This is a genomic window from Paenibacillus sacheonensis (genome assembly GCF_009909195.1).
GTDB lineage: Bacteria > Bacillota > Bacilli > Paenibacillales > Paenibacillaceae > Paenibacillus_Z > Paenibacillus_Z sacheonensis.
This window is the reverse complement of the sequence record NZ_JAAAMU010000001.1, coordinates 516,954-573,776: the sequence shown is the minus strand read 5'-3', so window position 1 is coordinate 573,776 and position 56,823 is coordinate 516,954. Positions and strand designations below refer to the sequence as shown.

56 protein-coding genes (2 of these 56 running past the window's edge) are annotated in these 56,823 nt (G+C 58.6%); 14 read left to right on the top strand and 42 right to left on the bottom strand.

Annotated features, from left to right (window positions below; genetic code table 11):
* A protein-coding gene (gene asnB, locus GT003_RS02365) for an asparagine synthase (glutamine-hydrolyzing) (protein WP_161694307.1) crosses the window boundary here: on the top strand, positions 1-481 show its 3' portion. Its footprint begins 1,364 nt before the window's first position; the window shows 481 of its 1,845 coding nt (coding positions 1,365-1,845); its start codon lies off the left edge, out of view; its stop codon occupies positions 479-481.
* Between the two features lie 258 nt (positions 482-739).
* Here the strand turns inward: asnB and rdgB are convergent, their stop codons facing one another.
* The 3 genes from rdgB to GT003_RS02350 form a co-directional block, all read right to left on the bottom strand.
* Positions 740-1,378, bottom strand: a complete 639-nt coding sequence (rdgB, locus tag GT003_RS02360) for an RdgB/HAM1 family non-canonical purine NTP pyrophosphatase (protein ID WP_161693982.1) — start codon at positions 1,376-1,378, stop codon at positions 740-742.
* Positions 1,375-2,121, bottom strand: a complete 747-nt coding sequence (rph, locus tag GT003_RS02355) for a ribonuclease PH (protein WP_161693980.1) — start codon at positions 2,119-2,121, stop codon at positions 1,375-1,377. Before rph ends, rdgB begins: the two co-directional genes overlap by 4 nt.
* Before the next feature lie 139 nt (positions 2,122-2,260).
* Positions 2,261-3,313, bottom strand: a complete 1,053-nt coding sequence (locus tag GT003_RS02350) for a GerMN domain-containing protein (protein WP_161693978.1) — start codon at positions 3,311-3,313, stop codon at positions 2,261-2,263.
* 223 nt (positions 3,314-3,536) lie between these two features.
* Here GT003_RS02350 and GT003_RS02345 point away from each other — a divergent pair, with 223 nt between their 5' ends.
* On the top strand, positions 3,537-4,022 hold the full coding sequence (locus GT003_RS02345) for a phosphatidylglycerophosphatase A family protein (RefSeq protein ID WP_161694305.1): 486 nt from the start codon (positions 3,537-3,539) through the stop codon (positions 4,020-4,022).
* Between the two features lie 118 nt (positions 4,023-4,140).
* On the opposite strand, the gene hemG is transcribed toward GT003_RS02345, so the two are convergent.
* The 3 genes from hemG to hemE are packed head-to-tail and all read right to left on the bottom strand — an operon-like array spanning position 4,141 to position 7,666.
* A complete protein-coding gene (gene hemG, locus GT003_RS02340) occupies positions 4,141-5,604 on the bottom strand; it encodes a protoporphyrinogen oxidase (protein ID WP_161693976.1) in 1,464 nt (487 codons plus the stop codon).
* Between the two features lie 51 nt (positions 5,605-5,655).
* Complete coding sequence (hemH, locus tag GT003_RS02335) at positions 5,656-6,597, bottom strand: ferrochelatase (RefSeq protein ID WP_161693974.1); 942 nt, start codon at positions 6,595-6,597, stop codon at positions 5,656-5,658.
* Positions 6,590-7,666, bottom strand: a complete 1,077-nt coding sequence (gene hemE, locus GT003_RS02330; protein WP_161693972.1) for a uroporphyrinogen decarboxylase — start codon at positions 7,664-7,666, stop codon at positions 6,590-6,592. Before hemE ends, hemH begins: the two co-directional genes overlap by 8 nt.
* 210 nt (positions 7,667-7,876) lie before the next feature.
* Here hemE and GT003_RS02325 point away from each other — a divergent pair, with 210 nt between their 5' ends.
* A complete protein-coding gene (locus GT003_RS02325; RefSeq protein WP_161693971.1) occupies positions 7,877-9,091 on the top strand; it encodes an MFS transporter in 1,215 nt (404 codons plus the stop codon).
* Between the two features lie 127 nt (positions 9,092-9,218).
* Here the strand turns inward: GT003_RS02325 and GT003_RS02320 are convergent, their stop codons facing one another.
* Positions 9,219-9,854 (bottom strand): O-methyltransferase, encoded by a 636-nt coding sequence (locus GT003_RS02320; RefSeq protein WP_161693969.1) that lies wholly within the window; start codon positions 9,852-9,854, stop codon positions 9,219-9,221.
* 130 nt (positions 9,855-9,984) lie between these two features.
* Between GT003_RS02320 and GT003_RS02315 the strand changes: the two genes are divergently transcribed.
* Entirely contained in the window at positions 9,985-11,127 is a 1,143-nt protein-coding gene (locus tag GT003_RS02315; RefSeq protein ID WP_161693967.1) for a THUMP domain-containing class I SAM-dependent RNA methyltransferase, read from the top strand.
* Positions 11,127-13,136: an LTA synthase family protein gene (locus GT003_RS02310; RefSeq protein ID WP_161693965.1), complete on the top strand. Its 2,010-nt coding sequence runs from the start codon at positions 11,127-11,129 to the stop codon at positions 13,134-13,136. Before GT003_RS02315 ends, GT003_RS02310 begins: the two co-directional genes overlap by 1 nt.
* 160 nt (positions 13,137-13,296) lie before the next feature.
* On the opposite strand, the gene GT003_RS02305 is transcribed toward GT003_RS02310, so the two are convergent.
* From GT003_RS02305 to racE, 5 genes are all read right to left on the bottom strand, one after another.
* Positions 13,297-13,521, bottom strand: a complete 225-nt coding sequence (locus GT003_RS02305) for a YuzB family protein (protein WP_161693963.1) — start codon at positions 13,519-13,521, stop codon at positions 13,297-13,299.
* 25 nt (positions 13,522-13,546) lie between these two features.
* Positions 13,547-13,849 (bottom strand): iron-sulfur cluster assembly accessory protein, encoded by a 303-nt coding sequence (locus GT003_RS02300; RefSeq protein ID WP_161693961.1) that lies wholly within the window; start codon positions 13,847-13,849, stop codon positions 13,547-13,549.
* A gap of 124 nt (positions 13,850-13,973) precedes the next feature.
* On the bottom strand, positions 13,974-14,219 hold the full coding sequence (locus GT003_RS02295) for a hypothetical protein (RefSeq protein ID WP_338045862.1): 246 nt from the start codon (positions 14,217-14,219) through the stop codon (positions 13,974-13,976).
* A gap of 21 nt (positions 14,220-14,240) precedes the next feature.
* On the bottom strand, positions 14,241-15,458 hold the full coding sequence (locus tag GT003_RS02290) for a M14 family metallopeptidase (RefSeq protein WP_161693957.1): 1,218 nt from the start codon (positions 15,456-15,458) through the stop codon (positions 14,241-14,243).
* Positions 15,459-15,579: 121 nt separating this feature from the next.
* Positions 15,580-16,389, bottom strand: a complete 810-nt coding sequence (gene racE, locus GT003_RS02285) for a glutamate racemase (protein ID WP_161693955.1) — start codon at positions 16,387-16,389, stop codon at positions 15,580-15,582.
* A gap of 205 nt (positions 16,390-16,594) precedes the next feature.
* Between racE and GT003_RS02280 the strand changes: the two genes are divergently transcribed.
* Positions 16,595-16,771, top strand: coding sequence for a YjfB family protein (locus GT003_RS02280; RefSeq protein WP_161693953.1), 177 nt, complete (start codon positions 16,595-16,597; stop codon positions 16,769-16,771).
* 108 nt (positions 16,772-16,879) lie between these two features.
* Here the strand turns inward: GT003_RS02280 and melA are convergent, their stop codons facing one another.
* Positions 16,880-18,178, bottom strand: coding sequence for an alpha-glucosidase/alpha-galactosidase (gene melA / locus GT003_RS02275; protein WP_161693951.1), 1,299 nt, complete (start codon positions 18,176-18,178; stop codon positions 16,880-16,882).
* Between the two features lie 176 nt (positions 18,179-18,354).
* On the opposite strand from melA, the gene GT003_RS02270 reads away from it, so the two are divergent.
* Positions 18,355-19,257 (top strand): AraC family transcriptional regulator, encoded by a 903-nt coding sequence (locus tag GT003_RS02270; RefSeq protein ID WP_239565637.1) that lies wholly within the window; start codon positions 18,355-18,357, stop codon positions 19,255-19,257.
* Between the two features lie 375 nt (positions 19,258-19,632).
* Here GT003_RS02270 and GT003_RS02265 read toward each other — a convergent pair whose 3' ends face one another.
* From GT003_RS02265 to GT003_RS02245, 5 genes are all read right to left on the bottom strand, one after another.
* Positions 19,633-20,031 carry a YtxH domain-containing protein gene (locus GT003_RS02265; RefSeq protein WP_161693949.1) on the bottom strand — a complete coding sequence of 133 codons (399 nt, stop codon included), beginning with the start codon at positions 20,029-20,031 and terminating at the stop codon, positions 19,633-19,635.
* A gap of 152 nt (positions 20,032-20,183) precedes the next feature.
* Positions 20,184-20,654 carry a DUF948 domain-containing protein gene (locus GT003_RS02260; RefSeq protein WP_161693946.1) on the bottom strand — a complete coding sequence of 157 codons (471 nt, stop codon included), beginning with the start codon at positions 20,652-20,654 and terminating at the stop codon, positions 20,184-20,186.
* A gap of 156 nt (positions 20,655-20,810) precedes the next feature.
* Entirely contained in the window at positions 20,811-21,476 is a 666-nt protein-coding gene (locus tag GT003_RS02255) for a helix-turn-helix transcriptional regulator (protein ID WP_239565698.1), read from the bottom strand.
* A gap of 98 nt (positions 21,477-21,574) precedes the next feature.
* Entirely contained in the window at positions 21,575-22,000 is a 426-nt protein-coding gene (locus GT003_RS02250) for a DUF86 domain-containing protein (RefSeq protein WP_161693944.1), read from the bottom strand.
* Positions 22,001-22,147: 147 nt separating this feature from the next.
* Complete coding sequence (locus GT003_RS02245) at positions 22,148-22,435, bottom strand: Dabb family protein (RefSeq protein WP_161693942.1); 288 nt, start codon at positions 22,433-22,435, stop codon at positions 22,148-22,150.
* A 109-nt stretch (positions 22,436-22,544) separates the two neighbouring features.
* Here GT003_RS02245 and GT003_RS02240 point away from each other — a divergent pair, with 109 nt between their 5' ends.
* The gene (locus tag GT003_RS02240; protein WP_161693940.1) at positions 22,545-22,796 is read left to right on the top strand and encodes a hypothetical protein; all 252 of its coding nucleotides are present in this window, start codon (positions 22,545-22,547) and stop codon (positions 22,794-22,796) included.
* 89 nt (positions 22,797-22,885) lie between these two features.
* Here GT003_RS02240 and GT003_RS02235 read toward each other — a convergent pair whose 3' ends face one another.
* From GT003_RS02235 to GT003_RS02190, 10 genes are all read right to left on the bottom strand, one after another.
* Entirely contained in the window at positions 22,886-23,269 is a 384-nt protein-coding gene (locus GT003_RS02235) for a cupredoxin domain-containing protein (RefSeq protein WP_161693938.1), read from the bottom strand.
* A gap of 149 nt (positions 23,270-23,418) precedes the next feature.
* On the bottom strand, positions 23,419-23,838 hold the full coding sequence (locus GT003_RS02230; RefSeq protein WP_239565638.1) for a YhjD family protein: 420 nt from the start codon (positions 23,836-23,838) through the stop codon (positions 23,419-23,421).
* Positions 23,839-23,976: 138 nt separating this feature from the next.
* A complete protein-coding gene (locus GT003_RS02225; RefSeq protein ID WP_161693936.1) occupies positions 23,977-24,369 on the bottom strand; it encodes a phage holin family protein in 393 nt (130 codons plus the stop codon).
* Positions 24,370-24,485: 116 nt separating this feature from the next.
* Entirely contained in the window at positions 24,486-26,672 is a 2,187-nt protein-coding gene (locus tag GT003_RS02220; protein WP_161693934.1) for an alpha-galactosidase, read from the bottom strand.
* A gap of 167 nt (positions 26,673-26,839) precedes the next feature.
* Complete coding sequence (locus GT003_RS02215) at positions 26,840-27,997, bottom strand: Ger(x)C family spore germination protein (RefSeq protein WP_161693932.1); 1,158 nt, start codon at positions 27,995-27,997, stop codon at positions 26,840-26,842.
* On the bottom strand, positions 27,997-29,427 hold the full coding sequence (locus tag GT003_RS02210) for a spore germination protein (RefSeq protein WP_161693930.1): 1,431 nt from the start codon (positions 29,425-29,427) through the stop codon (positions 27,997-27,999). The genes GT003_RS02215 and GT003_RS02210 overlap by 1 nt, the downstream gene beginning before the upstream one ends.
* Complete coding sequence (locus GT003_RS02205) at positions 29,366-30,514, bottom strand: GerAB/ArcD/ProY family transporter (RefSeq protein WP_161693928.1); 1,149 nt, start codon at positions 30,512-30,514, stop codon at positions 29,366-29,368. The genes GT003_RS02210 and GT003_RS02205 overlap by 62 nt, the downstream gene beginning before the upstream one ends.
* 144 nt (positions 30,515-30,658) lie before the next feature.
* The gene (locus GT003_RS02200) at positions 30,659-31,087 is read right to left on the bottom strand and encodes an RbsD/FucU family protein (protein ID WP_161693926.1); all 429 of its coding nucleotides are present in this window, start codon (positions 31,085-31,087) and stop codon (positions 30,659-30,661) included.
* A gap of 79 nt (positions 31,088-31,166) precedes the next feature.
* Positions 31,167-33,491, bottom strand: a complete 2,325-nt coding sequence (locus tag GT003_RS02195) for an alpha/beta hydrolase family protein (RefSeq protein WP_161693924.1) — start codon at positions 33,489-33,491, stop codon at positions 31,167-31,169.
* A gap of 149 nt (positions 33,492-33,640) precedes the next feature.
* The gene (locus GT003_RS02190) at positions 33,641-34,783 is read right to left on the bottom strand and encodes a metallophosphoesterase (protein ID WP_161693922.1); all 1,143 of its coding nucleotides are present in this window, start codon (positions 34,781-34,783) and stop codon (positions 33,641-33,643) included.
* 372 nt (positions 34,784-35,155) lie between these two features.
* On the opposite strand from GT003_RS02190, the gene GT003_RS02185 reads away from it, so the two are divergent.
* On the top strand, positions 35,156-37,825 hold the full coding sequence (locus GT003_RS02185) for a DUF642 domain-containing protein (protein ID WP_161693920.1): 2,670 nt from the start codon (positions 35,156-35,158) through the stop codon (positions 37,823-37,825).
* 174 nt (positions 37,826-37,999) lie between these two features.
* Here GT003_RS02185 and GT003_RS02180 read toward each other — a convergent pair whose 3' ends face one another.
* From GT003_RS02180 to GT003_RS02170, 3 genes are all read right to left on the bottom strand, one after another.
* On the bottom strand, positions 38,000-38,857 hold the full coding sequence (locus GT003_RS02180; RefSeq protein ID WP_161693918.1) for a helix-turn-helix domain-containing protein: 858 nt from the start codon (positions 38,855-38,857) through the stop codon (positions 38,000-38,002).
* 91 nt (positions 38,858-38,948) lie between these two features.
* Positions 38,949-39,695 carry a phytanoyl-CoA dioxygenase family protein gene (locus tag GT003_RS02175; RefSeq protein ID WP_161693916.1) on the bottom strand — a complete coding sequence of 249 codons (747 nt, stop codon included), beginning with the start codon at positions 39,693-39,695 and terminating at the stop codon, positions 38,949-38,951.
* Positions 39,696-39,923: 228 nt separating this feature from the next.
* Complete coding sequence (locus GT003_RS02170; protein ID WP_161693914.1) at positions 39,924-40,733, bottom strand: phytanoyl-CoA dioxygenase family protein; 810 nt, start codon at positions 40,731-40,733, stop codon at positions 39,924-39,926.
* 162 nt (positions 40,734-40,895) lie between these two features.
* Here GT003_RS02170 and GT003_RS02165 point away from each other — a divergent pair, with 162 nt between their 5' ends.
* Positions 40,896-41,714: a helix-turn-helix domain-containing protein gene (locus GT003_RS02165; RefSeq protein WP_239565639.1), complete on the top strand. Its 819-nt coding sequence runs from the start codon at positions 40,896-40,898 to the stop codon at positions 41,712-41,714.
* Between the two features lie 29 nt (positions 41,715-41,743).
* Here the strand turns inward: GT003_RS02165 and GT003_RS32800 are convergent, their stop codons facing one another.
* Positions 41,744-41,869 carry a hypothetical protein gene (locus GT003_RS32800; RefSeq protein WP_275589128.1) on the bottom strand — a complete coding sequence of 42 codons (126 nt, stop codon included), beginning with the start codon at positions 41,867-41,869 and terminating at the stop codon, positions 41,744-41,746.
* A 113-nt stretch (positions 41,870-41,982) separates the two neighbouring features.
* Complete coding sequence (locus tag GT003_RS02160) at positions 41,983-43,434, bottom strand: DHA2 family efflux MFS transporter permease subunit (RefSeq protein WP_161693912.1); 1,452 nt, start codon at positions 43,432-43,434, stop codon at positions 41,983-41,985.
* A 205-nt stretch (positions 43,435-43,639) separates the two neighbouring features.
* Between GT003_RS02160 and GT003_RS02155 the strand changes: the two genes are divergently transcribed.
* Positions 43,640-44,326, top strand: coding sequence for a TetR/AcrR family transcriptional regulator (locus GT003_RS02155; protein WP_161693909.1), 687 nt, complete (start codon positions 43,640-43,642; stop codon positions 44,324-44,326).
* A gap of 105 nt (positions 44,327-44,431) precedes the next feature.
* Here GT003_RS02155 and GT003_RS02150 read toward each other — a convergent pair whose 3' ends face one another.
* From GT003_RS02150 to GT003_RS02135, 4 genes are all read right to left on the bottom strand, one after another.
* The gene (locus GT003_RS02150; protein WP_161693907.1) at positions 44,432-47,527 is read right to left on the bottom strand and encodes a PAS domain S-box protein; all 3,096 of its coding nucleotides are present in this window, start codon (positions 47,525-47,527) and stop codon (positions 44,432-44,434) included.
* 240 nt (positions 47,528-47,767) lie between these two features.
* Entirely contained in the window at positions 47,768-48,526 is a 759-nt protein-coding gene (locus GT003_RS02145) for a phospholipase D-like domain-containing protein (protein WP_161693905.1), read from the bottom strand.
* Between the two features lie 53 nt (positions 48,527-48,579).
* Positions 48,580-49,386, bottom strand: a complete 807-nt coding sequence (locus tag GT003_RS02140; RefSeq protein ID WP_161693903.1) for an anti-sigma factor — start codon at positions 49,384-49,386, stop codon at positions 48,580-48,582.
* Complete coding sequence (locus tag GT003_RS02135; protein WP_161693901.1) at positions 49,383-49,979, bottom strand: sigma-70 family RNA polymerase sigma factor; 597 nt, start codon at positions 49,977-49,979, stop codon at positions 49,383-49,385. Before GT003_RS02135 ends, GT003_RS02140 begins: the two co-directional genes overlap by 4 nt.
* 193 nt (positions 49,980-50,172) lie before the next feature.
* Between GT003_RS02135 and GT003_RS02130 the strand changes: the two genes are divergently transcribed.
* Genes GT003_RS02130 through GT003_RS02120 form a run of 3 tightly spaced genes read left to right on the top strand, consistent with a single transcriptional unit; the run spans position 50,173 to position 53,428 of the window.
* Positions 50,173-51,339, top strand: a complete 1,167-nt coding sequence (locus tag GT003_RS02130) for a COG1470 family protein (protein WP_161693899.1) — start codon at positions 50,173-50,175, stop codon at positions 51,337-51,339.
* Positions 51,340-51,341: 2 nt separating this feature from the next.
* Positions 51,342-52,373 (top strand): ABC transporter ATP-binding protein, encoded by a 1,032-nt coding sequence (locus GT003_RS02125; RefSeq protein ID WP_239565640.1) that lies wholly within the window; start codon positions 51,342-51,344, stop codon positions 52,371-52,373.
* The gene (locus GT003_RS02120) at positions 52,370-53,428 is read left to right on the top strand and encodes an ABC transporter permease (RefSeq protein ID WP_161693897.1); all 1,059 of its coding nucleotides are present in this window, start codon (positions 52,370-52,372) and stop codon (positions 53,426-53,428) included. Before GT003_RS02125 ends, GT003_RS02120 begins: the two co-directional genes overlap by 4 nt.
* A gap of 102 nt (positions 53,429-53,530) precedes the next feature.
* On the opposite strand, the gene GT003_RS02115 is transcribed toward GT003_RS02120, so the two are convergent.
* From GT003_RS02115 to GT003_RS02095, 5 genes are all read right to left on the bottom strand, one after another.
* On the bottom strand, positions 53,531-53,947 hold the full coding sequence (locus tag GT003_RS02115; RefSeq protein ID WP_161693895.1) for a VOC family protein: 417 nt from the start codon (positions 53,945-53,947) through the stop codon (positions 53,531-53,533).
* 106 nt (positions 53,948-54,053) lie between these two features.
* On the bottom strand, positions 54,054-54,482 hold the full coding sequence (locus GT003_RS02110) for a hypothetical protein (protein ID WP_161693893.1): 429 nt from the start codon (positions 54,480-54,482) through the stop codon (positions 54,054-54,056).
* A 227-nt stretch (positions 54,483-54,709) separates the two neighbouring features.
* Positions 54,710-56,191, bottom strand: coding sequence for a protein adenylyltransferase SelO (locus GT003_RS02105; RefSeq protein WP_161693891.1), 1,482 nt, complete (start codon positions 56,189-56,191; stop codon positions 54,710-54,712).
* Between the two features lie 102 nt (positions 56,192-56,293).
* Complete coding sequence (locus GT003_RS02100; RefSeq protein WP_161693889.1) at positions 56,294-56,602, bottom strand: hypothetical protein; 309 nt, start codon at positions 56,600-56,602, stop codon at positions 56,294-56,296.
* A 36-nt stretch (positions 56,603-56,638) separates the two neighbouring features.
* Positions 56,639-56,823: the 3' end of a class I SAM-dependent methyltransferase gene (locus tag GT003_RS02095; protein WP_161694293.1), read on the bottom strand. It continues 625 nt past the right edge of the window; only the last 185 of its 810 coding nucleotides appear in the window; its start codon lies off the right edge, out of view; it ends in the stop codon at positions 56,639-56,641.

Sequence of the window (56,823 nt, the reverse complement as noted above, 5' to 3'; positions counted from 1 at the left end):
GATGTCGTACCTCAACATTACCCGCTTCATGCCGACGCTGCTCGACCGCAAGGATCGCATGAGCATGGCGGTCGGCCTCGAGGTGCGCGTGCCTTTCTGCGATCATCGCCTGGTCGAATACGTCTACAATATCCCCTGGGAAATCAAGACCGCCGGCGACCGCGAGAAAGGCATTCTGCGCAAGGGCTTGGAGGGCGTGCTGCCGAATGACGTGCTGTATCGCAAAAAAAGCCCGTATCCGAAGACGCATAACCCGAACTACCTGAACGCCGTGCGCACGCAGCTGCTGGAAATCATCAACGAGGGCACCTCTCCGCTCCTCCCTCTCATTAACGTGAAGAAGATCCGCCAGCTGGCGGAATCCCAAGAAGCGAGCTCCAATCTCCCTTGGTTCGGACAGCTGATGTCCGGTCCGCAGCTGTTCGCTTATCTGCTTCAGGTCGATATGTGGCTCCGCGACTATCACGTAAGCATCCGATAATCCGAATCTTCGGCCGTTATTCGATCCTCCGATTCTCCCGATGCCGTGCAACGAAGTAAAACCCCCGTCCGCAAAGGAAGGCGGCAGGCGATGTTCGATATCCGAACTCGCTGCATCCTTGCTTGCGTACGGGGGTTTTCTAATGAATACACGTGCGCCTGAACGGGTCGCGCGCTTGGTAGTACCTGATGAAAGGCCTGCTAGGAAGCAGCATGTCCTTCATAACGCCGAACAATCGAAGGACAAGCCGTTGGCGAACTAAACCTCCAGCTTGGCAAGCAGGCGGGCAAGCGCCTGGCCGCGGTGGCCGATCGCCTGCTTCTCTTCCTTCGTCATCTCCGCCATGCCTCGCCGCGCGCCTGCCACCCAAAATAGCGGGTCGTAGCCGAAGCCGCCATCCCCTCTCGGCTTATCCATGATATAGCCGGCCACATCGCCTTCGCTCTCGGCAAATGTCCCTGCCGCCGGGTCGTAAAGAGCCAGCGCGCATACGAACCTCGCTTCGCTCAACAGCTTCGTGCCGTCCGGCAAGCGCTCCGGCGCCTCGCCGGCGTTCGATGTCCGAGCGAGCTCGCGCAGCAGCTTCTCGTTATTGCGTTCATCCGTCGCGCCTTCGCCGGAATACCGGGCGGAATAGACGCCCGGCTCGCCGCCCAGCGCAGCGACTTCGAGTCCGGAATCGTCGGCGAGCACCGGCAAGCCCAGCGCCTCCGCTACTTCGCGCGCCTTCTTGCGCGCATTCTCCGCGAAGGTCGTCCCATCCTCGACGACATCCGGCAGCGCGGGATAGTCGAACATGCTGACGACCTCGATGCCGAGTTGGCCGAAGGCATGAGCGAACTCCCTCACCTTGCCGGCATTCTTGGTGGCGACGACAACCGTCTCTCCCCGCTTCATACGACGGCCGTCCCGATTCGGCTGCCCTTCTCGCCGAGCGCGTCCCGCTGCTTGGCAATCAGGCTGGCAATGCCTTCTTCCGCGGATGCGAGCAGCGTGTTCAGCTCGTCGCGCGAGAAAGGCGCCTCCTCGCCCGTGCCTTGTACCTCGACGAACTTGCGGGCGCCGGTCATGACCACGTTCATATCGACTTTCGCCTTGGAATCCTCTTCATAATTAAGGTCGAGCAGCGTGCGTTCGCCGATGACGCCGACGCTGACCGAAGCCAGAAAATCCGTAATCGGGTATTTCGCGAACGCATGATTCCGATTCAGCTTGTCCACGGCTAGCGCCAGCGCGACGAACGCGCCCGTAATGGAGGTCGTCCGGGTTCCCCCGTCCGCTTGCAGCACGTCGCAGTCCAGCGTAACCGTGCGTTCCCCGAGCGCCTGCAAATCCACGACCGAGCGAAGCGACCGCCCGATCAACCGCTGGATTTCCATCGTGCGTCCCGTCAGCTTGCCCTTCGCCGATTCACGGTGGTTGCGAACCTGCGTGGCCCGGGGCAGCATGGCGTACTCCGCGTTGATCCAGCCTTTGCCTTGTCCCTTCATGAATGGCGGCACGCGCTCTTCGATCGACGCGGTGCAAAGCACCTTGGTATCGCCGAACTCGATAAGAACGGAGCCCTCCGCGTATTTGTTGGGTTGCAGCGTAATCGTAACAGGGCGAAGCTCGTCCGCCTGTCTTCCGTCCAATCTCATATCGATAATCCTCCTGTTAATGGGTCCAAACCATTTTACCAAAAGCTGCAGGGAAAAACATCTTTGCCGCTCGGACCGCATAAAAAAGATCCGCCCCGGAGGCGGATCCTTCATTCGCCCGGGGCGGATCGGTGCTGGATTAGGATTTGAAGGCGTTCACGTGTTCCGGACGGCTGACCGGCTCCGTGTACGTCTGGTTGTTGGAATCAACGAAGTCCGATTTGCCGTTCAGCTTGATCTGTACTTTGCTGAGGCCGGTATTCTCGGTCAAGGAGAGCACGACGGCTTGCAGCATCTCGGCCGGCTCCGGTTGTCCGGCTTGATAGCCGTCATCCTGCAGCTCGACCGTCACGACGTCCTTCGCTTTCGTGACGTTCTTCACGATCACGTCCGGCGTCATGACCGCGTTAAGCGGGAGATCGCCGATCGGCCCGCTGATCAGCTGCTCGATCGCCGTTTTGGCTCTGTTGTTGCTGCGGTTCACGAGTCTCGTAACCGGCACGTAATAAGGCACATTGTCCGGCGATACCGCGGAGAAATAGATGGTGACCGGAGCCGAGGTGCTGTAATCGACGCCGCTGGCCGCTTCGAGGTTGATGCCTACCGCGCGCGTCAGCGGTTCGTCGATCGGCATTGCATCCTTCGGCATCGCCGTCAGCTCCTTGCCTTCCATCCAAATTTTCACGTTCTGGATGTCCGGCTGGCTGGTCAGCGTCCAGATGACGGCCTCCACGATCTTGCGTTCATCCGCCGCGCTGTAATCGGCGAATTCCTTGGAGAAATCGACGACGGCCTGCTTCTGGTCGGGAATGATCGACAGCTGCTTGATGGTCGTGCCTTTCGGCAATACGGCCGTGAAGCCGTCCGGAATCTCATTCGAGTACGCGCTGCCGTCTACCATCATTTCAAGCGCTTTTTGACCCGGCTTCTCGTCTTGGCCTAAGGTCGTAAAGACGGAGATCGGCGCGAGCAAGCCATTGCGGTCGCGCAGATACAAAGTCATTTGCGTCTGGCCGCTCTGGGCGGTGACTTGTCCCGGATCAAGGTCCGTGCTGACGTTCTGCGTGCTGCTCGGCGGCGGATCGATCGATTCGCTGGCAGGCTGGGAGAACAATCCGCAGCCGGTCGTCAAGATGGGCAGAGCCAAAGCCCCGGCAAGCGCTGCCCGGCGAAACAGGCGATAATGTGTCATTCAACATTTCCTCCCCATTTTTGGATACATGGTGAATCCTACTGTCATTCGCAAACCCGCGGCATGCTGCCCCTTTGGTACAAGTCCCGCTTTGTAGTACTATGTATACGAGCTGTCCAATTCAATTAGACCAGTTTTGTCCACTATTTTGAGACAAGGGGTGTTGGCATTGACCAAGTCCGAGACGTACCAGCTCAACAGCAGAACCATCGCGGGGGCCACCATGGAGTGGCTCGCAAAACGCGGCGTAACGATCGGGCAAATCGCCGAGCTCGTCATCTTTCTTCAGAAGGATTATTATCCCGACCTTACGCTCGAGGAATGCGGGCAATATGTCGAAGCCGTGCTCAGCAAACGCGAGGTGCAAAATGCCGTCTTGACGGGCATCCAGCTCGACCTGCTCGCCGAAGAAGGCAAGCTGCTGCCGCCGCTGCAAGAAATGATCGAGAACGACGAAGGCTTATACGGCTGCGACGAGGTGCTGGCCTTGTCCATCGTCAACGTCTACGGCAGTATCGGCTTCACCAACTTCGGTTACGTCGATAAGCTGAAGCCGGGGATCCTGAAGAAGTTGAACGACAAGCACGACGCGGCCTGCCATACGTTCCTGGACGATATCGTCGGCGCCATCGCGGCAGCGGCCAGCAGCCGGCTCGCCCACCGCAAGCAGGCCGAGCGCGAAGGCCATATCGGACCGCCGCTCGACTGAGATCGATAACGCTGCGAATCAAAAAAGATCGCCCTCCGCTTGGCCGATTGGCCTCGCAGGGGGCGATCTTCTTTCGTAGGCAGTTCAATGAAGCATAACCAAATGCTTTGAAAAGGAATTATTTCATGACGGCATCGTAAACGATTCTCGCCGATTCCTTGCCCTGCCGAATGCAGTCGGGAAGGCCGACGCCGTCGAACGCGGCGCCCGCCGCCCATACGCCGGGCAGCTGTGATCGCAGCTGCGCCCGCAGCTTGGCGGTTGCCTGCACATGTCCGACCGGATATTGCGGCATGGAACGGTGAAGGCGGGTGATCTCCGTGAAGATCGGTTCCGCCGTAATGCCCAGCACGTTCCGGATATCGCGCCGAACCGCTTCCTTCAGGTCCTCGTCCGGCAAATCGACGACTTCTTCGTCGTTCGCGCGCCCGACGTAGCAGCGCAGCAGCACCTTGTCGTCCGGGCTGGAATGGAGCCATTTGGCCGATGTCCAGGTACACGCCGTAATCGTGGTTCCCTCGGATCGCGGCACGACGAAGCCCGAGCCGTCGAATTCCATGCCGAATGATGCCTTGTCGAACGCCATGACGACGTTCGCGACGGATACGTAATTGACCGCCCGCAGCGCATCGACCGGAATATGCGGTTCCAGCAGATCGGCAGCGTCATGAGCCGGGGCCGTGATGACGATGCCGTCGGCTTCCAGAATCTCGCCGTCGCTCATCAGCACCTCGTACGGCGCCGTCGCCTGCTTGTCCCCCGGTTCATTCTGCCTGAAGGCGACCGCCTTGAGGCCAAACCGGCTTTCCGCGCCCGCCAATGCGTCGGTCAGCGCTTCCAGCATCGTCGCCAAACCGTTCTTGAACGTCAAGAACATGCTGTTCTGCAAATGCTTCGGCAGCCGGTTCGGCGCTGCCGGCGCCGCGGCGCCCTTGCGCCTGTTCGCGCGCGTTCCGCGAATCAGACTGCCATGCCGGCGTTCCGCCTCGCGAAACTGCGGGAACGTCGACTGCAAGCTCAGCTTGCTCAGGTCGCCGGCGTAGATGCCCGCGAGCAGCGGCTCCGCGATCCGTTCCATCACTTCCGGTCCGACGCGCCGCGTCAGAAATTCGCCGACGGACTCGTCCCCTTCCGCCTTGCTGGCAGGAAGAACGAAATCCATCAACGCCCGCAGCTTGCCTCCCCATGAGATCAAGCCCGTCTTGGCAAAGGGCATGATCTCGGTCGGAACGCCCAGCACCAGCCCCGGGGGCATAGGATGCAGCTTGCCGCGGTGAAGGATGTACGTTTTCTTCGCGGCAGGGTTCGTGCCCGTCAATTCGTCCTGAATGCCGAGATCGAAAGCCAGGTCCACGATCGCCGTCTTGCGCGCCAGGAAGGAATCCGGTCCTTTCTCGATCACGAAGCCTTGCTTGCGCAGCGTATCGATCTTGCCGCCGATCCGCTCCGACGGGTCGACGACCGTCACCAGCGCTTTCCGTCCCCGCAGCTCCGCTTCTTTCAACAAATAAAAAGCGGAGCTGAGTCCGCTGATCCCTCCGCCAATGACGACAAAACGATCCAGCTTACCATTACTCCGCATGCGGTTCATCTCCTCTGTCTTCCATGTCTGTCCCCAACGACTGAATCCCCCTTACATGAACGCCGCTCGCCCAGCCTGCTCGACGGTCTCCGCCAGCGTCTCCATATAAAGCGAATCCGTGCCCAGCATGTCGATCCGGACCAGCTTGATGCCGAGCCGCTTGGCTTCGGCCTGCGCTTCGATATCGATATCGTACAGCACTTCCAAATGCTCCGATACAAAGCCGATCGGTGCCGACAGCACGCCGGCGTAACCGGCTTCCGCCGTTTCCTTCAACGTCTCCAAAATGTCCGGACCGAGCCACGGTTCGCGGGTGCGGCCCGCGCTCTGCCACGTAAACTGCCAATCCGACACGCCTGCGCCTTCCGCAACGGCCGAAGACGTAGCGAGCAGCTGCTCCTCGTACGGATCGCCGATTTCGCGAATGCGCACGGGCAGGCTGTGCGCGCTGAACAATACCTTCAGCGGCTTCCCTGCTCCCGTCGACGCCGCAAGCTCCGCATAGGCGTCCCTCACCCGCTTCACCAGCGCTTCAATCAGCTTCGGATGCAAATGATAGCTCTCGACGGCTTGGAATGCGATGCCGCGTTCCTCGGCCCGCTCCCGCGCCCTCGTCATGTAGCTGCCGACGCTCATGCTCGAGTAATGCGGCGCCAGCACGATGCCGATCGCCTGCCTCACGCCGTCCGCCCCCATCGCGTCGACGCCGTCTTCGATATAAGGACGCGCATGCTTCAGACCCTGATATACGGCGTATCTGCCCGGAGCTGCGGCATCAAGCGCCGCCTGCAGTCCCTCCGCCTGACGGTTCGTATTCTCCCGGAGGGGGAATACGCCCCCGACTACCGCATCGTACCGCGAGGTCAGCTCGGCGAGCTGCTCCGGCGTCGGGGCATGGCCCCTGCGAATATGCGTGTAATACTCCTCGATGCCGTCCATGCTCTCGGGGGTCCCGTAAGACATGACGAGCACGCCGATTTTCGGATCAGCCATGGGCCAGTTCCTCCCGCTTTCCGCCGAGCGCCGCAATGGCCTCCGCGGAATATTCATGGACGTAATCCGTCAGCTCGCGCAGCTTATCGAGCGAAGCTTCGGGGAACAGCCCATGTCCGAGATTGAAAATATAGCCCGGCTCCTTGACGCCCTCGTCGATGATCGCTTTCGCATGGGCCTTGATCACATCCATCGGCGCGGTCAGCACATAAGGATCGAGGTTGCCTTGAACCGCAAACTTATCTCCCAGACGGCGACGGCCTTCGGCGATGGACACCCGCCAATCAAGCCCGATGATATCGGCCTTCAGATTGCCGAGCGTAGGCAGCAGCTCGCCCGACGCAACGCCCGGGAAGTAGATTTTCGGCTGCGGCAAATCCGACAGCTCGCTGAAAATCCGCTCGATCGTCGGAAGCACGAACAGGCGGAAATCATGCGGCGCAAGCGCGCCGACCCAGCTGTCGAACAGCTGGAACGCCTTGCCGCCCGCAGCCATATGCGCGCGCAGGTACGCGATGACCATATCGCCGAGCTTGTCCATCAGCGAGAACCACAGCTTCGGCTCGGTGTACATCATCGTCTTCGTCTTGATATAGGATTTGGACGGGCGGCCTTCGATCAGGTAGCTGGCGATCGTAAACGGCGCGCCGGCAAACGTAATGAGCGGCACGTCCAGCTCCCGGTCCAGGATGCGGATCGTCTCGATGACATGCGAAAGATCGCCTTCCACGTCGATCGGCTTCAGGCGCGCGATATCGTCCGCCGTCCGGATCGGATTGTGAATGACCGGACCGACATTCGCAACGATGTCGAAATCGATGCCGATGGAGGCAACGGGATTCATGATATCGGAATAAAGAATCGCCGCGTCGACGCCCAGCTTCTTGACCGGCATCATCGTCACTTCCGCGGCCAGTTCCGGCTGGCGGCATATTTCGAGCAGCGAATGGTTTTCTTTTATTTTACGGTAATCGGGATCGTACCGTCCCGCCTGCCGCATATACCAAACGGGTAAGCGATCGACGTGTTCTCCCCGGCAAGCCCGGATGAATAAGTCGTTGTAGCTCATTGAAGTTCCCCATTTCTATCGTTTTCCCTACGTTTCCATTATGCCCTTTTTGGATAGTCGTAACAACCGCCGCGCCCGAATGATCATTGACAAACATATGACAATGTTAGGTCCATGTCCTTCCTGACGCACTTTTGCCATCCTTCGAGGGACTGGTATACTGGGTCTTACAGGTTGAACGACGACACAAGCTTCGAATAGGAGATTCAAATGGAACCTTGGAAAAAAAATCTAGGCGTGCTTTGGATCGGACAGTTTCTGGTCATGGGCGGCATGACGATGATCATGCCATTTATGTCCCTCTACCTGCAAAGTCCTCGGATCGGCATGACGGACCCGCATGAGATCGCGACGTGGTCGGGCGTCATATTCGCCGGCAACTTCGTCACCGCATTCCTGTTCCAGCCGCTCTGGGGCAAGCTGTCGGACAAGTACGGCCGGAAAATGATGCTTCTTCGCTCCGGCTTCGGGATGGCGATCGTGATGGTGCTGATGGGCTTCGCGACGTCGCCGTGGCATCTGCTCGTTCTCCGGATGGTCAACGGGACCATCTCCGGCTTCAATCCGGCGGCCGTCTCGCTCGTCTCCGCGACGACGCCGAAGGAGAAGATGGGCTTCGCCATGGGCACGCTGCAATCCGGAGGCATCGCGGGCACGATTCTGGGCCCGTTCCTCGGCGGCCTGCTGGCGGACGCCGTGGGCTACCGGCCGATCTTCTACTTGACCGGCGCCTCGTTGTTCGCAGCCTCCATGCTCGCCTTCTTCGTCGTCAAGGAACGGTTCAACCGCGCGGAGGCCGCCGCGAAGCCGAACGTGTCCGTCATCGCCGGGTTCAGGCAGCTGAGCGGCGTGCCGCAGCTGACGGCGCTGTTCGCCGTAACGTTCCTGCTCCAATTCGCGATGATCGGTCCCAACCCGCTGATGCCGCTCTATGTGCAGAAGCTGCACGGAACGGACGTCAACCTGGCCTTCTGGGCGGGCTTCGTCAGTTCGGCGGCCGGCATTACGAACATGGTCGCCGCTCCGCTGCTCGGCAAGCTGAGCGACAGGATCGGCCAGGAACGCGTGCTCGGCATCTCGCTCGTCGGAGCCGCCCTGCTGTTCATCCCGCAGGCATTCGCCGGCTCGGTCTGGCAGCTGCTGCTGTTCCGGCTGCTGCAGGGCTGCTTCCTCGGCGGGTTGATTCCCTCCGTCAACGCGCTCGTGCGCCGGTTCACGCCGGACGGCATGGAAGGGCGGGCATTCAGCCTGAACACCAGCATGCTCTCGCTTGGCAATATGGTCGGTCCTATCGTCGGCGGTCTGGTCTCCGGCTGGACCGGTATCGGAGGCGTCTTTCTAATCTCTTCGCTCTTGTTCTTCGTCAATGCGCTGTGGGTGAGGCAGACGCTCGTCTCGAAGCGGGTAATGGTCAAACGGGAATAACCCGCAACGAAAAACCGGCAAGTCGCCTTAGTCAAGGGGACTTGCCGGTTCTTCGTTGTTGCCGCGTTAACAGGCAAAGTTTCCTTCCGCACGGCTCGATGTTTCGGCATGGACGAAGCTGCCGGCGCTACTTAATCATCGCAATCGCCAAGCCGTCGTATGCCGGCAGCAGCGTTCCCGTGAGCCGCTCGTCGCCGACCATCGCTTCGTTGAACGTACGCATCGCCTGCACAGAGGGACCGTTCTTCTCGGGATCGATCGTCCTGCCGTGCAGCAAGGCGTTGTCGCCCGTAATGACGGCTCCCGGATTGCCGAGCTTGATCGCCCATTCCAAGTAGACCGGGTAGCTTTCTTTATCCGCATCGATGAAGAAGAAATCGAATGTGCGTCCTTCCTTCTCCAACGCGGCCAGACTCTCCTTGGCATCGCCGACCACGTACTCCACGCGGTCGCCAAGACCCGCTGCTTCGAGATTGGACTTTGCGGTATCCGCGTAGTCCTGCATCAGCTCGAGCGAAGTCAATCGGCCGCCGTCCTGCAGTCCCCGTGCCAGACATATGCCGCTGTAACCGCCCAATGCGCCGATTTCCAGTACATTGCGGGCTCCCTTCATCCGAACGAGCATCGTCAGCAGTTTGCCATAGCCGGACGCGATCGAGATTTGAGGCATGCCCTGCGCCTCGATCGACGCATGGACGCGCGCCAAATCCGCATCCTCGCCCAACAGGCCGTCCACGTATCGTTCCGTCGCTTCTGTCGTCATTCCGAACCACTCTCCTCGCCGATTCTATGAGATAACGTTTGTAATGCAACCTTATGATGACTATACTTGATTGTATGATTTTCGCTGATGCAATACAAGCGGCGATTGGAAGACGGAGGAATCGAAAACAATGGATAACCTGCAGCTGATCGCAACGGCGCCTATGGGGCTGGAAGCGGTCGTCGCGCGCGAATTATTGGATCTAGGCTATACCGACCAGAAGGTGGAGAACGGCCGGGTCATCTTCAGGGGAGGACCCGCGGACATCTGCCGCGCCAACCTGTGGCTCCGCACGTCGGACCGCGTTCTCATCAAGATGGCTGAATATCCCGCCACGACCTTCGAAGAGCTGTTCGAAGGCGCAAAGGCGATCGACTGGCCGGACTGGATCCCCGAGAACGGCGAATTCCCGGTCGAGGGACGTTCCCACAAATCGCAGCTCAGCAGCGTTCCGGCCTGCCAGAGCATCGTGAAGAAAGCCGTCGTCGAGAAAATGAAAACGGCTTACGGCACGGAATGGTTCGACGAGGACGGCGCAAGGTTCGTTATCGAGGTGTGGCTGCTCAACGACATCGCCATGATTACGCTCGATACGACCGGTCCCGGTCTGCACAAACGCGGCTACCGCAAGCTCGTCACGGAAGCGCCGCTCAAGGAAACGATGGCGGCGGCGATGGTGCTGCTCAGCCGCTGGCGACCGGAACGGCCGCTCTATGACCCGTTCTGCGGCTCCGGCACCATCCCCATCGAAGCAGCCATGATCGGCTGGAACATCGCGCCGGGACTTCGCCGCACCTTCAACAGCGAAGGCTGGCCGCTCGTGCCGGACAGCCTGTGGGAGCAGGCGCGGGAGGAAGCGTTCGATTCCGTCAAGGACGACATTCCGCTTCAGATCGCGGGCTCCGATATCGATCCGAGCGCGCTCGAGGTCGCTGCGGCAGCCGTGAAGAAAGCCGGCTTCGCGAAGGAGATCAAGCTGACGCAAATGCCGGTGTCCCGGATCAAGCCGGAAGGCGATTACGGCTGCATCGTCACGAATCCGCCGTACGGCTCTCGCTTGGGCGACGAGACCGACGCGGAGAAAGCCGTTCGCCAGCTTGGTCTCAGCATGCTCTACCTGCCTAACTGGTCCATGTTCGCGCTGACGCAGTCAAGGACGTTCGAGGAGACGATCGGGCGCAAGTCGGACAAGCGGCGCAAGCTGTTCAACGGCCGGCTCGAGTGCACGTTCTATCAATTCTTCGGGCCGCTGCCTCCGCGCAACCAGAGCTGATGAGCATCCCGGAGCTTTCCCGCAAGCGGCGCCGACTTCGGGCGCCGTTTCGCTTTGCCGCCCTGCTGCCGCGGCTTGATCTCTTCTTGTTCATTGCGCTGATGCTGTTCAAGCTCGCCCTCTTCGACCGGTTCATTCACGTGCCTTATATGGATATGAATCGGGACGACCGTCTGGTCGCCGTCGGAACGCTGGCCCTGCTGTCATTCTGGACGCTATGGCTGCCAAGGCAAGGCCGGCTGCTCGCGCTCATCGTTCTGGATCTCGCGCTGACGGCGCTCTTATACAGCGATTTGCTCTATTTTCGCTACTTTCAGGATTTGATCACGATTCCCGTTCTGTTCCAAGCGGGTCAAGTCGGAGAGCTTGGCGGCAGCATCCATGCGCTGCTGTCATGGCGGGATCTGTGGCTGTTCGCGGACTGGCTGGCGCTGCTCCCCCTAGGCGTGCTCGCCGTTATCGGCAAACGTCGACGCCGCGATCGCATGCGCAGGGCGACGGGAACCACGGCATCGAAGCCGTCCCCTGTCCGAACGTTCCCCGCTCGACTCGCCACGAGTGCCGTCGTATTCTTAATCGGCTTCTCGCTCGTGTACGTACCTGTCCATAAAGCCCAGAAGACATGGGCGCATGGCGTGTTCAGCGGCAATTGGTGGAACTTGTCGCTCTATAACGTAACCGGCGTTCTCGGATTCCATGGGTACGACATCTACCGCTATGCCGACGAGCATTGGTTCCACGACAATGCGGCGACGGCGGAGCAGATCGGAGAGGCGAAGCAATGGTTCTCCGCACGCGGGCAAGTCCGCGCCGGCCTCGACAAGACCGACCCGCTGTTCGGCCAGTACAAAGAGGCCAATGTCATCCTCCTGCAGCTGGAGGCGTTCCAGAGCTTCGTCATCGGGCAGCGGATCGGCGGCCAGGAAGTCACGCCGAACATCAATAAGCTGATGGCCACATCGCTGTATTTCGATCATTTCTATCACCAGACGGCGCAGGGACGAACATCCGACGCCGATCTGGCCGCCAACGCCTCGCTGCAGCCGATGCCGTCGGGCTCCGTATTCACCCGATTCGCGGATCACAGCTACGACAGCATGGCGCTGACGCTGAAGGACTACGGCTATATGGCAAACGTGTTCCATGCGTACGACGGCGGCTTCTGGAACCGGAATATCATGTACGACACGCTGGGGTACGACCAGTTCTTCAGCAAGAAGGCCTTCGTCATCGACGAGCCGCTCGGCTGGTCGCTCGGCGACAAGTCGTTCTTCAAGCAGTCCGTGTCGATCATGAAGACGCAGCGTCAGCCGTTCTACTCCTTCATGATCTCGCTATCCAGCCATCATCCGTATACGCTGCCGGCCAAGGTCCAAACGCTCGACGTGGGCAAGTTCAAAGGCACGATGTTCGGCGATTACTTGGAGGCGGTCCATTATGTCGATGCCGCCATCGGCGTGCTGGTGGACGAGCTGAAATCTGCAGGTTTATGGAACCGCTCGATCTTCCTGTTCTATGGGGACCACGACAATTCCATTCCCGACTGGCAGCCGTTCGAGGATTTCCTCGGACGCCAGCTCGACGAAGCAGACCGCTTCCGCATTCTGAAAGGCGTTCCGCTGGTCGTCCACCTGCCGGACGATGCGCACGCCGGGACGTACAGCCAGGCCGGCGGCCAGCTTGACGTGACGCCGACCGTTCTTCACCTGCTCGGGATCCCGAGCAGCGGGCTGACGATGATCGGCACGCCGCTCGTTACGAAGCAGCCGCTTGCGGGGAAACGGGTCGTCTTCCGAAACGGCGCGTTCATCGACGACCGCGTGATCTATATGCCCGCCGAGGACGGACTCGAGGAACATAGCAAATGTTACGCATCCACGGACGGCCGCCTGCTGGCAGATTCAAGCGCCTGCGCTGCGGGAGTGGCTGAAGCGCGCAAGGAATTGGAAGCATCCGATCTCGTCGTCGGGCATGACCTGGTTCCGGCGATGCATGCCAAGCGCGAATAAAACTAAAAGACCCTCTGCCGGCAAGATGGCCGGTTGGAGGGTCTTTCGTTTATTTCTTGATCGTTTCGTGAGCGTATCTTAATTACTTCTTAATTACTTCTTGATTACTTCTTGATTATTCATTGATCGTTTCTTGATCGTTTCTTGACGATCTCTTTGTTTACTTCTTGATATATTTGCTTGCCTTCTCGATCGCTTCATCCTCGGTCGGTGCCGTGATATAACGGCCGTTAATGAAAATGAACGCAAACCGCGAGCAAGGGCCGCAGTACGATTTGCACGCGACTTGAATCTCCGCGTCTGGCACTAGCTTCTGCAGCTTCGGCAGCATCGTCTTCGTGCGGATATGTTTGCATTTGTCGCAAATGCGGATATCGTTCGCCATGTTTCTCTCCCCAAACCGAATTCAATTAGTGGTCGCCGTGGTTGCCTTTGGTTGGGTTCGAAATCGAGAAGCCTTCCTGCGGCACGTAGAAATAGTCGATGCGCACGCCGTCCAGCAGCTCCACGCCTTGTTCGAGCACCACCTTGATGTCCTTGTCCGTCTCGATGATCTCGTCGTTCGCAGCGGCATCGTCCATCTTCATGCCGTAGTGGGCGTGGTCGCCGTGAGAATGCGTGACGAACACCCGCAGGAACTTGCCGTCGTTTTCCGGTTTATCGATCTCTTCGCGAAGGACCTTCGCGGCATTGCGCGTGATTTTGATATTCACAGCTTCTTCGTCTCCTTTATGTTGATGGAGTCCGTTCGCTCTTGGGAGCTCCGTCATGTATAGTGCTTGTTCTAGCCTACTTTATTTACTCTATTGTATAGAAACCTCGTCCAATGTTCAACCGTTACTTGACGACGCGGCCGTATTTTCGTTCCATATACCGGGTGTACCCTTCCGCGGCAATCATCGTAACGGCAATGTCGTCGATCGGAACGAAAGGCATGACATCCGGAAGCACCCAATACAACAGGACGGGAACGAGATACAGAAGCTTGTCCAACAGCCGAACTTCCTTTGCGGTCAGCAACCGGAAGATTCGGACAAACACGGCCCGCCAATGGCGGAGCGACAGCAGCTTGCGCATATACACCGCCTCCTTCTCATGCGCTTATTATAGCACAATCGAGCGGGCCGCCTCCAAGACGGCGGCGAGCAGCAGCCGAACCTCGTCGTTCAAGTCCGGGAACGACTCCACCGGAAGCGGATTGACGCCGAAGCCGACCTCGACGGTGAAGCCGGGCTTGCGATATTGGAAAATAAACCAGTCCTTGTAACCCGCGTCGCTGCCGGACAGCTTCACGGGTTTATAGCCGCTTGCCTTGCCGAGCCTGCGGGCGATCCGCTCCGCTTCGGGCGGTTCGTAGCCCCGGTAATTCCAATAAATCTCCTGCCCTTGGCTGTGCAGGGCAACGACGAGATCGAACTGCTGCGCCTCCGTAAATTCGGCAAGCGCCTTCGCTTCCGGCTCCGACAGCGGACTTGGCCCCGGATAATCGCGCGGGCCAGGTCCTTCCGTGTCTCTTCGGGCGCTCTCTTCTTCCCAGAAGGCGGGAAACTGGTCGTTCAGATCGACGCCGCGAATGTTCGCCTTCCATTTCTGAAAACGACGGGAACCCCGATTCCACTTGAGCAGCTCCGCCGCATGCGGATGGTCCGCCCGTAGTCCCTCCTGCGCCAGCTCCGCTCCGTCGGGGTTCACGAGCGGGACGACCCATAACGTCACGCGCTGCAGCAGCGCCGGCATATCCATGCCGCATAAGCTCTCCCCGAACGTGGCGGCCTTGGCCGCGTCTTCGAGAAACGCCATCAGGAGCGGAGTCGTGATCCATTCATTCGCATGCATGCCCGCATTCATATGCACCTTAACCGGACCTTCTCCGAGCCGGATGGCGATTAGCGGCTTGCCCATGACGCTTGCTCCGATCGTCTCCGCCTGCAGCAGCGGATAAGCACGGAGCAGCGCATCCACGTCTGCCGTCAGCTCGCGCTGGCCGTATTCGGCGCGTCCGTCCACGATGCGGCCTCTGCCGGCGCAGGGCAGCGTAAGCAGCGTTCCGGCCTGAAGCCGCTTCAGGTCTTGGTGCCCGTTGGCATTCAGAATCGCATGAAGCGTCAGGCTGAACTTTCCGGCAATTCCGAGCAGCGTGTCGCCAGGCTGGACGCGGTATATGGAAGCCGTCTGCACGGGAATCGACAACAGAAGGCCCGGATACGGCGGTTCGGCCGGGGACAGGCCGGGATTCGCCGCGAGCAGCGATTCCTTATTCACGTTGAACGTGCGGGCGATGCGCAGCAGCGTATCGCCCGATTGCACGACATAGGGCAGCATCGGATCACCTCTGTCAGGTTCTTGTCATCTCACATGCTTCATGCTATGCCGACGCGCCGGAACGCATGCCAAAACAAAAAACGCCGTCGCGTAAGCGCGACGGCGGCCAAGCTTTCTCGTATTAGACGATCTTGGGCACCTGCCATACGACAGGCGTCAGCTCGATCTGCTCGCCAAGCCACTGCTGGGCGATCATGCGGAACATCCGGTGATCCCCGCTGCAGAAGAATTGATGAACGGGCATCTCGCCGTCTCGGGTAAGCCGATTGCGGTCATGAAGAATCGTACTGATCTCTCTGGCCGTCTCGTCCGCCGAGCTGATCAGCATAACGTCAGGTCCCATTACGGACGCAATCGTTTCCGATAGGAACGGATAATGCGTGCATCCGAGAATCAACGTGTCGATCTGACGTTCCTTCAGCGGTTCGAGCGAGGATTCCACGGCCTCCTGCGTTTCCTGCGAGCGGAAATTGCCCTGCTCGACCAGAGGAACGAAGCGCGGACAGGCCAGGCTTACCACATGAATCGCCGGGGACAATTGCTTCAGCGCATGTTCGTATGCGCCGCTGCGAATCGTTCCTTCCGTGCCGATGACGCCAACGACGCCCGTTAGCGTGCGTCCGTTGGCAGCGCGGGCTCCCGGGTGTATGACGCCAACGACGGGAACGGCAACCCGCGAACGAATATCTTCCAGTGCGACGGCTGTCGCCGTATTGCAAGCGATGACGATCATTTTCGGTCGGAACTGAATCAAATACTCTACGATTTGCCTCGTAAACCGAGTCACTTCTTCGGCTGGACGCGGGCCGTATGGCGTGCGGGCCGTATCGCCGAAATACATGATTTTTTCTCGGGGAAGCTGACGCATAATCTCTTTGACGACGGTTAGACCGCCTACGCCAGAATCCAAAATTGCGATCGGTTGTTGCACAGACACACCGCTTTCTTGAGCGTTTTGACAAGACTCCAATAGAATATGAATCCGCCGGCGAAAAGGTACCTACATCTTAGCGTATATTCGGACATGGTTCAACAAACGCAAACGGCCTGCACGGCACGATTCGCCCGACCATTCATCTATTCCCGCCGCTCGTCCGATATACGTGATGTAGGACTTTTATCCAAGGAGGACAATCATGGACATTCCGAGTTTGTCGATCTCGATGGCGCAAAGCAGTGTCATGCAAGCCGTCAACGTAAGCGTGCTGAAAATGGCCGTAGACATGTCGAACCAGCAATCGCAGCAGTTGACGCAGATGATGGAACGCAGCGTGACGCCTAATTTGGGCGGAAATTTCGATTTGCGCGCCTAGTAGCACGCGGAGCCGCGTGCTTCCAAGCACATGACCAGCATACGGAATATAACAAGGCCGCCTCGCGTGGGGCGGCCTTGTTATATTCGACTGCTATTGCAGACAGGATTAGTTGTATGCCGGCAGCCAGTCGCCATGCGCCTCGATCAGATCGTCGCACATCGACTTGATGTCGTCCATCGACAGCTCGGCGCTCGTGTGCGGATCCAGCATCGCGGCATGGTAGATATGGTCGCGCTTGCCGGTAATCGCCGCTTCGATCGTCAGCAGCTGCGTGTTGATGTTGGTGCGGTTCAGCGCTGCGCATTGCGGAGGCAGATCGCCGACGAATGTCGGCGTTACGCCGTTGCGGTCGACGAGGCAGGTAACTTCGACGCAGGCTTCCTTCGGCAGGTTCGTGATCAAGCCCGTGTTCATGACGTTGCCGCCGATGCGGAACGCATTGTTCGATTCGATCGCTTCGAAGATGTACGACGCATACTCGTGCGTGCGCTTGTGCTCCAGCGTCGGATTGCCGACAAGCTCTTCCTTCAGCTTCTTCCAGTTGCCGATCTGCTCGATGCAGCGGCGCGGATACTCGTCCAGCGGAATATTGAAGCGCTCGATCAGCTCCGGATAATTGCGCTTGATGAAGTACGGGTGGTATTCGGCGTTATGCTCGGACGATTCCGTGATATAGTAGCCGAAGTTCAGCATCATTTCGTAGCGGACCATGTCGTGATGTTTTTCCTTCTGCTTCTCGCGGGCCCGGCGCTTGATCTCCGGATACAGGTCGACGCCGTCTTTGGTCGCTTCGAGCAGCCAAGCCATATGGTTGATGCCGGCGATTTTGGATTGGACGCCGGTATCGTCCATGCCCAGGTTCTTGAACAGATCCTTGACGCAAGCTTGCACGCTGTGGCAGAGGCCGACCGTCTTGATGCCGCCGTACGTGTTCATCACGTTCGTCAGCACGGCCATCGGGTTCGTGTAATTCAAGAACAACGCGTCCGGACAAACCTCCTGCATATCCTTGGCAAAATCGAGCATGACCGGAATCGTGCGCAGGTTGCGGAAGATGCCGCCGATGCCGACCGTGTCCGCGATCGTTTGGCGCAGGCCGTATTTCTTCGGAATCTCGAAATCCGTAATCGTGCAAGGATCGTAACCGCCGACTTGGATGGCGTTAACGACGTATTTGGCGCCGCGAAGCGCTTCCTTGCGGTCGGAGTAAGCTTTGATGGCGGACGTGCTGCCATAGGTGTTCTTGATATGATTAAGCATCGTTTCGGATTCGGCAAGACGCTCCGGATTAATATCGAACAACGCGATTTCGAATCCTTGCAGCGCCGGCGTAACCAGGCAGTCGCCCAGCACGTTTTTAGCGAAAACGGTACTTCCGGCTCCAATGAACGTAATTTTCGGCATGAATATCCTCCTCGGATTGAGTCCGCATGTAAGCGGATTAATGTCTTCTTCTATTCCTTACTATAGAGCAAGAAACATCGGTTTGAGTAGGAACTAAAGCATTTTCAATATGTACATTTGTAGTTTCATTGTATACTCTATAGAGGACAGCAAGTTGGAGGAAGAAGGTTGCACAGATGAAGAAGGAATCGACGACCGCGCGCCACGAAATTCCGCATACCGAGCATAGCGAATTCACCGTCATGAACAATACGCAGCCCGCGCAGGGCGAGCTGTCGGTCATGTTCAGCGGCGAGGGCAAGACGCTCTCCGGTCATGGCATCGGCCCGGCCGTTCACAATTATTACCTCATGCATACGGTTGTTTCCGGCCGCGGCTCGTTCGAGATCGACGGTCGGCGCTATGACTGCTCGCGCGGCGATACGTTCCTTATTTTTCCGGACGAGCTGTTCTCCTATTTCGCGGACGACGCTCAGCCGTGGCATTACGTCTGGGTCGCTTTCAAAGGACACGCCGCCGGCCACTTGCTTCTCAGCCTCGGCTTGTCCCCTTCCAGCCCCATCGTGCATACCGACGAGCTGCGGCATCTTACCTCCCTGTATCGCAAAATCAGAAGCACCTTCGAGCGAACGTCGTTTCCGGAGCTGGCGGACTTGGAAGCGGGCGGCCACCTGCGCGTACTGTTGAAGGAGATCGGCATGCTGAACGAGGGCAAGCTCATCGTCGATTCCCTCGCCATTCTGCCGGACATCGACCGCCAGATCAAGCGCGCCGTCCGCTGGCTGTCGTACCAATACGCGCAGCCCATCTCGATCGAACAGCTCTCTAGGAGCCTCGGCTATCACCGCACGCATTTATCCAAAATGTTCAAGCAGGTGACCGGCGTATCGCCGATGCAGTTTCTGCTCAAAGTCCGGATGGACCGCGCCAAGGAGCTGCTGAACGAGCAAAGCCACTTGTCCATCGACCAAGTGGCCTCCTCCGTCGGGTACCCCGACGCGCTGTATTTCTCGAAGCAATTCCGCAAAACATTCGGCTATTCGCCGTCGGAATATCGGGCACAGGCACGGAACGGGTAAGTGCTGCCAGCTATTCCAGCTATGATTGAAGCTTCGGGAATTCGGGCATTCGGAGCTTCGGGAATTCGGGACTTCAGGCATTGGGGGATTCAAGATTAGGGACTTCAGGGATTCTTGGCTTCGGGCATTCAAATTTCTTGGATTCGACGTTTCGCGACTTGAAAGCTCGAAGATTCGGAGCAAGGTTGCTTGCACCGCCTTTTGTCGGCCCGGGAATACAACGCCAACTAGCAAATAGGCTTTGCCGTCGGTACATGACCGGCGGCAAAGCCTATTTGCGTGGTGCATATAATTGGCAGCCATCAGCCTGCAGCAAGGCGTATGCCCCGCTGCTGCACGCGATGGCGGTGCAGCCTTGCGTATACGAGCCAAGCGTTAGTTGTTGACCGTTTGAAGTTCTTCGCGGTGTTCAGCCATCAGCTCTTTGCCTTTGTCCTTCACGTCTTCTACGGTGTTCTTCACTTGATCGCCTGTTTCCTCCAGCTGATCCTTGGCGTCGGAGCGCCAGCTGCGGACATTATCCATAACGGTGGAAGCCGTATCCTTGGCTTTGGAAGCCGCCGTGCTTGCAGTCGAACCGACTTGCTTCGCGATCTGTACGGTTTTGTCCGTTACCTGACCGGCGATACGCGCCGTTTGGTCCGTCACGGTCTGCGACTTATCCGCGATATCTTGACGAAGCTCCCGGCCCGATTTTGGCGCCAGCAGCAATGCTGCTACGGAACCGACTACGCCACCTGCGATTGCACCTACAAGAAATCCTCTTTTTGCCATCTGAATACACTCCTTTATAAGTATGTTTATTTGCCTAGGCGCCCGTAAACCCAACATTCGGCTTTCGGCATGCCCTCGGCTTCATTTGACTGTTACGCCCGCTTTCTCATGCCTTGCGGTCGTTCCAGTCGCTTAGTACCCCATATCGTGCCCTAGTTAACGGCTTTCGCATGCAAGGCTTCGGCAGCGGTGTCTTCTTTCCGTTTGTCTTTCCAAAAATGCCAAACGGCGTATCCAACCTCTGCCCAGCCCATCGCGTCCGCGATGTTGCGCTTGGCCTTGTCGCCGGACTTGCTTGCTACCCGGTTGACGGTGTCGTTCAGCTCGCTGGAGATCCGATTGACGGTGAAAGAAAATTGGTTTGCCGATTCTCCAATGCGCTTCGTTGCTTCCGTGAGTTTCGTAATCCCATCCATCGACTTCTGGACCGTCCGTACAGTTTCCGTGACCGGATCAAGCAAATCGCTGACCTGGGCAACGGCGACTTCGGCACGGCGTTCGAGCGACTCGGCCAGCTGCATCAATTTCCCCATTCGTCTGTCGACTGACCGCAGCCATAATAATACGCCGACGACCAATGCCACGAATGCGACTGCAGCAGCTCCTTCAAACCAAATGACCATTCACGGCCCACCTCCATTTCCAACTCTCTGTACGATTGGGCGCGTGCCCATTTCGTATTAATAGTATAAACAGCATAGGCTTGACTTGACACAGCTTCGGGAAAAGAAAAAAGACACGGGCGCCGAACACCCGTGTCTTCTCGTATCGATCTATCCTTATGCGCCGGCAATGCGATAGCTGCATTTGCCGCCGCCTTTCGCCAAGCATTCGGTCCGTTCGACGTCCGTTCCGAGCAGCTTCCGGAACAGCGCCAGCTCGCATTGACAGGCCTGCTGATAGCGGTCTGCGACATGCGCGATCGGACAATTGTATTCATGGAGCACGAGACTATCGCCATCCGTCTCCACATGAACCATATACCCGCCGTCATTCTGAATGGCTGCCAGCTCCGAGACTTTCTCCGAGAGCGACTTGCCTTCCATGCGAGGGGCATAACGTTCGATAAGCTTGCGCTTGCGTCCTTCGAACAACCGGTCGATCATCGCGGCCGTCTCCGGATCTTCCTCCAGCTCTTCCAGCAGATCGAGCGCCAAAACATGATAATTCCTCGGAAACAGCATCTCGGCTTGTTCCGTCAAACTGAACATATGCGTCGGTCTGCCCATTGCCTGCCTGACGATGTTCGGTACGATCAGTCCATCCCGTTCCAACGTGCTCAGATGGCGTCGAACGGCCATCTCCGTAATCTGCAGCTGCTTGGCCAGCTCGCCGGCGTTCATCGGCCCGCCCGTCTTCAGCAGTGTCAGTACGGTCTGTCTCGTCGAACCTTCCTGCCTGAGCGCTTGTTCCTTATGCATAAACGGCGTCCCGTTCGGTTCCATGCCCATACTTTCCACCGCCTCTGGCCTTGAGCCTCGCTCTTGACGTCATTGTAACGCATTTCCGCCGTTTCGTAAATCGGCGGACCACGCCAAGCAGCTTAGTTCCCAAGCTCCCGCAACAGATAGGATTCGACGGCTTCCTTGAACGCCAATAAGAGGTCCGGCATCATCGCCGTAAAGGGATGAAGCTCCTTGCGCGGCCATTCGAAGTAATCCTGGACAAGCGGCCTGCGGAGCTTCACCAGCTCGAGCAGCGGCTCCTGCAGCGAATCCGGGAAGACCTCCTCGCCCGCGATGATCGTCACGATATCTTCGTAGCTGCTCGCATCGCGCATGATGAAGCCATCGATCAAGTAACTGCCGATATCCGTTAAAGTTTCGATCGCAAGTATGAGTGCGCGCTCCTGCGCCATGCCATGAATAAGGCTGCCGTCCCAGTGGGATTGCAAGTACTTCAGTGCTTCCGCTACCTCGGGAATAACCTCAAGACGCACGGAGATTTGTTCGCGATTGACATAATACATGGTTGTTTACCTCGTCTTCCGGTTAGGACCTTTTCTTGCGCGCCTTGCGCTTGAGCCAGATTGTCATCACGATCAGACTCACGATGATCACAATCAGGTAGGTCATCATTTCAAACACGTCGCCCATAGGTTTATCTTAAACCGCCCTTACGATTCGTAGTCGACGCTTACGGACGCTTCACGAACCTCGCTCATATGCGCGATCACTTTTTTATGTTCCGGGTGAATCTGGTACGCATTAAGCCCGTCCAGCGAGTCGAAGCGCGTCACGAGCGCGATATGGTACGAGCGCTCCGAGTGAATCACGTCCGTGCCGACCTCGATGGAACGAAGCTCTTCGATTTTGCCCTCCATGTTCTTGAGCACCTGCACGGTTTGGGCAACGCTCTCCGGGCTGCCGTCCTTCAGCTTGAATAGTACGATATGGGTAATCATCCTTCATTCGCTCCTTCTTTGTATGGGATGGGGATGCGCTGCACCCTTTTGTCACATAATAACGCAAGGTGCCGCCATTCGGCAATCTTCCAGCAAAGGAGATCAGCTCATGCGTTATCCAGTTACGATCGTGGCGACGCTTATCGGCCTCGCTATATGCCTGTACAACTCGACAGGCTATGACCCGCACAATATGGTGTTCTTCAGCTTAAGCGTCCCTGCTTGGATCGCGGACTTAATCGTCGATATTCATGAGGTCAATGTCTATCTGATGTACGTATTGACGATCGCGACTTGGGCGCTGCTCGGCTTCATTTGCGACTGGGCCATCGCGCGAAATCGCCGGCGCTCCTATCGCTAAGGAACCGCCGCAAGCCCGAAGACCGCTTATCACTTAAAAAAAGGAGCCGCATGCGGGCTCCTTTTGTTGTTGCGTATTGATTTTGCTGTTTATTCAACGATCAGCACGGACTTCATGTTCGCATGGCCTGTACCGCACATAACGGCGCAATGCATCTCGTAAGTACCCGCCTTATCAAGCGTAACTTCCTGTTCCAGCTTATCGCCTTCTAGGTCAACGCCGAGCTCAGGAATGGCAAGACCATGAATGCCGCTCTTATTATGGAGTTTCACGATAACCTTGTCGCCTACTTTAGCGTGGTATTCCTTCTGATCGAATACGAAGTCCTGAGAAGCTTCAACTTTCAATAAAGTCACGCCCGGCGGCAGCGATGCAGCCTCATCGACCGGCTTGTCCGGAAGCTGAGTCGTTAGCAAATAAATGCCCAAAACCGAAGCCGCTGCGAAAACGACAAACATAATCCACTTATGCATTGCTTCTTGCTCCCCTTTTCATCAAAATGTCTACTCCCTATATTACCTAAGATCGTCCGTTATTCTCAACCTTAAACTGAGCCAAGCGATAAACTTTTTTCCTTTTTTGACAAAACGATGAACGTTTTTCGGTAAATCCGCGCGAACGGCTACGCCTTCTTGATCTCGAAATAGCCCTTCAGCAGACGCTCCGATTCCGCCTTCACGAACGCCCAAGGCATCGAGAACGAACGCTGATAGCCCATGCAGCGATAGCTCGCGGTCAATGCTTCCTTCGTCCGCTTCTCTTCATATACCCCGATTCCGCTTGCTTTGAATTGGATGCGCATGCCGGCCAGTTCGAGGAGCACGCGATCCTGAAGTCCGCGCATCATGGACTCGTACAAGCGCGGCAGCTTGGTCGGGGCGGCGCCCGCGATTCGGATGTCGTGTTCCAAGATAACCTTCGCGATGCCCAGCAGCACATAATGCTTAACAAGCTCGAGCTCCTTGCCGAGCTGTGCCGGCGGCGCTTCCGCTTCCGGCGCGCGGCCCGACGCCGCAGGCAACATTTCCGTTTCCAGCACCATACGTCTCCTCCAGACAGGAACATTTGTTCTCATTATAACAAAGCTGTTCCGGATACGCAATCGGCGGACAAGCGGCGGATAGGCAAAAAATAAGCCATCCTGTTCAGGATGGCCTGGAAGGCAAAACCTTATGCTAGGCTACTTTTTATTTTTAAGCACCGCGATCAATTCACGCAGCCGATCCGGCATCGGAACACCCATTCTGCCCAGATTCTCGGTAATGGATATCAGCTCGTTCGCCAAATAGAAGTAGATCGCCCCGCCCATGGCAATATTGTTCAGCTCGAGCAGGATATCGATCCGGTGCCCAAGTAGGATAACGAGCAGCATCAAGCCTTTACGCGCCAATCCCCAAGCACCTACGGTACTGTTTAACCCTTGCTTCTCTTTCAATGCAGCCGTAATCCCTGTTGCATAGTCGATTCCCATGGCAACCAGCAAGACGGTCAGGGATTCCGGCCACACTCCGAAAGAGAAAACGAGAACAGAACCAAGCACAGCGGTCATACTGCAAACCATCGTGTGCGGCATCCATCTCACGCTCCCTTCAAAAATACGCTGCGATACAGTGTATGCAGAAGGGAGGCTGGTTGTCCGTTTTATTGTCCATGTCCACCCGAAATCGCTTCTCCGCGCTTGCAGAGGCGTTATTTCGCGATAAACCGGTGCACCGTGCTGAAGTAGTCTCCGTGCGGCCTTTCTTTCGCGATGCCCGCGTACATCAATTCGTCTCCGCCGGCGACCTCGCCCGTTCCGACCCACTCATATTGAAGGCCGGCGTCCAGTCCCTTCAGCTTCAAGCGGTCGAGCTTCGCGTTCGGCTCGTTCAACACGACGACGTGGACGACGAGCGCTTCCCGGCGGTCCGGCGAAACGAACATCCAAGCGGTCTCGTTGCCTTCGAACGGGCTGAGCAGGCGGTAGAAGTCGCCGTATTGGACAAGCCCGCGCACTTCTTTCACCATGGCGACTTGACGTTTCACTTCATCGATCTCCGCTTCCGTGAATTTCGTCAAATCCAGCTCGTAGCCGAAGTTTCCGGACATCGCGACGTCGCCGCGCGTCTTCAGCGGCGTATTCCGCTCCACTTGGTGGTTCGGTACGGCGGACACATGCGCGCCCATGGAGCTGACCGGGTAGACGATGCTCGTGCCGTATTGGATTTTCAACCGGCTGATGGCATCGGAGTTGTCGCTCGTCCACGTTTGGGGCATGTAATAAAGCATGCCGGGATCGAAACGGCCGCCGCCGCCGGAGCAGCTCTCGAACAGGACATTCGGGAATCCCGTCGTGATTTGCTCCAGCACATGATAGAGGCCGAGCATATAACGATGGGCCGTTTCGCGCTGGCGGCTGGCCGGCAGCAGCGCCGAGCCGATCTCCGACATGTTGCGGTTCATGTCCCATTTCACGTACGTAATCGGCGCGCTGCGCAGGATGCTGCTTACGGCTTCCACGATATAGGCCTGAACGTCCGCGCGGGACAGGTCCAGGATCAGCTGCTGCCTTGCTTCGGAGCGGCGGCGGCCGGGCACGTGCAGGCACCAATCCGGATGTGCACGGTACAGGTCGCTGTCCGGGGAAACCATCTCCGGCTCGAACCACAGTCCGAACTCAAGTCCATGGCTGCGTACGCGCTCCGCCAAGTCTTCCAGTCCGTTCGGCAGCTTCTTCTTGTCGACGATCCAGTCGCCAAGCGAACTGTTGTCGCTGTCGCGATGCCCGAACCAGCCGTCGTCGAGCACGAACAGCTCAAGGCCCAGCTCGCTCCCGGCTTTGGCGATCGATTCGATCTTGTCCGCGTTGAAGTTGAAATACGTCGCTTCCCAGTTGTTGACGAGAATCGGACGGACGGCATCGCGGAACGCGCCGCGGCACAACCGGGTCCGGTACAGCTCATGGTACGTCCGCGACATGGCGCCGAGCCCTTCATGCGAGAAGACCATGACCGCTTCCGGCGTTTGGAACGACTCTCCCGCTTCCAGGCGCCAGGAGAAATCGAACGGATTAATGCCCATATAGGCACGCGCCGTATGGAATTGATCCACTTCCACGCCGCCGGCGAAGCTGCCGCTGTACACGAGGCTGAAGCCGAATACGTCGCCGTGATCCTCCGTCGCTCCTTCGGACAGCAGCGCGAAGAACGGATTGTTCATGTGGCTGCTGGAGCCGCGTCGGCTCTCGATCGCTTGGACGCCCGGCGTAAGCGCGCGCTTATGCACGTATCGCTCGCGCGCCCATGCGCCGGACAGCTGGAGCAGTTCGAAGCGGTCATCCGGCAAGTCGACGCTGAAGCTCAGCGCTCGCGTCAGCTGCATGACTTCCGTGCTGGCGTTGATCAACCGTGCCGAGCGGATCACGGCGTCGAACGCTTCGAATACGGTATACGACAGTTCGACCTTCAGGCCGGAGAGCCGATCTTCCAACGTGACGATCAACGTCTCGGCCTCGTCCGCGCGCTCGGCGTAAACGGCGGGCAGTCCCTCCAACGATGGCTTGCCCGCTTGGATCTCGTGCGAGACATAGAGCAGCTCCGTCACTGTCGTCCCGTTCGGCAGCTGCACGGCATACGCCGGGCTGCGGAAGTCGCTGGAGCCGTAGCCCGGGTATTCCTGCGGCAAAGTATCCAGTGAAATGCTGCGGTCCTCCGGAACGGGGTTCGGACTGAAAGATGCACGCTCCACGCGCTTCAGCAGCCGCGACGCGCTGCCCTCGTTAAGCTTGCGGCCCCAGTAGACATGTGCTGGAAACCCTTGCAGGGATTGAAACATGTAGCTCATCGAACGGGTCTGGAGGTGGAATAATCCGCTTTCGGGAATAAACGTGATCGACATTTGAATAAACACCCTTCCTATGGAATAAACGATGCTGTCAGCGATCTTGCTTGATAGTGCCAGTCGTCTACAAGTATAGGCGGTACAAGAAGTACATGACATGGAGGCTTGATGCGATCCTATGGATTAATGTAGGATTATCCGCCTCCGAATCTTTGCATCGCGAACTATTTCAATTCGAACACGCCGGAGTATTTCACGCCCAGCTTGACGTTCACCTTCAGTTCATTCTCTCCCGGCCGCCAGCGTCCTTGCGACATCCGATTCCACGTCCGCAAATGGTGCCGGTAGAGCGTCTCATCGAAGTCGAAAATATCTACCCCTCTCTTCGCCGCCGTATTGTAAGCGGACCGGATCTCCGCTTCGATCTGCTTCTTCGCGAGCCGGACAATCTCGGAGCGCGTCATGCCCTCGCCTAATTCGTTCAACGAGCTCCGGACGCGAACGCTCAGGACGGGCTTCGGAACCCCGTTCTTGATCTCGATGGAACGCTTCACCTTCAGTTCCCTGACCGTGATGCTCGTAAAACCCGTTCCGCCGTTCACGGTCATGACTTCCCGATTGAAGTGCCCGTTGCCCCACTGGATGCCTCGGACTTCCCCGATGGTGAAAAAGGCCGGCCGCCCTTTCGACTTGAAGGCGAACAGTCCGTCGAGCTGCTCCATATGCATCTTCGATTTTGTTTTATGCCAAGTCCGATTATTCACGGAAACGCTGGGCAGCAGCGCCGTCTCCGCTCCTTCGTTGTAATCGGCGACGAAGCGCTGCATCGTCATGGGCTCGAATAAGCTGTCCTGCCGAAACATCAGCTTCGGCTCATAGATGAGGCTCGCCATCTGCGAGCGCTCGAAGAACGCATCCGTCGCGAAAATGTCTTTGAGTTCCGCTTTCGTGCCGAAGATCCAAGCCGTGTATCGCGATACGCGCACGCGATTCAGCGCGTCGAGTATTTCATCCATCTTGTCCATAGCGGGCTCTCGCACGACTACCACCTTCAACTGCTCGAGATTGATTTCGATCTGCGAGGACAGGGAGAGACCGGCGATCGCCGCATGCAAGCTCTTGCCTTTGCCGACGCCGATCCACACTTTGGGCGTGCCCGGGGATGCGTTCTCCGTCTTCGCGATGGCGGCAAAATCCAACAGCTGGAGGCTTACCTCGAATTCGCCGCCTTTAAAATCCACGCCGATGCCCGTCACGAACGCCTCGTCCGCCATCTCTTTGGAATCCCAGCAGCCGGCTAGCAGACAGGTCGAGGCCAGTACGACGAGCAGCGCCAGCGAGCGGAAGAGACCGGCTGCCTGCCGGCTGATCGCCGATACCATCAAGAGCTCCGTTTGGCGCGGTATTTCCATGGCAGCTGGAGCACGGCGGTGAACAGCTTGCGGAATTCGATCGGCGCCAGCGGCTGCATGTAGGGCATGCCGAACGATTCGAGGGAGCATAAGTAAAGCAGAACGGCAAACACCGACACGAAGAATCCGAACAGTCCCAGGAAAGCTGCCGCCGTGATGATAAACAAACGGATGACGGTCACGGAGCCGTTCAGGGACTGGTTCACGAGCGTGAAGGTCGAGACGGCGGTAACGGCCGTGATCACGAGCATCGTCGGCGACGTCAGACCCGCGCGAATCGCCGCGTCCCCGACGATGAGCCCGCCTACGACCGTCACCGTCTGCCCGACGGCCCGCGGCAGCCGGACGCCGGCTTCCCGGAAAATCTCGAACATGAAGACCATCAGGTAGAGCTCCATCTGCGGGCTGAGCGGGAGGCCGAAGCGGGACATCGTGACGGTCGCGAGCAGCGTGAACGGCACCTGGTCGTTATTGTATGCGAGCAGCGCCAGCCAGAAGCCCGGCAGCATGCCGGCAAGCAGGAAGCTGGCCAATCGGATGAACCGTTCGAAGGAGACGAAGTAAAATGGCAAATAGGCATCCTCCGGCGACTTGACGAGATACGATACGTTGACCGGCGCAACCAAGGCTGCCGGCGAACCGTCGACCAGGATGGCGAAACGCCCGTTCATCAACGACTGAACGACGAAGTCGGGACGGCCGACATACGCAATCGTCGGCACCATCGCGATCGAGCGGTCCGCGATCGTAACTTCAAGTTCCCCGGCCCCGTGCAGCACGAGGATGTCGATGCCGTTCAGCCGTTTACGCGCTTCCTCGACGACATCCGGAGACGTGATGCCCTCCATCCACAACAGGCACACCTGCGTCTGCGATTCGGTGCCGAGCGTGAACCATTCGGCCCCCAGCTTCGGCGTGCGCAGTCTCGTCCTGATTAGGGACAAATTGACCGCGATGGTTTCGACGAAGCCGTCGCGCGGTCCTTTGACCGACAGCTCCAAGGTCGATTCTTCGATGCTTCTGGCGGGCTGACCGGGGCTGTCGACGACAAACAGGACGTTCGTCGATTCATTCAGCAGGATAATCTGTCCGCCGAATAACTGTTCGAACACCCCTTTGCCTTCGGGACCCGGATCCAGCCGCCGGATAAGCGGATTCGCTTCGATATCGAACGCCAGACTGCCGTCGTTATCGAACATGGTCTGGACGTAGCGAAAATCGACCATGCCCGGCACGTAGGCGACCGTGTACCGTACCTGTCTTTCCGCATCCGGCACGGTACGCACGACGCTCTTCAACGATACATCGCCGCAGCGCGAAAGCTGGCCGCGAAGCCATTCAGAGGTTATTGCTGGCATGGACGTCGTCGCCGGCGCCGGTTTGCCGCTGCTGGGAACCATCGGAACTCCTCCCTTTCGGCAGCCCATGGAACGAGAGCAGCCAGATCGTAGTCGTAACGAGCACAATAAGGACCAAATCGACAATAAAAACAAGGCGGATGACATGCTCGGCTTGAATCATCATTTTGGCCAGCACGTTCGCCAGCACGATGTAGATTACCCCAAGGATGCCGACGAACCAAGCGCGGCCCTTCCGTCCCCGGACCGGAATCAGCTCCATCATCAGGTTCAAGCCGAGCGACACGCGGATGAAAGCGCCGGACATCCATTGGAAGATCGCGAAGAAATCGACATGCTCGAAGTATTTGCCGATGGACACGAGTCGCCACTGGGAGAACGCCGGATAACGGAGCTTCTCCGCCTCGATCGGTCCGAACTCCGTAATGGCTCCGATGGTCGGCCCCGTCATCAGGATCATGATGAACCCGGAGAAGGTGACGATCTGCCAGAGCTTGATCGGATGTTTCAAATAATGCTGCAGGAAGATCACGAGGAAAATCTCCATCGCGCAGCTCAGCGCGTAGAGCATGCCGTGCATCGGAGCGCCCCACCCATGCTCCAGCATCGGCAGCAGGACGCTGTAGTTCTTATGCGGCATGTTGGCGCTCATGACGAAATCGCCGAGGATGACGACGACCGGCAGCAGCATGCAGGAGACGAAAGCGATCGAACGAAGGCCGCACAGCGCGGCCGAGGCAATCAGCATCATCATCACGGTCTGCACGACGATCTCCGGCGTGAGCGGAAGGAAGGTAGCCGACGTCCAAGCCGTCGTCTCCACGTAGGATTGAAAGCTGGTGACGAGCAGGAACAGCAGCACCGGCGCGACGACCAGCCAAGCTCCCGCCGGCGACAGCCTCGAACGCAGCCACTCGCGCAGATTCGCTTGTTTGGTACGCTTGATGGGGCCGTAGACAAAGATCGCGAGCCACGGAACGATCACGACGAAGGCCAGCAGGCCGCACATCCATGCATCCCTCATGCTGACGTCGAGCACCGCGGGCAGCACGATCACGTGCGAAGACAGTCCGACGGATAGCGTCAGCATCATAAACATCGGCCAATGGCCCAGGGTGCCTTCCTTCATTAGCAGTCGCCTCCCTTTGTCATTTCGGCATAGTTTTGCCAACGCGGCCATAAAAAAACCGGCCGCTCCCGAATTCGCATTCGGGAGCGGCCGGCGGCCGTTCGGATAGAAAGCAGCTGGTGGAACTGGCCGCGGATGGATCGATCAGGCGATAACGCCTTTCTTGAGAATCAGATTCGCGTACAGCGCGCTCTCGCCCGTCGCGACGATGGCGTACGCCTGACGCGCGCGCTCATAGAACGCGAAGCGTTCTACCTGCTCGAACGGCGAGGACAGGCCTGCGCGAGCGTCGATGATTCCGCCGTACACGGACCAGATCGGCGTCTCGACCGGGTCGCCGGGAACGACCTGCATCAGCGAAGCGGGCTTATCGACATAAGGATCGAGCGGGAACAGCTGAAGAATAGCGTCCAGCAGCTCCGGAATGGGATGGCCGTCGCAGCGGACCAGACGCCGGGCGTGGCTGGCCGCCGGAAAGTTCGCGTCGGCCAGGACGAGCTCGTCGCCGTGGCCCATCTCCATGAGGATTTTAAGCAGGTCCGGCGAGATGATCTTGGGAATACCGTGCAGCATGAGTGAAGTTCCTCCTTCGTTAAAGAACAATTGGGCGATGATAGCGAGAAATCAATCGCAGTACGTCGAGCTCGCGCGCTTAACGGGCATCGGCGATGCCGATGTCGTCCAGCATGACCTTGCCTTGGTCGCTCGTAAAGTAAAACGTGATCCGCGATAACCGGGCCGGATCGAATTGGCTGCCGCTGCTCCGAAATGCCTCGAAAGGCAGGCCGTACGTTTGGAAGACCGGTTCCGTCGGCTGCTTGTACTTGCCGTTCTTGATGCGCTTCTCCATCCACGGGAACAGCGTGAAGTGCGTATAGGGCAGCGGCGTCACCGCCTTGAACTCCGAGAGCGGCAGCCGTACCGAGGCGCCGTTGCGGCTCTCAAGCTCGATATCGACCTTCGGCAGCGGAATGCCCGAGATTCCGCCTTTGCCCGAGGCCGAGGCCTCTTCGAAGCCTGGCAGTTCTCTCTCCAGGTTCGTCATGTTGAAGACCAATTCCTGCCCGGACGCCGGCGATCCGCCGTGCAGCGCATCCACCGTCTCCGGCAGCAGCAGCGTATAGCTGCCATCCCCCTGCTTCCACTGCAGAACCGCGCCCCGCGTTCCCTTGTCGTTGCCGTCGCGGTCCTCTGCCGCGGCCTCCGACCATTGCAGCCGCTCCGCGCTCGCGGTTACGCCGTTGTCCAGCTTCGCCTTATCGTAATCGCCGTCGATCCGGGCGAGCGGAACGAAGCTGCCGTCTTCGTACCGATTCAAGTAGGTAGCCGTCGGCAGCCAAGCTTCCCCGACGCGAAAATCGCGGAACAGCGGTTTATACTGCTTGCTTCCTTGCAGCGCCGTTTCCAGGAAGGCAGAGACGTACACCTTCGCGACTTGGCGCTGGTCGCCCGCATCCATCATCTCGTTCTTGCGCAGGAGCAGGCCGCCGGGCAAGCTGTCATCCATGGTCCCCCAGCTCGTATTGAACCGGCTGTGGTTCGCTTCCCCGATGTACAGCGTGGTCTTGAAGCGATCCGAGCCCGGCGTGAAGCGGGAGCGGATATACTGGCGCTCCCCGCCGAACGTATCGACGTCGCCGTCGCTCGCTCCTTGCAGCGACATGTAATACGTATCCTTCAGCTCCGCTTTCTTCTTGTCGACCAGCGTATCCGTCGGCGCGATCGCGATGACCGCTTGAATCCGTATCTGGTCCAATCCGGCGAGCGTCTTGTCCTCGGCGAACCACTTGGAACGGTCCGCTGCCATCGCGACGGCTTGTCCGCCGCGGGAATGGCCGATCAGCGCGACTTGCCGCAGATCGACTTTATGATAGAACGGACTGCCAGCTTGCGCGCTGAAAGCTTGAATCTGCTGCAGGTGCTTCAGCAGCATCCAAGCGCGCACTTTCATATCATTGTTCGGAATGTTGCCCCAGAAGGAATAGTTCAGGAAGTTCTCGTCCACCGAGACCGCGATATATCCCCGGCTCGCGAGCATCTCGCCCAAGTAGGCATAGCCGTCATCCGAGAACTGCTCCATCAAATGATTGCCGTGCACGATCAGCACGAGCGGAAACGGCCCCTGACCCTCCGGCATCCACACGCGGCCGTTCACCGGCAGCTTGGTTTCGTCGAAGCCCCAGAACAAGCTCCGCACCCATTTCCAGCGGGAGATATACGAGGAAGCGTCGACGGTCTTCGTCGTCAGCGACGCTCCGGAAGCGAAATCTTCCCGTTTGGAATCGGTCCCGCTGCCATACGTGAAGGCTTGTACGGGATACGGGCCGGCTGCAGAAGGATCCTCGGCTCCGAGCTGCGCGACTGCCGGCTCTTCCGATACGACCTGGGCGTCCGCCGGCACATCGCCGTATACGTTCATGGGCCATCGGTCGAAGCTGAGACCCGTCAGCGTAATGACGACGACAAGCGCGAGCTTGACGATAACCGATACCCGCCGGTGGGCGAGCAACCCGACGAACAACCCTCCGGCCAAGCCGATGCCTGCCAAAATGACCGCAAGCGCGAACGACATCCAATCGCCGAGGCTGGCTTTATCGGCAATAAACCATACTGCTGCGCCCGTGAAGGCGAGCACTCCCGTCGTCAGTCGAGGCAGAGGCACATAGCAAAGCGACAGCACGTAAGCTGCCGCAACTCCCGCCAATCCCATGGCCAGCGTACCGAGCAGTACGGCCGCCGCCGCATCGAAGAGCATTCCGATGCCTGTCGGCATGCCGAGCGCCGTTATGACGAGCACGGTGCCGAACACGGCCCACAAGCCGACGATCGCGGCTCGCCATAGCGCCGTATCGAATCGAAGCGCGACCCGCCCCCTGTAGAACAGCCAAGCCGCTGTCCGCTTCCATGCGGGCGGCTTCCGCTGCGGAATCGGCGAAGGCATAATCGGCGCATTCGGCGTATTCAGTTCAAGTTCCATAGGCAGCTCCTAGTCGATGCGTCTTGGAATCGTTTGTATTTCTCCTAATCTAGCTCTTCTGCCAATCTAGCATGCAGAGGTGCATCATCTGCTTCTTCTAGTAAATTATACGACGAATCCGCTGCCTGACCAATACGAATTTGTTGACACTAATGGCAGCCGAATCGGACGGTGATCGACAAAATCTCGCTGCGGCTGCCGATGCGAATCGGCGGACCCCACGTGCCGAAGCCGGAGGATACGAACGCATGCAGGCGCCCGATCTGCTTGTAGCCCCAGTCCAGCTCGAATATCCGGCGGGTAATCCAATGATTCGGAGCCATTTGCCCGCGGTGCGTATGGCCGGACAGCGACAAGTCCACGCCCGAATCGGCGATCTCCCGCAGCGCGGACGGCTGATGATCCATCAGAATCCACGGCTTGCCGGAATCGAGACCCGCCGTCAATTCGGCGACGGAGGCACGGGAACGGTCGGTCTTGTCTTTGCGTCCGATCAGATAGAAGCTGTCGCCGAGCAATAAAGCCTCGTCGAGCAGGACGGGCATCTGCAGCTCGCTCATCGCCGGTACGTAGGTTTCGATGCCGCCGCCGTAATATTCGTGATTGCCCAGAACCGCGTAGACGCCTAACGTTGCCTGCATCTGCGCAAGTTGATGCCCGTACTGCCGTCGGATGAAAGGTTCGACATCGTCATCCAGCACGTCCCCCGGGAGCAGCACGAGATCCGGTTGCAGCTCGTTCACGCGCCGGACGAGCCGAGCCAGGTGACGCTTCCCGACCGTCGTGCCGAGATGCAGGTCGGAAGCGACCGCAATGTGCAGCTCCTTCCATTCGCCGGCCGTTTTGGACAGCTCGACCTCATGCTTCCGCACGATCGGCGACCAGGCGTTCCACGAACCCCGCAGCATAATGACCAGCAAAATCACAATAACGGAGGTGCCCACGGACATAATAGCATCAGCAGGCGGCACGGATTGCGACCGAAGCAGCCAAGCGGCCAAATCCGCGAACGGCAGCAGCAGCACCGCGTATTCGAAGACGGCGAGCCAGTATGAACCGACCCGCTTCAACCCCAGCCCGACCCAGACGGGCAGCCTGCGGCGAAGCAGCCGCGCGATCAAGTAACCGAACGCCCCGACCGCGTATATCGGCCAATACAAGGCTGCGTAAACATTTCCGCCGAAGCCCAGCCACTCCCCTAGATAGAGCTTCAAGTGCCAGCCCACATACCCTTGCAGACCAAATAAAATCAACAGCATCACATACGGCCGTGCGGACATTCTACGTTTCATGGCGTCTCCCAGCTCCTCTGGCGGCGTTCACAAAATATCCGATCCATTCATCCTTCTTGCTTCTATGAATCTAGTATAGCGGCTTGCGGGAGTAAAAGCGAAGCAGGCTTAATCGGACAAAGGAACGGCAGGAAATAACAGGCTTTTCCACGAATTAATACAAGGATACGCTGTCGATATTCTATTGATTGTAAGCGCATTCAAATTCATTAAGATTACGAAACTTCCGTGCCTCGCAAGCATGGCCGGAGGTTATCGTTTGTTCGCGAAAGGGGGAATGCGTCCGCGCCCGAATCGGACACCGGTTGCCAGTCTCTTGCATCGAAGAACGACGCAATCGCTTAACCAAACCTTCTTAAGGAGCGTGTGTTCATGAAAAAAATCTTTCTGCTGCTGCTGCTCGGCACCTTGCTGCTCGGGCTGGCGCCGGCCATCGGCGCGCAAGGCGGCGCCGGAACCGCCTATGCCGCAGACGCGTGGGGGCCGCTTGCCGGAACCGACGATCTCGGCCGCACCCTGCCGCAGACTGCCTCCGTCGGCGTACCGAAGGCAAACCGGACGGTCGCCCTGTTCTACTTCCTCTGGCAGCAGCGCGGCTCGATCAATCCGACCAACTGGGTCATCAGCGACGTCGTCTCCTCCCACCCCGGCGTGCTCTCCGACATGAACAGCCCTTATTGGTACAGCGCCATTGGCAGCGGCAGCATGTATTATTGGGGCCAGCCCATCTACAACTACTACGACAGCTCCGATTACTGGGTTCAGCTCAAGAACGTGCAGCTGCTGACCGACGCCAACGTCGACATCCTCGTTATCGACGCCACCAACGCCGTCACTTACTCCAACGTGGCGAACATCCTCATGAACGCGATCGACGCGGTGAAAGCGCAGGGCAAAAACCCGCCGAAGGTCGTCTTCTACACGAATACGAATTCCGGAAGCACGATGCAGCAGATTTATAACGATTTCTATAAGCCGGGCGCCCCTTACGCGCATCCGAACAGCGTTTACTATCTCGACGGCAAGCCCTTGATCATCGGCCTGAGCGGACAAGCGGCAGGCCACGATTACCAGAGCTTCTTCACCTACCGCGAATCGCAGTGGCCCAACGAGGGCCAGAAAACGAACGGCTGGCCGTGGCTCGAATTCGTCCGCCCGCAGCGCGTGTATACGAACGCGAGCGGCCAGCGCGAGATCGTCAACGTCTCCGTCGCCCAGCATCCGAACGGGATCTTCGGCGATACGGCGCTCTACGGCGTTCCCGGGGCCTGGGGCCGCAGCTACCATAACGGCGCCAACGGCAGCGAGCCGGCGGATACGCCGTTCGGCTACAACGTCCAAGAACAATGGGACTACGCCATCGCGCAGCAGACGCCGTTCATCTTCGTCACCGGCTGGAACGAATGGATCGCCGGCCGCTGGGATTACGGCAACGGCAAATCCAACTTCGTCGACCTTGCGACCGCCGAATACAGCCGCGATATCGAACCGACGCTCACCGGCAATCTGAAAGACAACTATTATATGCAGATGGTCGACAATATCCGGCGTTACAAGGGCATCGAGCCCATCCCGACCCCAAGCGCGGCCAAGACGATCGCGAGCTTCGGCGATTGGGCGGACGTCTCTCCGTCCTACCGCGATTACACGGGCGACACGCTGGCCCGCAATTCCATCGCCGCGCCGGCGGGCATCACGTACGCGAACAACACCGGGCGCAACGACTTCGACACGCTGAAGGTGAGCCGCGACGCTAGCAATCTGTACTTCTATGCCAAAACCGCAGCCAACGTCACCGCCAATTCAGGCAGCAACTGGATGCGGCTCTATCTCGACATCGACCATAATCCGGCCACCGGCTGGAAGGGCTACGATTATCGCGTCGCCGGAGGCAGCGCGCTCCAGCATTACGCGAGCGGAAGCTGGACGAGCGCCGGAACAGTGACGTATTCCGTCAGCGGCAAGGAAATGATGATCACCATCCCGCGCAGCGCCGTCGGCAGCCCAGCGGATCCGCTTCAATTCGAATTCAAATGGTCGGACAACATGCAAACGGACACCGACCCGCTCGACTGGTACGTGAACGGGGATGCGGCTCCCGGCGCGCGGCTGAGCTTCACCTACTCCACGGCGACGCCAGCGGCTCTGCCGGCCGTCTCGAACGGCAGCTTCGAGACGCCGGCTATCTCCGGGTTCCAGTACAACCCGTCCGGCTCGGGCTGGACGTTTGATCCGGGATTCACCGGCATCGAGCATAACGGCAGCGCGTTCGGCGCCCCGAACGCGCCGGACGGCACCCAGGCGGCAATCCTGCAGCGAACGGGCTCCTTCAACCAGGCGGTGAACTTCCCCGCTTCCGGCACGTTCCAGATTTCCTTCAGCGCGGCGAAGCGGGCCGGGAACGATCAGACGGTGAAGGTGTATATCGACTCCACGCTGATCGCCACGGTCACGCCGACGAACACGAGCGCGTTCACCGCGTACAAGACGAGCCCGTTCACGGTGACGGCCGGCAGTCACACCGTCAAATTCGCCGGCCAGTCGGCGGACGACAACACGGCCTTCGTCGACCAGGTCGCCGTGCAGGCGCTGCCGGTCGTCGCGAACGCCGGCTTCGAGACGCCGGCCGTACCGACGCTGCAATACAACCCATCCGGCTCGGGCTGGATCTTCGACTCCGGCTATGCGGGCATCGAGCATAACGGCAGCGCGTTCGGCGCGCCGAACGCGCCCGAAGGAACGCAGGCCGCCTTCGTGCAGCGCAGCGGCTTCGTCAAGCAAAACGTGACGTTTCCCGCTGCGGGCAGTTTCAAAGTCACATTCTCCGCGGCGAAACGTCCGGGAGACGGCGACCAAACGCTCAAGGTCTACATGGATTCGACGCTCATCGGCACCTTCACGCCGACGAATACGAGCGCGTTCGCGGCATTCGAGACGAGCGGGTTCACCGCGACGCCAGGCGTGCACACCATCACGTTCGCCGGACAGGCGGTGCCGGACTGCACCGATTTCATCGATCAGGTGGCCGTGGTCCTGAACTAGCCTTCGCGGACGGCGGCTTAGCGGAACGCCCGCAGTGTTAGGCATTGCGCGGATCGATGCAGAAGGCCATCTCACGAAGCGCCGCAGCTAAGCATTACGCGGAGCGGAGCAGGAACGGCCTACAACGAGAAAGCCTCCAAGCGCCCAATGGGCGGCCTGGAGGCTTTTTCGTGTTCAGAGATTGCGATGCTCGCGCGGCGTCGTCCCGAAGCGCTTCTTGAAGGCCCGTTCGAAATGCGGAAGCGTATTGAAGCCGGACGCGAAGCAGATCTCGGTCACCGGCAGCCGGGTCGTCTTCAGCAGCGACTTGGCGAACTGCAGGCGAAGTTCCTGCACGTAGGCTTGGAAGGTGACGCCCGTCCCTTTGCGAAAGCATTCGCTGAAATAGTTGGGCGACAAGCCGCAGCTCCCCGCAGCTTCCTCCAACGCCATCGTCTCCCGAAAATGATGCTGGATGTAGATGAGCGCCTTGCGGACCGCGGGTTGAATCGGCTGAATTGGCTGATTCTCCGCAAGTCTGCCGGAAGCCTCTGCCCGCGACTCCCTGCTGCCGCGGGACAGCTGGATGAGCAGCCGCTCGACGCTGCCCTGCACCAGCATGCCGCTTCCAGCCTGCCAGTTCTCGGACTCTTCCCAGATCAGCTCGAATTCCCGCTCCGCCGCGGCGGTTTCCTCCGGGCCGTAGCCGGCGGTATGATGCGTCCCATGGGCGAACAGCAGCTCTTGCAGCGGCTCGCGGATGAAGTGCCCGCCGAAAATCAAATCGTACAGCTGCAGCGAATCGCCGGGGTCCGGCTCCAGGCTGTGAAAATCCGCCGGCGTCAACAGGAACGCGTCGCCCCGGCCGATGCGCAGCGGAACGCCGTTCAATACATGGGTTCCGCTGCCCGCGACGACGAAGCCCATTTCGTAAAATTCATGCCAATGCGTATCGATATGCCCGTCCAACCGCTGCTTGAATAGGCGTACGGGCGAAGACTGCGTCATATAGCTGTCGTTGGTCAATCGCTCGGGACTCTTGTAGACGCTCATGCCTTCGCTCCGCCTCCCCATCGTACTGGATTCCACCATTCCTTAAGCGGCTGGAAGCGTGATTGCTCCGTTCGCTCGCGCGTAAGGTCTATTATACATTCACGAAGGGATTGCCCGCGATATCCTTTCCGCGCGCGAGCCAAATTTTGAAGCCCGGATTCTTCTCCGGCAGCACCTTCGCTTCCGTGGAGAAGTAGCGCATCGTATAACCGCAGCGGCGGTGAGGACTCTTGTTCGGCGTCGCGCCGTGGATGATTCGCGAATCGTGGATCGAGCATTGGCCCGGCTCCAGCTCGAAGTAGACCGCCTGCGACTCGTCGATATTTTTGATTTGCGTAGCGAAAATATTCTCGTTCTCGTTCACGGCCTCGTAATCCGAGAAGCCGTTCTTGTGCGTGCCCGGAATGACCCGCATGCAGCCGTTCTCCTTGTTGCTGCGATCGATGGCCAGCCATACCGTCGCGATTTTGTCGAAGCGGTCGAGACGGCCGTTCCAGTAAGCGGAATCCTCGTGCCACGGCGTCTGCTTGCCGATCAGCGGCTCCTTGCAGATGAAATGGCTCGACCAGAGGCCGATGTTCGGCCCGAGAATCGGCTCGACAAGATCCAGCACCTCGTCCGCGAGCAGGAATTCCAGCAGCCGCTCGTCGCGGAAATGCGGCGTATCGAGTTCGCTGTTCAGGCGGCGTCCGACCGTTTCCCACTGCTCCTCGAATATCCTCGACAACTCCGCTTGCTTCTCGTCGCTGAACAACCGGGTCTTGCACAGCGCATACCCGTTTTCATTGTAAAATTCGACTTCCGCCTGCGTTAATTGGGCTTTTGCAATATTGGACATGAATGCCGCCTCCTGAATTTTGGGGTACCTGCGTTATTTACGGTTGGTAGAAGCCTTCCATGACCCCATTATCGCGCGATTGCCGCGAAAGCGCTTTTCTTCTTCACCGGAAAAGTATGCATATGTTCGGATTATGCCGAGAATCTGGCATGGTAACGGACAGCAAAAAGCCGCAGCCCTTGAGAGGGTGCGGCTTCCGGATGCGGTCAGGCCCTATCTATAGCTTGCTTAATGATACGTGAACTCGCCTACGTCGATCCCGCACGGGCCTCCGTCCGGATTGCCTTCCAGTACGACTTCCGAGCCGTCGGCCTTGTAGAGCGGGTTGTAATGAACGCTGATCGTAGCCGCGGAAGAATTGGCGTAATGGCAGATGAACGCGCGGCGGAATTGATCCTTCGTCTTATTCCGGTACGAACCGTGAATCAGGTTGCCGTTGAAGAAGAGCACGTCGCCTTTGTCCATAATGACCGGCATGACGACCCCGTCCTTCGGCGGCTTCACGAAATGGTTCGTGAACGACTCCTTCGTATCGGCTTCTTCCGGACAGGAGATTTCATGCGCTTGCGTCTTCGGCACGATCAACAGACCGCCGTTCTCTTCATGGGCGGCATCGACCGCCGTCCATGCGGCGATGCAGTTGCCCGGCTCGACCTTCAGATAGAAATTGTCTTGATGCAGCGCCTGGCCTCTGGAGCCCGGAGGCTTGTAGTAGAACATGCTTTGGGCCGCATAGGCCTCTTCGCCGTACAAATCGGCCAGCACCTCGAGTACCGGCGGATGAAGCATGAATCGCTTCGCCGTGTCGTTGAAGCGGTGCGGATGCATGACGCGCGGATACCGCTGCAGCGGATCCTGGGATTCGCCGGACAGGTTCGGCTCGAAGTAGCCGGGAACCGTTTCCGTGCTCATTTTCTCGAAGGTTTGCTCGATTTCTCCCAAGTTGTCCGGCGAAAACAATCCTTTGACGATCAAGTAACCTTCCGTATCGAATTGCCGCTTCTGTTCTTCCGTAATCGCGCGAAGTAGCTGTGCCATTATCGTTCCCCCTGTGCATGAGTTGACATGAAATGCATGTGCTTCCTATGACTACATTGTAGAATGATCCGTCTCAAAGCTGAAGTAAGAATTATGCTGAAAACTGCTGCAATCCTGCTATAATGAACCTATTCTTAAATTGGCTGGGGGCGTGGCACCGGTATGAGCGCAATCGACAAACGACTGCCTTCGATGATCAAGGAACAAGGAGCAAATGCCGTCATTGCCGGACATTTCAATCAGTCGGACACGTATTTCATCAAAAGGCCGGGCGGCATGAGCGACTGGCTGATTACGTACACCTTGGATGGAAGCGGTTATTTCCTCATCGATGGAGAGGAACGATTCTGCCAGGCCGGCGAAGTAACGCTGATGCAGCCGGGAGTTCCTCACCAATATGGAACGCGCAAAGGCGGCCACTGGAATTTCATCTGGGCGCATTTCACCTCTCGGATTACGGAAACGAGCCTGCTGCCGGGCGAGCAGCTGCTGATTCATGCCTTGGACAACGAATCGGCGCGCAAACGGGCCGGGCGGGCATTCCAACGAATCCTCTCGGACGCCATCGAGCAGAGCGCGTTCTGGGGGGAGTTGTGCGAGAATACGATTCGGGAGGTTATCCTGCTGCTCGCGCAGCGGTATGCCAAGCCGCTCGATCCGCGGATCGAGGAGGTGCGTTACCTGCTCTCTTCCCGTATGCGGGAGCCCGTTCGGATTGAAGACTTGGCGCAGGAGATCGGTTTATCGCCATCCAGGCTGTCGCATCTCTACAAGGAATCGACCGGCATGTCCATCATCGATTCCTTGAACGATATGCGGATCCGGCAGGCGGCCGTGCTTCTCGAGCATACCGGACGGCAGGCGTCCGAAGTTGCGGCGGATGTCGGCTTCGAGAACTATAACCATTTTGCCAATCAGTTCCGCAAGCGCTTCGGCGTCAATCCGCGGAGCTACAAGAATGCGCCGCGGGATTCCCGATAGCGCCGCTTCCGGCCTTAGGCGCAGCAGGCTTAACGCTCGGCACCGATGAAGCCGAAGAGCTGGATCGCTTGACCCGCCCCGCGAAGCTGTATCCGGATTGGTTTGCCGACCAGCTGCCCAAAGGGCAAATCGCAGCGGCCTTGAACGAACACCAAAACCGCCGATTCTTCCTCTGAGAAGAACGGCGGTTTTGGTGTTGTTTCTATGAGAAGTTTCGATGGGAAGTTTCTATGAGAAGTTTCTATAAAAACAACGATAACTTTCCGGTTTATGCCGCCACGGTCCCCGCCTGCGAGACCTTCAGTCTCCGGCGGATCAGCAGCGTGAATGGAATGGCAGCGACCGCGATGAAGGTCGCGATCAGGAACACGTCGTTCACGCTCATCGTGAAGGACAGCAGCGGGATGAGCTGCGCGGTTTCCTGTCCGCCCTGCGTCAGGTCGGTCGCATGCGTCAGCGTATGGGACGCGAGCAGCGAGGTGAACAAGGCGATGGCGAACGAACCGCCGACGTTACGCACCCAGTTCGTAACGGAAGAAGCGTGGCCGACCATGGCCGGTCCGATCTCTTCCATGGCCGCCGTGCTCGTCGCCGCGGCTGCGAGCGATACGCCGAGATTTCGGACGGCCATCCACAGAATAATGTAGAAATGCGTGCTGTCGCTGTGAAGCTGCGTCATCTCGTAGCTGCCGTAAATGATGAGCACGAGACCTGCGATCGTCATCCATTTGGCGCCGACGATCGGATAGATTTTACCGGCGATCGGCATGGCGAGCGCCATGATCAGCGAGGACGGAAGCAGGATCAGCCCGGTGTCCATCGCGGAAGTTTGCTGTACGTTCTGCAGGAACAGCGGAACGAGCAGCGTGCCGGAATAGAGGCTGATCGTAATGATCGTATTCGCCACCAGCGTAATGGAGAAACGGTAGTTTCCGAACACGCGCAGGTTCAGCAGCGGATTCTTCGCCCTCAGCTCCCAGACGATGAAGACGGCCAGAAGCAGCGCTCCGATGGCGAACAAGCCGATCGTCTTACTGGAATCCCAGCCCCATTGACGTCCTTGGCTGAGCGCGACGAGCAGCGAAGCGCTGCTTGCCATGACGGTGAACAGTCCGAGCTTATCGAGCGGCGAAGGTTGGCCGATGCGGTAGCTCGGAATCATGATCATGATGAAGACGATGGCCAGCAGGCCGATCGGAACATTGATGAAGAACAGCCAGTGCCAGCTCAGCTGCTGAATCAGCCAGCCGCTGATCGTCGGGCCGAATGCGGGCGCCAGCATGGCGGACAGCCCCCAGATGCTGACGGCGAACGGCTGCTTCTCCCGCGGAATTACTTGGAAAATAATCGTCATCGTCGCCGGCAGAATCAAGCCGGTGAAAATCCCCTGCAAAATGCGGAAGGTGATCAGCGAACCGATATTCCACGAAAATCCGCACAGCAGCGAGAAGGCGACAAAGCCGATCATCGCAAACAAATAGACGTTCTTATACCCGAACTTATCGCCCAAGTAGCCTGTCAGCGGCGCGATCGTGCCGAGCGACAGCATGAAGCCGGTGAGCGTCCACTGCACCGTGCTCAGCGATGCATGAAAATCTCCCATGAAGATCGTCAGCGCCACATTGATCGTACTGATGCCGAGTATGCTTAGAAAGGCGCCGAAAAAGATAGCGGTCATAATGGGCCAGAAGCGGACGTTAGGTACGTTCGAAGTGCTCATTCGGTTTGGTTCTCTCCCTCGCGTTATCGTCATGGCTCTATTGCGCACGTCGATTGCCGTGCGTCGGCCATTTTGTAAAACTGATCATACACCAACGCCTAGATAAAGTAAACTCATTTCGTCAATATTAGTTTAGTTTGGCTATATCGTTTATTTCAAGCTCCGCTTTGTGTATACTTAAGATATAGAAAGAGAGCGTGAGCCAATGGAACCGAGCAACGAAACGCAGCAATGCCGGTATACGGACGAGACGATCAAGAACAAATACGTAGCCAAGCTCCTTCATCCCGTTAAATTAAACGGCTTCCAAAGCCTTCGCATGGACGACATCGCCAAAACGATGGACCTGTCCAAAGCGACCTTGTACAAATATTTCACTTCCCGTGACGAAATCATAGAAATTCTGGTGCAGCTGTTCACGCAGTATGTCGTAGGAGCAGAATGTCAATACGACACCGGCAGCGCGGAGGATTACTTTAAAGGCTTCAAATCTTCCTTCGCCCAAACGCTGCTTATCGCCAACTACGGCACGGAGACGTTCTTCGGCGATCTGCGCGAAGTGTATCCGCAGCTGATGGCGTCCATCGAGGTCGCGATCAGCGAACGGAACGAGCGGCTGCGCCGCTTCTACGACCAGGGCATCCGGGACGGCATCATGTACGATACGAACACCACGCTGCTGATCGTTCAGGATGAGCTCATGTTCCGCCATCTGCTGGATCCGCACTACTTGATGAAGCATGATTTGACGCTTCGGGGCGCAATCGCGGATTATTATCAAATCAAGAAGCGGCAGCTGTTCAGGGTCGAAGTCTACGGACAGCTCGACGATTCGGGCATGGCGGAACGGATCGAACAGCTCGTTCGCAAAGTCACTTACGGCGTGTATTGATGCGAACGATTGAACGACATGGATCCGAATTGCACGTTTGAACGACAAAGGACCGCGGCAGGCGCTTAGACGCTTGCCGCGGTCCTTTCTATTGCAGGCTGGAGGCTAGATCGAGACTTTCTCCCGATCCGATCGATTCTCATGGGCCACGACCCGATTGCGCGTCCGCTTCGCCTCGTACAAGCATTTGTCCGCCGCCGCGACCAGCGCGTCCTCCTCGCTCCCGAACTTCGGCACGAACGATGCCACGCCGAGACTGATCGTCACGTAGCGGCTGACTTTGGAATTCGCATGCGAGATTTCTTTGCTCTCGATGCGTTCCCGTAGCGACTCCGCGAGACTTGCCGCTTCGTCAAGCGACGCGCCCGGCAGCACGATGCCGAACTCTTCGCCGCCGTAACGCGCCACGAAATACCGCTGCTTCTTGAGCGAGGACCGGATCGTGGACGCGACGGTCTTCAGGCACATGTCGCCGCCGAGATGCCCGTACGTATCGTTGTACGCTTTGAAATAATCGATATCCAGCATGATAAGCGACAGCGGTTCCTTCCTCAGCGTGTGCGTGTTCCATTCCGCGCGCAGCTGCTCGTTGAAGTAGCGCCGATTGAATATTCCCGTCAAACCGTCAAGCGAGGACAGCTTTCGCAGCTCGTCGTTAGCGGCTCGAAGCTCTGTCTGCGTCGCGATCCGCCCCGTAATGTCGGACAGCGAGACGAGCACGCTGGTCACGTTCCCCTCATGATCGAACAGCGGCGAGCAATTGCAGGAGATCATCGCGCTTTCCCCGTTAGGCCTCCGGAAAATATATTCGCTGTTCGACACCGGCAAGCCCGTCCGAATAGCGATCGAGACGGGATAGTCCTCGACCGGCAGCGGATTGCCGGCGAAGTCGGACAGCTTCCATATCCGGCTGTCGTAAGGATGGCTGATTATCTCTTCCTTGCTCATGCCGTAGATCTCTTCCGCCATCCGGTTCGCCACGACGATCTGTCCGTTCTGATCGACGACGATAATCCCCGACGGCACCGTTTCGATGATCGAGGTAAGCCGGAGCCGGCTTTCGGCGGCCGTCTGCTCCAGCTCCTTGCGCACCGTGATGTCCTGAAGATAGATGGACAGACCGACCTTGGAAGGGTAGATATGCACGCTGTACCACGCCTTCAGATGCGGCACGTAATCCTCCGTCGAGACCGGCATCTGCTTCTCCATGGCTTGCCGGCAGCACTCGCGCATAGGCGAATCCGCCATATCGGGGAATACGTCCCAGAGCAGCTTGCCCATGATCTGCGAGCGGCTTCTGCCGAGCATGCTCTCCGCTTCGCTGTTCACGTAAGCCAGCGTCCAATCATAATTCAGCGCCATGAAGGCATCCGTGATGCTCTCCAGTATATTCGTGATCCGCGCCTGAGACTCCCGATACGCTTCCTCCGCCGACTTCAGCTGCGTAATGTCGCGGCTGACCGCGACGACGCCCATAATCTCGCTGTTGTCGCGAAGCGTGGAATAGGAGGTTTGGTAGCTGCGCGGAGCGCCTTCCGACGATTCGGCGGACCATTCGATGACGTTCGTCTTCTCCCGAAGCGCGAGCCGCATCGCCTGCTCATGCAAATCGGCGTTATCGGCGCCCATCGGCTGACGCACCTTCATCCCCGTTTGCACCGCCCCGAAAGCTTGGCCGCTATCGTTCATGGACCGGCCGTAGACGCCGGTCAGCTTCAGCTCGGCATCGTACGTCGCCACGACTTCTTCCATGGAACCGACGATCAGCCTGAACCGTTCCTCGCTTTCGCCGAGCGCGCGTTCCACCTTGCGCTGTTCCGTAATATCGATGCCGATGCCGATAATGTGCTTGACGTTGCCATTGGGCTCTTGCACGATCGTGTTGGACCAGGCGATCAGCCGCAGCTCGCCGGAACGCGTCCGCCAGTGATTCTCGTTGCGATAGCTTCCGCCCGCGGAAAGCAGCGCCCGGAAATGCGAGCGGACGGACTCTTCCTCTTCGGGCGGAATGAGCATGTCGTAGATGGAGGCATTCCGCACCTCATCGAACGAATAGCCGGTAGCCTGCTCGCAGCTTCGATTAAATCGCAGCATGCCGCCGTCCCTGTCGAGTACGACGATCAGCGAAGCAGCCGTATCGATGATGGACGATGCAAAATTACGCTCTTGGCTGAGCGCTTCCGACCGCTCCCGAATCGTATCGGACATCGCGTTGAAGGATTGGCCCAGCTGTTGAAACTCAATCGTCGATGACGCCAGCACGCCGGGATCGATCCGGTAATGATAATCCCCGTCCCTGATAATCCGAACGCCGCGCAGCAATTGGTTGACCGGGCTCGATATCCGTTTGGACGTGCGAAGCATGACGAGCACGGCCGCAAGCATGGCCAGCAATATGAACAACGATGCGTATCTCAGCTCCGTATACAGCGCCGACAGCACATCTGCCTTGGCCGCTTCGCCGATGATCAGCCAGCTGCCGTTCTTGGTCCATAAATACGCTCCGTAAACGGAGACGCCGAGGTAATTGTTGTACGCGTGCAGGGAGATACGGCCGGCTTTCGCTTTCTCCAATAGGGCGTCATGGATTCGGAGGGGGTTAGCGGCCCCGCTCCCCTCGCCCGTAATCAGCGTTCCGTCCCGATTGACCACGTACGTCTGCCCTTGCTCGCCGTACGTAAACCGCCGCATGAGCTGCTCGATCGTCGTCAGTTCGACCGTCCCCATAATAACCCCTTGAAAGGAATGCTCTTTCGAAACGACGGGCGAAGCAAACACGATGATCCGTTTGCCGTCTACGCGCGAGGCGAGCACGTCCGATACGGTCGCAGCCCCCTGCATGGCAGCCTGATAATACGGCCTGTCCCTAAGATCCCTGCCGTCAGAGGTTTTGCCGTCGCGGCCGACGAGCCCGATCGAGCGGAATTCCCGGTGGTTTTCTTTGACGAGTGCCATCAGCTGTTGGATTCTCGCCTTGTCGCCCGTCATATGCGCTGGATCGTTCGCGATCACCTTGATGTCCGCCATCCGGTCGTCAAGCCATTTATCGATAAACTGCTGCTGCAGCATAATCGTCTGTTCCAGTTGATGATGGATATTCTTCTCTTGATGCATAAGCTCGACATAGGAAAAAATAGACGTGCACGCGCAGCCGACGATCAGGACGAATACGAGTCCGAGCGCTCTCAGTCTGGCGTTCAACGTCGGTTTTCTCTTCCAACGGTGAGGCACGGTGTTTATGTTCGGTCACTCCTTTAATGAATGCAGCGGAAAACGATGACGCTTGATTCAAGGATTCGACAAAAAATCGCAAAACCCTGCGCTCATCCGAAGTTCTTGTCGTCTTTTGTCGCCCGAATAGACAAGCAACCAAATAAATAGGCCAACCAGATGAAACTGGTTGGCCTGACAGACACAAATCCGCGGATGCGGGCTTCTACATCAAGACTCGCAAGCGACGCCATCTCCGTCGCCGTCCATTTTGGCGCTGTAACCGGGATCTCCCCGGTGGAGCGGCGTCTTGCCGGCCGCTTTCGCTTCGGCGCAGCTGCGATAAACGACCGTCCCTCCGGAAGAATCGGCGGGAGCGGCGGGAGCGGTTGACTTCGCCGGACCTGCGGTTCCATCCGCGATTGCGGGCGATACCGCCGCAAAAGCTGCCGTATCCGTCCACATCGCTTCGAATTGGCTCTCGAACGACTTGGCGACGTCGGCATTCCGCAGCACCATCAGCACTTCGTCGTTGTCGGTGCTTGCCGCTTTCGAGTAGTTGAACGAGCCGGTCGTCGCCGTTTCGTCGTCTGCGACGACCATTTTGAGATGCATCAAGCCGCTATGCTTGTTCAGCTTCATCGGGATGCCCGCGCTGCCCAGCAGCTTCAGCGCTTCCTGCTGGCTCTTGCCGCCGGCCTGGATGCGGTCCGTGATGAGCCTGACGTTGACGCCGCGCCGTTTCGCGCGTTTGATCGCATCGACGATATCCGGTTTCGTCAGACTATAGATCGCGATATCCAGCGTTTTCGCAGCGTCGTCGATAACGTCGATCAGCAGCTTCTCCGGTTTCTGGCCGGCCTGCGTGAATGCCCATTCCGCGTGGACGCCTTCCGCCTCCGGGGCCGTTGCCGAAGGCGAAGCGTAGATCGAACAGCTGGCGAGGAAGACGGACAATAAGGCCGGAAGTACGAATGAGATGCGTTTCATGATGCGGCCTCCTGCATACGTTTTCCTCCAGTTTACCATGAAACCGGCCGGGATCAACCGCGGCGCAGACGGAAAACCAACGCGTCGGGTTCCGTCGGCATGCTGCTGCCTCCCGACGGTTCTACGGTCAGCGCGATATGATGGGCCTGAAGCAGCATCCCTTTCCTGATATACAAGTAAGCGCGGCTCGCGCGATCATGATGCAGCAAGCCCAAGTTCACGCGCTCGCGCTCCTGTGCATCCACCGCCCAGGCCTGCACGTCATGATCCTCGCTCGGAAGCACGCCATCCAGCATAACGTACATTTCGCCGGACGAATCGTTGAACCAGATATAGCCTTCCCCCAGCGCTTCCTGCCCCGGATGAATGCGGTAGCTTGCCGTCTGCGGATCCTCAAGGAAGGACTGGGCGGTCGGCTCAAGGACGGCCGCGGCAGCCTTGCGTTGATCCGACTGGCTCGCCGTCGTTCGGTATAACCCGGCAACGCACAACAACAGCGCGGCGGCCGCCGCCAAGGCAACTGCCGTCCTGCGGTGCGCGTGCAGCGCGCGGCGCGCGCGGATTCCCGCCGCGCGCAGACGGACGCGCCCGCGAAGACGGCGATGCATCGCCTCGGAAAGCAGATGGGATTTAGCCATCCGCGGCCCATCGGCAGGAACGTCATTCTCCCGAAGCCCGTCGTTCTTAAGCAGCGGCGCCCATGCCGCTTCGATCCCGCGGCATCTTGGACAGCGCTCAAGATGGCCGGTCATCGTCTCATATTCAAGCTTCGGCTTTCGGCCCAGCAGCCAATCGATCCAATCCTCTTCCGCGTAATGCTTCGGGCATGTTTCCGACCGAAACCCAGGCGTTCCGTTCATTTGCGCACCTCCCCCGTGCCGTGATCGCGATCCCCTGCCCAGCCGCGTTTCTCCAATTGCCTGCGCACGTTGTGCAGGCCGTAACGCACCCAAGACTTCACGGTCCCGAGCGGAACGTTCCAGGAGGAAGCCATTTCGCTGTGGGTCTTGGCGCCATAGTAGCTGGCCACCACCGCTTGAAGCTGCTGCTCGGGCAGTCCCCGCAGCGCTTCGCGAACCGCTTCTCGCTGCAGGCGCGACATCGCCTTCTCCTCGGCCGGCTCCTCCCAGTCCGACACGGCTTCCGCTTCCCATTCCTCCCGGCAAACCTGCTTTTTGCCGCGGCGAAGCCGGTCGAGACAGCGGCTCCTCGTCATGACTGCCAGCCATGCATCCACGGAGCCGCGCCGCGGATCGTAACGTCCCCCCCGGCGGAGCGCTTCGAGGAAGATGTCATGGCAGGCATCTTCCGCTTCCATCCGGTCGCCGAGCATTCGCAGCGCAATTCCCATGATCAGCGGCGTATAACGGGCGTAAAACGCGTCGAACGCCTCCACGGACCCTTCGCACATCTCGCGAAGCACAACGGCCATCTGTTCGCCGGAACCTTCCATTGCCGCCACTCCTCCTTCCGATCGACTGCTTCCGAGGAACCCCTTCCTCCTATTTCTTTTGTATCAAAATTCGCGTCCTTCGAAAACAAAAAAATTTTTATGCGGACGTAAATCCAACCTGCTCAGCCGTTCGTACCGACAATGAAAGCTGCTCCCAGAGGGGCTGCAAACATTCGTTCAAGGAGGGGTTCACATGCTTCGCTCATTCCGCAAAGCAAGCCTTGCGGGTCTTCTCGGAATCTGTCTCGCACTGGGCTCGGCACTGTTCGGCGTCGGCGCCGGATCCGCCGCGGCCGCCGGCTCCGTCGAGCTGTACACGCCTTACTTGGAGCTCTCCGCACCGCCGGGCGATTCAATCTCGTACGCCGTCGACGTCATCAACCGCGGCAGCTCGACGGAAGCGGTAACCATCGGCTTCGATCCCGAAGGGAACAAGTGGGACTATCAGCTGACGGCCGGCGGAAGGTCGGTCAGCCGCCTTGCCGTCAAGGCCGGCGAGACGCAAACCGTCAATTTGCAGCTGGACGTTCCGCTCGAGGTCGACAAAGGCGTATACGGCTTCAAAGTTACCGCCGGCGGCGCGACGCTGCCGTTATCGGTAGACGTATCCGAGAAAGGCACCTTCCGCACCGAGCTGACGACGGATCAGCCCAATATGCAGGGGCATTCCGATTCGACCTTCACCTTCAGCGCTACCTTGCACAACCGCACGGCGGAGAAGCAGACCTACGCGCTGCAGGCACAGGCGGACCCGGGCTGGGACGTCACCTTCTCCGATGGCGGTACCAGCGTGACCTCCGTCCAGGTGGATCCGAACGGGGAGAAATCGATCAGCATCGGCGTTAAGCCGCCGGAAACCGTTACGGCCGGCTCGTACAAGATACCGATCTCGGCCGGCAATAACGCCACCTCTGCCGATACGACCGTGGAAGCCGTCGTGACCGGTACTTACGATTTGAAGCTAAGTACGGCGGACAACGTGCTCAGTACCGATGTTACGGCAGGCTCGACACGGCATATGGACCTGGTCGTGACGAACGCGGGCTCCTCGGAGCTGAAGAACGTCGCCTTGTCCGCCGAAGCGCCACCCGGCTGGGAGGTTACTTTCGAGCCAGCCAACGTGGACAGCATCGCGCCTGGCAAGGCGTCCCATGTACAGGCAACGATAAAGGCCGACAAGAAGGCGCTGGCCGGCGACTACGTCGTCAGCATCAACGCGGCATCGCCGGAGAAAAGCGCCGACGCCCAGATTCGCGTTGCCGTCAAGTCTTCGGTGCTCTGGGGCTGGATCGGCATCCTGATCATTCTCGTCGTCGCGGCCGGCATCTACGTCTTGTTCCGCAAATACGGGAGGCGGTAGCCATGGTAATGGTACACCCAGAAACGCAGGCGGCAACCGCGGAGGCGGCCCTTCCAATTATCGAGCTGAGCCGATTGACGAAGCGGTATGACGGCCATGCCGCCGTAAACGAACTCGATCTGACCATCGCCAAAGGCGAGATCTTCGGTCTCCTCGGACCGAACGGCGCAGGCAAAACGACGACGATCCTGATGATGCTTGGCTTGACCGAGCCGACGAGCGGACGGGTTCGGGTGTGCGGCCTTGATCCGACGCGGCAGCCGCTCCAGGTAAAGCGGCGAGTCGGCTATATGCCGGACGATGTCGGCTTCTATGAAGATCGTACGGCTTTGGACAATTTGCTCTTCACGGCCCGCTTGAACCGCATCGCCTCGGAGCCGGCCCGCCGTAAGGCGCTGGAGCTGCTGGAACGGGTAGGCTTGTCCGGCGCGCTGGATAAGAAGGTCGGGGCGTTCTCGCGCGGCATGCGGCAGCGGCTCGGCATCGCGGACGTGCTAATCAAGCATCCGGAGGTTATCGTCCTCGACGAGCCCACGCTTGGGATCGATCCGGAGGGCGTGCGGGAGCTGCTGCAGCTCATACGCGATCTAAGCCGTCTGGAAGGGCTGACCGTGCTTCTATCCTCTCACCATCTTCATCAGGTTCAGCAAATCTGCGACCGGGTCGGCTTATTCGTCCGCGGCGAGCTCATCGCTTCGGGAGACGTCAAATCGCTGGCCGAGCAGTTGGACGACGATCGGGCCGTTACGGTCGAACTAGAGGTGTCCGGCTGGAGCGAAGAGCTCGGCGAACGGCTGGCCGGAATCCCCGGCATCCTGTCGTTCGGCGTTCCCGAACGAAGAAACGCAGCGCCGGATGAAGCAAGTTCAGGGGAAGAGACGGTCCGCATCCAGCTCCGCTGCGAGCGAGATCTAACGACCGATGCCGCGAGGGCCGTCATCGACAGCGGCGCATCGCTGCATGCGGTCAGCCGCAAGCAATACGGACTGGACGATATTTACCACCGCTACTTCGAAGGGGGAGGATCGGCGTGATCGACGCAACGGCTCATGTTAACGGGTTACGGCGAAAGCTGGCTCGCTTGAAGGATTTCGGCCGCCCTCCGGCGAGAGCCGAGAACGTGCCGGCGGAACGCGGCACGGCGTCCCCGTTCTGGGTCATCGTGCAGAAGGAATTCGGCGATCATATGCGAAGCTGGCGCTTCGGCATCCTGATCGGCATCATCGCGCTTGCCTGCATCGGTTCGATCTATGCGGCGGTCACGGCGCTGAAGGACGGCGTCAAGACGCAGGATACCGACACGTCGTTTCTATTTCTACAGATGTTCACCGCTTCCGACGGGACGCTCCCGACCTTTACCACTTTCGTCTCGTTCCTGGGCCCGTTAATGGGAATCGCGCTGGGCTTCGATGCCATCAACTCCGAACGGGGCAAAGGCACGCTGAGCCGCATGCTTTCCCAGCCCATTTACCGCGACGATTTTATCCGGGCCAAATTCACCGCCTCGCTGCTGCTGATCGCGGTCGTGCTGTACGCGCTCGGGTTTCTCGTCATGGGGCTCGGCCTGTTCACGATCGGCTACCCGCCGACGCCCGAGGAGGTCGTCCGCGTCGTCCTCTTCCTGGCAATAGGGGTCGTCTACGTCGGCTTCTGGTTGAACCTGTCGATGCTCTTCTCCATCCGATTCCGTCAAGCCGCGACCTCCGCGCTGTCGGGCATCGCGCTCTGGATCTTCTTCTCGGTGTTCTACAGCATGATTATGGGCATCGTCGACCGGGCGACGATGCCGCCCGAGACGTCGGCGTTGTCCATGCTGCTTCGACATGCCAAAATGATGCTCGCGCTCAATCGGCTGTCGCCCTCCTTTCTGTTCTCGGAGACGACGAGCACGATGCTCGCCCCAGGCGTCCGATCCTTGGGCCCGTTGACGACGGAACAGGTGGTCGGCGCGATCGCAAGCCCGCTCCCGCTCGGTCAGAGCCTTCTTCTCTGCTGGCCGCAGCTTGTCGGCCTGGTTGCGGCCACGCTCATCTGCTTCGGGTTCTCGTACTTGTTGTTCATGCGGCAGGAGATACGATCCCGATCCTAAGCCAAACGAAAAACCCCTTCGCCGGCAGGCGAAGGGGTCTTGACTATTCATGCTGCGGGATTTCCGTCGTTCATCGGGCTTGGTTTCACCAGCCTTGCTTCGTTAGCCTTGGGCGACGGCGCTCTCGTCCATGTAGATGACTTCCCACAAGTGGCCGTCCACATCCTGGAAGCTCCAGGCGTACATGAAGCCGTGGTCTTGCGGATCGTTCGATATTTGACCGCCGGAGGAAAGCGCCTTGTACACGATCTCGTCCACGCTTTCCCTGCTGGAAGCGGATATGGCCAAAATCACCTCGGTGCCCGCGCTCGCATCGGAAACGGGTTTCTTCGTGAAGGTCTGGAAATAAGGCTCGGACAGCAGCATCACGAAGATATGCTCGCTGATGACCATGCAGGCCGCGTTCTCGTCCGTGAATTGGGCATTGAACCCAAAGCCGACGTCATTGAAGAAATGGACGGACTTCTTGATATCTTTTACCGGCAAATTAATGAATATTTTATCGGATTGAATTCCCACAATCGATCACCTCCTCGTCAGGATATCGGATTCGGAAAACCATGTCAAATAATGCCGCCGGCTGGCCTTGCAAGCGCATAGCCTCGATCGGCGGCTTAATGGTTCGTCATTCCGCGCGGGCGGCCTTCACGTAGTTGCCGCCGTTCATGACGACGATGGCGCTGTCGACCGCCGTTCCGGTCAGCTCGAACAGCTTGCTGCCTTCCTTCAGCAGGCTGCTGTCGCCGTCCTGCTTCTCGTACGGCTGAATCGCCTCTCCCTCTGGAACGGCAATGGAATCCATGTTCGAGACGTTCCTTCGTACTTCGCCGATCTGTCTTCCTATCTCTGCCTCCGGGACGGCCTCGTCGCTGATCGCATACGTCTGACCATGGTTCCATACGACGAATGCGTAGGCCCAAGATGCCGAGCCGCTGACCTTTGTCTGCGGATGATCGTCGCCGACGGTCCTGTCGGCATTCTTCTCTTCCGCTGCCCCGCAGGCCGAAAGCGACAAGGCGAACAATCCGATCACGACGATGAACTTCTTCCTCATAGTACCGCCTCCATATCCGAGCGTCGGCTTATCCTTTTCTTGATTTACTAAGACGGCTTGAAAGCGGAAAAGGTTGCCTGGACGATTGCCGGCACCGAACTTATCAAGCCAAGAAAGACGAGAGACGTTGACGCAATGCGCATAACGCTTGGCGGCAGCAAAAACAGGTCAGCGGCTAGCCGCTGACCTGTTTCGCACGCATTATGATTTGGATGAACGCTCCTGCGTCAAGTCCCGCAAAAGGTCTGATAGGGCCGATTCGACGGCGCGGGCGGCTCGGCGTATTCCGCTTGCGACGGGTCATGCGCGAATGGATGCGCAAGCACCTCCAGCAGCCGGTCCATCACGGCGTAATCGCCTTCTTCCACTGCGGCTCGCAGCGCTTCCTCCACCCGGTGATTGCGCGGAATGACCGCCGGATTGCTGTCCTTCATCAGTTGACGGGAAGCAGCTCGCGACAGCTGTTGACGCTCCCGTCGCGCCAGCCATCGTTCCTGCCACCGATCGAAATCGGCCGTGCCGGACATGGGCGTCTCCTCGGGCTTGTCGAACGTCAAGGCGACGAACGTATTCGTATAATCCGCCCGATGCTTCTGCATCAGATCGAGCAGGTCTTGGACCAGCGCTTCATCCTCCGGCTCTTCGCCGGTCAATCCGAGCTTCGCCCTCATTCCGGAGAGCCAATGATGCTGATACTGCTCGATAAATCCCGCCAGCGCATCCTCCGCCAGCTTGACCGCCTGCTCCTCGTCGGCATGCAGCACCGGCAGCAGCGCTTCCGCCAACCGGGCCAAATTCCAAACGGCGATGCGGGGCTGATTGCCATACGCATAGCGTCCTTGCGTGTCGATGGAGCTGAAGACCGTTGCCGGATCGTACGCATCCATGAACGCGCAGGGTCCATAGTCGATCGTCTCCCCGCTGAGCGCCATATTGTCCGTGTTCATGACGCCGTGGATGAAGCCTGCGAGCTGCCAGCGGGCAATGAGCGAAGCTTGGCGCCTGATGACTTCTCGCAGCAGCGCGAGGCTGTTGTCATCGCCCGCTTCCGCTGCAGCTTCAGGGTAATGCCGCTTCAGCGTATAGTCCGCCAAAGCTCGCAGTTCCTCGACCGGCCGGCCAGCCGAGGCGTATTGGAACGTGCCGACGCGAATGTGGCTCGCGGCCACCCGGGTCAGAACGGCACCGGGCTGCTCTGTCTCGCGGTATACGGGCTCGCCCGTTTCCGTCACCGCCAGGCTGCGCGTAGTCGGAATGCCCAGCGCATGCATGGCTTCGCTGATGATGTATTCGCGCAGCATCGGACCGAGTCCCGCACGGCCGTCGCCGCGGCGGGAGTAAGGCGTCCGGCCGGAGCCTTTCAGCTGAATATCGAACCGCTCTCCCGCGGGGGTGATCTGTTCGCCAAGCAGCAGCGCCCGTCCGTCCCCCAGCATGTTGAGATGCCCGAATTGATGTCCGGCATACGCTTGCGCAAGCGGCATGGCGCCTACCGGCACCTCATTGCCGCCGAACACGGCAGCGCCCTCCGGGGTATTCAGCGCCTCGGCGTTCAATCCGAGGGCAGCGGCCAACGGAACGTTAAACCGAACCAGCTTCGGCGCGTCCACCGGTTCCGGATCCTGCCTCGTGAATAGGGCTTCCGGCAGATTCGCGTAGCTGTTGTCGATATTCCAGCCCGGCTGCCGGCTTGCTTGATTAGCTGTCATGGCAATCCCTCCTTTAGCTCCTGTATTCAGACCTTCTTTCTATACCCAAACGAGGATTTCGTATTCAAGTTAGAAGGCAACGAGCAACAAGGACATCTCTCCCTACCCTTCTACCACGTCCGCCTCCAGCTCGCTCGCGACCTCCAGCATCATCGGAATGACCGCTTCATTGGTGCCGGATACGTAGAGGTCGCCCTGATAATGCCGGAATGGAATCCGATCCGAACCGTGGCTCCACATAAAGAAGTCCCCTTCGATCGACATCGTCGTAGCGCCGGTCACCGTAAAAACGGAGGTGTACGCGAAGTCCGGCCTCGCGCCGAAATACCGCTTGCATTCCTCAAGCGTGATGGCGGCGTCCTGACTGCCGCCCGACTTGATTTCTCTCGTGATGCGATAACGTTGACTCATTGTAAGCCTCCATAGGATTGAATTTCGATGGTTCCGTTATTGTTTGCTGCCGATATAAAGCAGATGCGAGCCGGTCGCTCCCAGCAAGTAAGGATCGTCGGCCGATTCATAAATCATTTCCATCAGCCTGTCTTCTTCGCCGCGGTTCGACCAATAGGCCCAATGCTCGGGCGATAATTGGCCGCCGAGTCCGGTCGACGATAGTAACTTAACCGTTTCGA

Excerpts from the sequence above, each read along its gene's own strand:
- GT003_RS02190 (WP_161693922.1), bottom strand. The coding sequence starts at position 34,783 with ATGAAACGTAGAATGTCCGCACGGCCGTATGTGATGCTGTTGATTTTA.
- GT003_RS02125 (WP_239565640.1), top strand. The coding sequence starts at position 51,342 with ATGGTAATGGTACACCCAGAAACGCAGGCGGCAACCGCGGAGGCGGCC.
- GT003_RS02175 (WP_161693916.1), bottom strand. The coding sequence starts at position 39,695 with ATGTCCAATATTGCAAAAGCCCAATTAACGCAGGCGGAAGTCGAATTT.
- GT003_RS02100 (WP_161693889.1), bottom strand. The coding sequence starts at position 56,602 with ATGAGTCAACGTTATCGCATCACGAGAGAAATCAAGTCGGGCGGCAGT.
- rph (WP_161693980.1), bottom strand. The coding sequence starts at position 2,121 with ATGAGATTGGACGGAAGACAGGCGGACGAGCTTCGCCCTGTTACGATT.
- GT003_RS02255 (WP_239565698.1), bottom strand. The coding sequence starts at position 21,476 with ATGGAACCGAACGGGACGCCGTTTATGCATAAGGAACAAGCGCTCAGG.
- GT003_RS02205 (WP_161693928.1), bottom strand. The coding sequence starts at position 30,514 with ATGAAGGAAGGCACCCTGGGCCATTGGCCGATGTTTATGATGCTGACG.
- GT003_RS02145 (WP_161693905.1), bottom strand. The coding sequence starts at position 48,526 with ATGAAACGCATCTCATTCGTACTTCCGGCCTTATTGTCCGTCTTCCTC.
- rdgB (WP_161693982.1), bottom strand. The coding sequence starts at position 1,378 with ATGAAGCGGGGAGAGACGGTTGTCGTCGCCACCAAGAATGCCGGCAAG.
- GT003_RS02315 (WP_161693967.1), top strand. The coding sequence starts at position 9,985 with ATGGATAACCTGCAGCTGATCGCAACGGCGCCTATGGGGCTGGAAGCG.
- GT003_RS02250 (WP_161693944.1), bottom strand. The coding sequence starts at position 22,000 with ATGTATTATGTCAATCGCGAACAAATCTCCGTGCGTCTTGAGGTTATT.
- GT003_RS02320 (WP_161693969.1), bottom strand. The coding sequence starts at position 9,854 with ATGACGACAGAAGCGACGGAACGATACGTGGACGGCCTGTTGGGCGAG.
- GT003_RS02265 (WP_161693949.1), bottom strand. The coding sequence starts at position 20,031 with ATGGCAAAAAGAGGATTTCTTGTAGGTGCAATCGCAGGTGGCGTAGTC.
- GT003_RS02220 (WP_161693934.1), bottom strand. The coding sequence starts at position 26,672 with ATGTCGATCACGTTTATTCCCGAAAGCGGATTATTCCACCTCCAGACC.
- GT003_RS02310 (WP_161693965.1), top strand. The coding sequence starts at position 11,127 with ATGAGCATCCCGGAGCTTTCCCGCAAGCGGCGCCGACTTCGGGCGCCG.
- GT003_RS02345 (WP_161694305.1), top strand. The coding sequence starts at position 3,537 with ATGGAGTGGCTCGCAAAACGCGGCGTAACGATCGGGCAAATCGCCGAG.
- GT003_RS02195 (WP_161693924.1), bottom strand. The coding sequence starts at position 33,491 with ATGGAACTTGAACTGAATACGCCGAATGCGCCGATTATGCCTTCGCCG.
- GT003_RS02230 (WP_239565638.1), bottom strand. The coding sequence starts at position 23,838 with ATGGTGCTGGAAACGGAAATGTTGCCTGCGGCGTCGGGCCGCGCGCCG.
- GT003_RS02350 (WP_161693978.1), bottom strand. The coding sequence starts at position 3,313 with ATGACACATTATCGCCTGTTTCGCCGGGCAGCGCTTGCCGGGGCTTTG.
- GT003_RS02140 (WP_161693903.1), bottom strand. The coding sequence starts at position 49,386 with ATGAACGGAACGCCTGGGTTTCGGTCGGAAACATGCCCGAAGCATTAC.
- hemH (WP_161693974.1), bottom strand. The coding sequence starts at position 6,597 with ATGGCTGATCCGAAAATCGGCGTGCTCGTCATGTCTTACGGGACCCCC.
- GT003_RS02130 (WP_161693899.1), top strand. The coding sequence starts at position 50,173 with ATGCTTCGCTCATTCCGCAAAGCAAGCCTTGCGGGTCTTCTCGGAATC.
- GT003_RS02200 (WP_161693926.1), bottom strand. The coding sequence starts at position 31,087 with ATGCTGCACGGTATTCCCAAGATCATCTCGCCGGACCTGCTTAAAATC.
- GT003_RS02235 (WP_161693938.1), bottom strand. The coding sequence starts at position 23,269 with ATGCATAAGTGGATTATGTTTGTCGTTTTCGCAGCGGCTTCGGTTTTG.
- GT003_RS02215 (WP_161693932.1), bottom strand. The coding sequence starts at position 27,997 with ATGGTATCGGCGATCAGCCGGCAGGCAGCCGGTCTCTTCCGCTCGCTG.
- GT003_RS02135 (WP_161693901.1), bottom strand. The coding sequence starts at position 49,979 with ATGGAAGGTTCCGGCGAACAGATGGCCGTTGTGCTTCGCGAGATGTGC.
- GT003_RS02170 (WP_161693914.1), bottom strand. The coding sequence starts at position 40,733 with ATGGCACAGCTACTTCGCGCGATTACGGAAGAACAGAAGCGGCAATTC.
- hemE (WP_161693972.1), bottom strand. The coding sequence starts at position 7,666 with ATGAGCTACAACGACTTATTCATCCGGGCTTGCCGGGGAGAACACGTC.
- GT003_RS02110 (WP_161693893.1), bottom strand. The coding sequence starts at position 54,482 with ATGAGGAAGAAGTTCATCGTCGTGATCGGATTGTTCGCCTTGTCGCTT.
- GT003_RS02160 (WP_161693912.1), bottom strand. The coding sequence starts at position 43,434 with ATGAGCACTTCGAACGTACCTAACGTCCGCTTCTGGCCCATTATGACC.
- GT003_RS02225 (WP_161693936.1), bottom strand. The coding sequence starts at position 24,369 with ATGCCGCACACGATGGTTTGCAGTATGACCGCTGTGCTTGGTTCTGTT.
- GT003_RS02155 (WP_161693909.1), top strand. The coding sequence starts at position 43,640 with ATGGAACCGAGCAACGAAACGCAGCAATGCCGGTATACGGACGAGACG.
- GT003_RS02165 (WP_239565639.1), top strand. The coding sequence starts at position 40,896 with ATGAGCGCAATCGACAAACGACTGCCTTCGATGATCAAGGAACAAGGA.
- GT003_RS02290 (WP_161693957.1), bottom strand. The coding sequence starts at position 15,458 with ATGCTGCCCTATGTCGTGCAATCGGGCGATACGCTGCTGCGCATCGCC.
- GT003_RS02105 (WP_161693891.1), bottom strand. The coding sequence starts at position 56,191 with ATGACAGCTAATCAAGCAAGCCGGCAGCCGGGCTGGAATATCGACAAC.
- GT003_RS02305 (WP_161693963.1), bottom strand. The coding sequence starts at position 13,521 with ATGGCGAACGATATCCGCATTTGCGACAAATGCAAACATATCCGCACG.
- GT003_RS02180 (WP_161693918.1), bottom strand. The coding sequence starts at position 38,857 with ATGAGCGTCTACAAGAGTCCCGAGCGATTGACCAACGACAGCTATATG.
- GT003_RS02245 (WP_161693942.1), bottom strand. The coding sequence starts at position 22,435 with ATGATTACCCATATCGTACTATTCAAGCTGAAGGACGGCAGCCCGGAG.
- GT003_RS02260 (WP_161693946.1), bottom strand. The coding sequence starts at position 20,654 with ATGGTCATTTGGTTTGAAGGAGCTGCTGCAGTCGCATTCGTGGCATTG.
- GT003_RS02270 (WP_239565637.1), top strand. The coding sequence starts at position 18,355 with ATGAAGAAGGAATCGACGACCGCGCGCCACGAAATTCCGCATACCGAG.
- GT003_RS02280 (WP_161693953.1), top strand. The coding sequence starts at position 16,595 with ATGGACATTCCGAGTTTGTCGATCTCGATGGCGCAAAGCAGTGTCATG.
- GT003_RS02240 (WP_161693940.1), top strand. The coding sequence starts at position 22,545 with ATGCGTTATCCAGTTACGATCGTGGCGACGCTTATCGGCCTCGCTATA.
- melA (WP_161693951.1), bottom strand. The coding sequence starts at position 18,178 with ATGCCGAAAATTACGTTCATTGGAGCCGGAAGTACCGTTTTCGCTAAA.
- GT003_RS02210 (WP_161693930.1), bottom strand. The coding sequence starts at position 29,427 with ATGGTTCCCAGCAGCGGCAAACCGGCGCCGGCGACGACGTCCATGCCA.
- GT003_RS02185 (WP_161693920.1), top strand. The coding sequence starts at position 35,156 with ATGAAAAAAATCTTTCTGCTGCTGCTGCTCGGCACCTTGCTGCTCGGG.
- GT003_RS02325 (WP_161693971.1), top strand. The coding sequence starts at position 7,877 with ATGGAACCTTGGAAAAAAAATCTAGGCGTGCTTTGGATCGGACAGTTT.
- hemG (WP_161693976.1), bottom strand. The coding sequence starts at position 5,604 with ATGCGGAGTAATGGTAAGCTGGATCGTTTTGTCGTCATTGGCGGAGGG.